Below are 57,671 nucleotides of genomic sequence, written 5' to 3'. Positions count from 1 at the left end.
AAAAAATGTCCACCCGTCTCAGCTCGTCATTGTATGTGTAGCGGGCTCCCATATAATCCGCGAGCCATGTCAGCTTGATCATTAGCCGTCCGTTGACAATGGCGGCTACGTCGTCGAACGGCGTCATCACGCCGTTGATCCATACCGACTTTTGATCCGCATTTAAAATGATGTTGTAGCCCGGCGTCACCATTTGAATATCCCGGGTTTTGTCGTTCCACTCGACCTTCATTCCGAAAGCGTCGCCCAAAAATTTGGCCGGAACGAACGTCTTGTCCTTGATGATGGTCGCCGGCGCATCGAGCGTCACCTGCTGGTTGTTCAAAAATGCATCCGCCTTGTCCAGATACAACAAAATGTATGTAGTGCCGGACGACATCGACGCCTGCGCAAACGGTGCTCCTAAAGTGAGCACAAGCAGGCAAAGGAGCATAATAACCGATAATTCCTTCTTAAGCTGTTTCATCTCTCTTCTCCCTCGTACCTATGGCGTGGTGAATCACGCTGTTTCTTTTATTGGGGTCACCGCACAGGAAAAGAGCCGAAAAAGGGACAGCAAAAACCCGTTTCCTCACGATGTCCTTTACAATAGACGCGTCGTTAAGAAAAAGGTTGCGCTATCCCAGATCAATTATGATATGGAAAAACTGGCAGTCAAAAACCCCTCAAAAGTCCACTAAATCGGCTTGTAAAATTCCCTGACGAAGAACAAATCCCCCGGTTATCCACAAAAAAGAAGCCTTGCATAATTTCCTAAGCAATTAAAAAGCTTCCGTCTCCGGAAGCTTCATTCGACCCGTTATTGGTTCTCCAATTCTTCCTTGCTGACCAGTGAGACTAAAGCGTTTACAGCCTGCTCGGCGTCCGAACCTTCCGCACTAATATAAACTTCCGTCCCCGTGCTGATTGCGAGGCTCATGATCCCCATGATGCTCTTCGCGTTTACTTTCTTCTCGTCCTTCTCAACGAAAATTTCCGAGGAAAATTTGTTGGCTTCCTGCACAAAAAGCGCCGCCGGTCTGGCATGGAGACCTGTTTTTAACTTCACGACAACTGGGCGTTTCGACATGCTATTAATACCCCCTACGTACTTGAGTTGCTACATTATATGCAAATGGTTTTGCCTCGAATAAAGCGATTTTTCACCTATTATATCATTTTTTAGAGCAATGCACTAGAAAAATTGGCACATTGTCACAAAAAATTACTGTAAACTTTGAGAAACTAGGAATTTCTAAGCTTTTCGGCCAATTCGTCGATTTTGCGGAGTCGATGATTGACCCCGGATTTGCTGACCCGTCCTTTGAGCAAATCGCCGACCTCCTTCAGGTTCATGTCCGGATGCTTCAGCCGGATTTCCGCGACTTCGCGCAGTTTCTCCGGCAAATTGTGAAGCCCCACTTCCTTGTCGAGCAGCTTGATGTTGTCGATCTGGCGAACGGCAGCCCCGATCGTCTTGTTCAGATTGGCCGTTTCGCAATTGACCAGGCGATTGACCGAGTTGCGCATATCCTTCATGATCCGCACATCCTCAAACCTAAGCAGCGCCTGATGGGCGCCGATCAGGTTCAAAAACTCGATGATCTTCTCGCCTTCCTTAATGTATAAAATAAAGCCTTTTTTGCGTTCGATGCAGCGGGCATTCAAATCGAATTTATTGGCCAGCTGGCAAAGCGCTTTGCTGTGCTCCTCGTAAATCGATGCGATCTCCAAATGGTACGAGGAGCCTTCCGGATTGTTGACCGAACCTCCGGCGAGAAAAGCGCCGCGCAAATACGAGCGCTTGCAGCAGCCGTTTTTGATGATGCGCTTGTCGATTCCCGGGGTGAATACAAACCCTTCGGACACGATATGCAGCTTCGATAAAATGTCCTGCACCTGATTCGGAACGCGCACGATGTACACGTTGTTTTTTTTCAGACGCATTTTTTTCCTTACGAGCAGTTCGGTATGCACCTGGAACGTTTTTTTGAGCAACGAGTAAATACGCCGCGCGATGGCCGCATTCTCCGTCGAGATGTCGAGCACCACGCGCTGATTCGTAAGCTGCACGGAACCGTTCATTCGGATGAGCGCCGCTAGCTCCGCTTCTTCACAGCAGGCATCCGCCTGGATTTGAGTGAGTTCTTTTTTCGTTTGGGCTGCGAAAGACACAGGCGAAATCACCCTTTCTTCAACATCCAGCTTTCCACCAGCTGATAAATATGGTGACTTAATCGGTTGGCATCATGCCGCAAATAAGTCCGGAATAACACGAGTTTGTCCGCGATGACCTTGTATCCTTTTTTCGTCACCTCGTCCAAATCGAGATGAACGACCGTAGCCCCTTTCTCCGCATACCGGTCCTGCACCTGCGGGGGAATTTCCCCGTTGTTGACGATCACGTAGTCGAACAAGTCTTCTCCAACGTGGAGTCTGACCGCATTCAGATGGTCGCTTACGCTGTAGCCGTCCGTTTCCCCGGGCTGGGTCATCACGTTGCAGATGAAAATTTTCACCGCTTGCGACTCCACAATCGTCCGGGCGATTTGCGGCACGAGCAAATTCGGAAGAATGCTGGTATAAAGGCTGCCCGGACCGACCAAAATCGCATCCGCCTCGATGAGCGCCTCCACCGCTTCCTGCAAAGGAGAAACGTCGGCGGGTTCGATAAAGACACGTTTGATCCGGCCTCCGGCGAGCGGAATTTTCGATTCTCCCTCGATGATGGAGCCGTCTTCCATCTCGGCCTTCAGCTCGATCGCGTGCGCGGCCGCAGGCAGCACCCGCCCGCGGACGGCAAGCACACGGCTGAGCTCGCGAACACCGGTGACAAAGTCTCCGGTAATCTCTCTCATTGCTGCCAACATTAGGTTACCCAAACTATGCCCCGCTAATCCGGTCCCTTCCTTGAATCGGTACTGCAGCGTCTGGGCCAGCAGCGGTTCCGCATCCGCCAGTGCGATGAGCACGTTGCGGATATCGCCCGGCGGAGGCATCTGCATCTCGGAACGCAAAATCCCCGAGCTACCGCCGTCGTCCGCTACGGTAACGATCGCCGTGATGTCGAGCGGGCGCTCCTTGAGGCCGCGAAGCATTACCGAGAGGCCGGTCCCCCCGCCGATGACGACAACCCGCGGCCGCCTGCCTAGCACATGCGGCGGCTTCATTTCCTCACCTCGACGCGATCGCGTTCGGCGTCCCGGTGGCTCACACGCACGGATTCCGTCTCGCTGTTGCCCATCACTTTGCCGAGGTATTCGGCGATCGCTACCGAGCGGTGCTTGCCTCCGGTACAGCCGATGCCGACGACGACCTGGCTTTTGCCTTCTTTTTTGTATTGAGGTACGAGGAAGTGGAGCATATCGAGCAGCTTGGCCAGGAACTCCTGCGTTTCATTCCACTTCATCACGTACTCGTACACATCCGGGTCCTGGCCGGTATTCGGGCGAAGCGCTTCGACGTAATGCGGATTGGGCAAAAAGCGGACATCGAAAATCAGGTCGGCATCGATCGGAATGCCGTACTTAAAGCCAAATGAGATGACGTTGATCGAAATGTTGTTCGACTCGAGGTTGGTGAAACGGTTCGTCAGCTTCTCCTTAAGCGCAGCCGGTTTCAGGTTGCTCGTATCGATGACCTGCGTCGCCAGCCCCTTCAGCTCTTCGAGCAGCTTCCGCTCCTGCTGAATGCCTTCCAGCGGCGCTCCTTGCGGTGCAAGCGGATGGCGGCGGCGGCTTTCCTTGTACCGCTGGACAAGCGTGTTATCCGTGGCGTCCAGGAACAGAATCTCGTAGGTAAGCGTGTAGTTGTCCTTCAAATACCGCAGCGATTCCGTGAGCGAATCGAAAAACTCTCTTCCCCTGAGGTCGATCACCAGCGCCACTTTGCCGATGCGTCCCTTGGACTGCTCGATCAGCTCGGCAAATTTCGGAATAAGCACCGGAGGCAGATTGTCGACGCAGAAGTACCCCAAATCTTCGAGACTTTGCACGGCAATCGTTTTGCCTGCTCCCGACATGCCCGTAATGATAACAAGCTTGCCTAACGTTTGGATGTCTTCCATAAAGATCCCCCCTGTTCTTCCCCTTGAGGGATTGGCTTCAAGGGGCGCCGCCCCTTGTACCCCATAATAATCTGTATCAGCTGCTTCCGCTAATTGACTAAATTCCTTCTAAACGTTCCTCCGGAGGTGCTTCCCCCTAGAGGGTAGATTTCCCTCGTTGTAACGGACACCACGGACCTTATTAGCACCAAAATCGCGGTGTTCCGAAATGTAACGGACCTGAGGGACGCTATTTCGCTGCAAATGGCTCCAATGGCGGTTAAGCGCCCTAAATAACGTCTCTCGTGTCCGTTAGATTACCAATAGAAAAAAAATGGCCGAATAACGGCCGCTGAGGTCCGTTACATGTGAGGCAAAATCGATCGCCTCAAAGTGGCGAAACGCGCGTCCGGGATTCCGCGCGCGTTGCAAACATTAGAGGCATTATTATACGTTTGGCCCAGCTGGCTCGGCCTAGGCAACCCGCTCGCTGCCGCTAACCGCGCAAATTCAAACCGGCGGCGCCCACGACGCCGGCATCGTTGCCGAGGATGGCCGGGACGATGTCCACGCCTTCCTTGGCCGCATCCTGAGTAAACTCCTCGTAATATTTGCGGATCGCATCGAACAAAATATCGCCGGCCTTGGACACGCCGCCGCCGATAATGTAACGCTGCGGATTGATGATAACGGAAAGCAGCGCCATCGACTTGCCGAGATACAGCGCAGCGCGGTCGATGATGCGAAGCGCCACCTCGTCGCCGGATTTGGCGGCATCGAAAACATCCTTGGCCATAATGTGCTGAACCAGAGCCAACGACGTATGCTCGCCCCGTTCGACCGCCTCCTTGGCCATGCGAATGATCCCGGTTGCCGATGAGACCGTTTCGAGGCACCCTTTTTTCCCGCAGCCGCATTCGATCGCTTCGATGTCGGGCACGATCATCATATGGCCGAGCTCGCCGCCCATGCCGCTGAATCCTTGCACGATCTGATGGTTGATGATGATGCCGCCGCCTACGCCGGTACCGAGCGTGTAGCAGACGACGATCGGCACGCCTTTGCCCGCGCCGCTCCACGCTTCGCCAAGCGCCGCGACGTTGGCGTCGTTGTCTATTTTGACGGTTTTACCGAGCTTTTCTTCCAAAATCTTCTTGACCGGCACGTTGCGCCAGCCGAGGTTAGGGGACAATTTGATGAAGCCTTCGGGGATGTCCATAAAACCGGCGATCCCTGCGCCGATGCCCGCCACCTGTTCCCATCGATATGGCGAATCCGCCACCAGCTTGCGCACGTACTGCGCTATGTTCTCGAGCACGACGTCGGATCCATGCTCCGTTCCGGTCGGCCCTTCGTAGGTTTGCAGCAGCTTGCCGTTTTCGTCGCAGATTCCGACCTTAATGGCGGTCCCGCCCAGATCGACTCCAACGTAAATGTTTTCACCCATAACCGCGTGTCACCTCATACAAATTACTTTTTTCTCAGGCGCTTTTCCGGAAAAAATCGTTCAAAGCTTCTTTTCCCACTATAAGCTTTACCCATGAGGCCGTCAAGAGCAGGCACATCCCTTTACGTATGGCGCAGCCGTTCATCCTTCGTAAACCACAGCCGGTAGCTCAGCATAGCCAGGAAAATGCCGGTGATCGCCGCCGAAGCGGACAGCACAAACATGATCAATATTTGGTATTTGACCGCTTCGACCGGGCTGGCCCCGGCTACAATCATCCCGGTCATCATGCCCGGAAGCTGGACGATGCCGACCGTCTTCATCGTGTCGATGGTCGGGATCATGCTGGAGCGGACCGCCCGCTTCAGCGAATCGTGAATCGCCTGCCGGGGAGCGGCGCCCAACGCGAGAAGCGCTTCGATCTCGCCCGAAACCGACTGTACCTCGCGGTTCATATGGTTGATGAAAAGTCCCGCCACCACCATCGAGCTGCCGATCGTCATGCCGCTCAGCGGGATGATGTACTGCGGCGTCCGCTCGACGATATGAAGCCCGAGCAGCAGCGCCATCGTCAGCGCCTCCGTCAGTGCGATCGTCAAAACGACCCTCAGGCGGATACCCGGCACCACCTTGGCCCGCGAACCTGCGTTCCAGGAGGCGACGGCAATCATAATCATTACGATAAATAGAATAAAGACAGGATGATCAGCATGAAACACAAACTGCAGCACGTAGCCGACGAGAAACAGCTGGATCGCCGAACGGATCGTGCCGACGGCGATATCCCGCTCCAGTCCGAGCTTTTGCCACAAGGAGATGCCCATCGTGATGATTACGAAAACAAGTGTGAACCCTAAAGCCAGTGAGGACAAAATTCCGCCTTCTTCCTTCGCTTCTATTATGCGAGAACAATCATTTTGCCGCTTGAAGATAATCTTCTGCCTGCTCCGTTGCCGGATGTTGAAAAAATTCATCCGTGGTCCGATCCTCCAGCAGCGTTCCTCCGGCCATGAACCAAACTCTGCGGCTCATCGCCTGCGCCTCCTCCAAATCGTGGGTGACCCAAATGAGCGTGCAGCCCTCGCTTCGATGCCATTCCTGCAAAAGCGCGCCGACGGCATGCTTGCTGTGGCTGTCGAGGGATGCGGTGATCTCGTCCAGCAGCAAAATCGGCGAGCGCAGCAGCATGGAACGGACGATCGCCACACGCTGCTTTTCGCCGCCGGACAGCTCGGCCGCCGGTTTATTCCAGTCGATCGCGGAGAGACCGACCCGGTCCATCAGACGCTCGGCAAGCTCCCGCTCGAAAGTTCTGCGATGAAGCCGGCTGACGGTCATCAGGTTATCTCTCACCGACCCCGGCAGCATGACCGGCTGCTGAGCTACATAACATACCTGAGCGCGCCATTGCCGCGGAGACCAGTCGCTGTACGATACGCCGTTCAAGCGCAGCTCTCCCCCGTCCACATTGTCCAGCAGTGCGAGCATACGGAGCAGCGTGCTTTTGCCCTGTCCGGAGACGCCGAGCAGCGCGATCGTTTCCGGCCGGTCGACGGATGCCGATACACCCGAGAACAATTGGCCGCGAGGCAGGTTTTTGCTTAACTGCTGAAACTCCAGCCGAACCGTCATCTGCATGTCACCGCCTCGTTTACGAGCCTAATCTTTACCCTGAAAAAAACAGGCTGTCATCGCATTTTGCGAAAACAACCTGCTTTCGAATCCTTCCATACGTTATACCGATTTGCTCCAATCGTGAACCTCTTGGCCTTCGAGGAATTTCTCGCAATCCAGCGCCGCCATGCAGCCGCTGCCTGCCGCCGTAATCGCTTGGCGGTACTTGTGGTCCTGGACGTCGCCGCAGGCGAAGACGCCGGGGATATTCGTCTCGGAAGTGCCGGGTTTCACGATCAGATAGCCGAGCTCGTCGGTTTCCAGTTGGCCGCCGAGAAATTTCGTATTCGGCGTATGGCCGATCGCGACGAAAATGCCGTCCGTTTCGATGATTTCTTCCGCACCCGTTTCGTTATTTTTCACTTTCAGGCCGGTTACGCCTTTTTCTCCGGCAATCACCTCAAGCGGAGTCTGATTCAGGCTCCAGGTGATTTTCGGGTTTTGGCGCGCGCGGTCCTGCATGATTTTCGAGGCGCGCAGCTCGGAGCGACGGTGAACGACGCGCACTTCGGTCGCAAATTTCGTCAGGAAATGCGCCTCTTCCATCGCGGAGTCGCCGCCGCCGACAACGATGATCTTCTTGCCGCGGAAAAAGAAACCGTCGCAGGTGGCGCAGGTGCTGACGCCGCGGCCGACGTTGTCCTTCTCGCCTGGGATACCGAGATATTTCGCGGATGCGCCGGTGGAAATGATCAGCGCTTCGGCTTCAAGCACTTCCCCGCCTTCGATATTCAGCTTGAACGGACGCTTCGACATATCGACGCTGTTCACCCAGCCAGTACGGAACTGAGCGCCGAATCGCTCCGCTTGCTTGCGCATGTTGTCCATCAGCTCGGGACCCATGATGCCTTGCGGGAAACCCGGGAAGTTTTCCACCTCGGTAGTGGTGGTCAACTGGCCGCCGGGTTCCGGTCCTTCTATAACGAGCGGGTTCATGTTGGCGCGGGCCAAATAAATCGCTGCGGTCAGTCCGGCTGGGCCGGTTCCGATAATAATCGCTTTGTGCATGGTTTACTCCTCCTTTGTGAAAGCGGGATATCCCGGATGCCGGTTCGGCACTCAGGCAATAAAGGCCGCTTTGCCAAAAAGACGCTGCTTCGAGCGTCTTTATTAGAATTATTCTTTTTTAATAGTATCTCTCATTTATGCGAATTTGTCTACTGGTTTGTTTCAGATTTTTCCAAACCCGGCAGCTTGGAAAAAATGGCGTCCATTTTTTCCTTCAATCCGCATGCTTCGTCGATCAATTTGACGTTTTTGCTGACCGTCGCAACGGACGTGCCGTAACGGCTCGCCACCTCTTGATAGGATACGGCACGGCGATGCATTTTAGCCGTCAAATATTCGAGTGCCGCGGACCAGCCTTCCACCTTCGTAATTTTCGGCGCACCGGGATAAACCCGTGACAAATATTCCACCCATAGCGTTTCCAAATCGTATTGTTGAACCATATCGTAGCGTTTATTCATATGGCGAATGGCCATTTCCATCACCTGCTGCCACTTCGCTTCCCAGACCGGCAAATTCGGCGAATACGGCGAAGCCGGAACGGTCAGACGGCGGCCTTCCAGGACGGCGGTCACCGGCTCGGAAAACCCGATGCTGCGCAGTACGAATATCGCCACCCGCTTCAAATAATCGTCTTCCTCCGGTTCGAGGATAAACTCGAGCAGCGCATCCTTCACTTCTCCGTCGGCGATCAAGCCGAACGCCTGAATGACCTGCAGCTTCGTATTCGTATCACCGTGCCGCAGCGCCCAGAAAAAGGAGGAGCGGACGAGAGGATCCCGCTTCAGCCCTTCCGGAATGCCGTCGGTATTTTTTTCAAGCACACGGAACTGTTCCTCGAACGGAAGATGGTAATGGTAGCTGATAACCGGTTTGGATTGTTCCGTCTCGCTTTTCTGCAGCTGACCGAGGAAAAACTTCGGAATTTCCGATTTCGGGTCCAGCTTTTCCGCTTGCTTCCAATACTTCTTCGCTTCATCATAACGCTTCAGATTAAAAGCGGCGACGGCGGTGTAATGGAACAGGCAAGGATCGTACCCGAGCTCGCCGGATTTTAAAAGCCGTCTGAACAGCCGATACGCCGCCCCGTGCTCGCCCAAAATGCCCATCGTCGTTGCCAGCTTGAACGTGTGGTCTTGATGATACGGGTATGTCTTGCGCAGCAGCTCGAGCAGCCGGGCCAGCTTGCCCTTGTCGCCGAAATGCTGGTAAAAAATCGCCAAATTGCACAGCGCATGCAGGTTGCCGCTGTCGATCTCGAGCACCTGCTTGATCATGTCGAGCGATTTTTCAAAATGCCCCATATAATAATAAGCCAGTGCCAGGTTGTTCCGCGCTGCCGTAAAATCGGGATGCTTCTTGACGAGCTTCTCCAATATCCGGACCGCTTCGGTAAACTTGCCTTCCTCCAGCAAGCCCCTCGCTTTATCGTGCTCGAACAAGCCCTCGCGGCTCTTGATGCAGGTCAGCCTCGTCGGCCGGTCCAGCTCGTAGCTGAGCAGCTCGAGCATTTCCTCGGATTCCTCCAGAAACTGGCCGTTCGGGTCGTTTTCCAAATAATGAACGATCGACTTCTCCGCCGATTCGTAATTTTCCATATTTGCATAATTGTTGGCCATGTAAAAATAACATTCGGTCATCGTCGGATCGATCACATCGAGAACATGCTGCAAAATCCGGTTGGATTCCTCGTAGTTGCCCATTTCCGAAAGCAGGCCGGCAAGGTTGCAATGATTGACCGGGTTTTCCGGCTCGTATTCCGCCGCGCGGCGAAAATACTTGAGTGCCTTATCATAGTGAAACCGGTCGAGCGACTGCACGGCCCGTTCGAAAAAAAACGTGGCATCCATGCCAAGTGAAATGACTTTCGGTTTTCCGGTCTTCGCCATTCGCTTTTTCTTTTCCATGGTAAGGCACCTCCGCTTCGTGTTGGGTTTGCAAGTGTGGCGAAAAGCGCTCCGTGTCGCGGATCATGCTTACGATCGCTCCTCTGCCCCACAAAGTGAAGAATAACCTTCGAAGCTTATTCCTGATACTTTGTGGGGACCCCTTGGCAATGAAGCTTACGCCTTCGGCAGTCGAAATTCGCTCACAAAGGCGACCGCTAACGCTTCTCCGGCACGACTGACGGCCACTTTGCCATTTTTCACCACACTTTATTTATATGAATAAATTAGACGCCGCCGTATTTGAACAAGGAACTGAGCGATCCGCCGTCCATGATGATGCGAACGGCTTCGGACAGCAGACCGGCTACGGTTAACACCTGGAACCGCTCGGAATGATCTTCCGGAATGGCGATGGAATCCGTAATGATCACTTCACGGATGTTCGGGTGGTCGAGACGCTGCAGGGCAGGTCCCGAAAACACCGGATGCGTCGCCAAAATAAACACGTCGTTCGCACCGCGCTCCTTAAGTCCTTCCACGACGTTTACGATCGTTGTGCCGGTATCGATCAGGTCTTCGATAATGACCGGTGTGCGGCCTTCCACATCGCCGATGACGTGCGTCACGACCGCTTCGTTATGTCGGTAACGCTTCTTGAACATCATGGCGATCGGCGCCTGCAAAATGTTCGCCAAATTTTCGGCGCGGGTCACGCCGCCGGCATCCGGGGATACGACGACGAGGTCGTTCAAGTTTTTCTTCTTTATATAGTCGCTCAGGAGGTCCAGGGCGGTCAGGTGATCCACCGGGATGTTGAAAAATCCCTGAATGGCCGGCGCGTGCAGGTCGATCGTCATGACGCGGTCCGCTCCTGCCGTTGTCAGCAGGTCCGCAACCAGCTTGGCGGAAATCGGTTCGCGCGGCGCAGCCTTGCGCTCCTGGCGGGAATAACCATAATACGGCAAAATAAGATTGATGGTCCGGGCCGAAGCTCGCTTCGCCGCGTCCATCATCACGAGCAGTTCCATCAGATGCTCGTTGATCGGGTGGGAAAACGTTTGTACGAGGAACACGTCGCAATTGCGGATCGTCTCTTCATAGTGGCAGTAAATTTCTCCGCTCTTGAATCGGGAAAGCTTGATCTGTCCCAGCTTGACGCCAAGCTCCTGACAGATCTTCTCAGCAAGCTTCGGGTTGGAAGAGCCCGAAAATATTTTTAATTTGCCGCTATCCATGGTTACCTCCGGAAACGATTGGGTTTTAAAAATGGGTCAGCCGGCCGGCTGCTGAAATCTCATATTGTCCATACTCATTATACATGAAAAAACGCGTTTCCAATAGGTTTGAGAGTGCGGTTCCGCTTTTCAAATGTGGCTAATTTGTTAAAACCGATCTCCTTCAGCAGATCGACCGCCTGATCGAGATATTGCGCAAGCCGCTCCGGCTGATGAGCATCGGAACCGATCGTTAACGGAATTCCTTTTGTGTAACAATATTCCAAAATCCGCCGACTCGGAAACATTTCCGCAACAGGCATGCGAAGTCCCGACGCGTTTAGCTCGATTGCCAGATCGCATTCCTTGATCACATCGAGCGCGGCGTTCTCGAGCCCGGTCACGTCCCGTTCCGGCTTAAAGCCGAACCGCTTCACGACGTCGAAATGACCGATATAATCGTAAAATCCGGTGCGGGCCGCTTTTTTCACCGCATCGTAATACTGCTCGTATACGGCATAGGCATCCTTGCCTTCCCAGCCATGCGTCTGACGGTAGTCGGTAATGTCCCACTCACCGAGAAAATGGACGGAGCCGATCACATAGTCCCACGGATAGGCTTTAATGATCCGCTCGATGTCAGCCTCATAGCCTTCGATGTAATCGCCTTCGAGACCGATGCGGATGTCGATCTGCGATTTGTATTTTTCCTTCAAATGGAACGCTTCCTCCACGTACCGCGGCAGCTCCTCCATCAGCATGGCGCTGCCTTCGTAATACGTGGCCGGGTCGACATGCAACAAGGGCATGTGATCGGACAGGCCCAATTCCTCCAGTCCGATCTCAATGCCCCTGAGGACGTATTCCTCCAGCTCTCCCGATGCATGCCCGCAGCGAACGTGGTGCGTGTGATAATCGATTCGCATGGGATGGTCTCCTTTTCCGAAGCGACAATGGCAGGTTGGGAATGGCGGGCGGCTGCGGGCTAACAGCAGGTACCTCCGGCACTTGCTTTACCCTTCGCCATCTCATTCCCAATCAAAATTTCGCTTCGCAAAATTTTTTTTATTGCAGTAATAAAAATCGGGGTCTGCGGCCGCTTTTACTTGTTGTGCCGGCGAGCCAGTTCGGCCATGACGTCGTCGAGCGGCAGCTTCTGCTCGCGCAGAAGAACGAGCAGATGGTAGATCAGGTCGCTCGCCTCGTAACGCAGCTCGTCGTGGCTGCGGTTTTTCGCCGCGATGATGACCTCTGCGGTTTCTTCGCCGACTTTTTTCAAAATCTTGTCGACGCCTTTTTCGAACAGGTACGTCGTGTACGCGCCCTCCGGGCGCTCCGCATCGCGCTTCGCGATCGTAGCTTCCAGCTCGCCTAAAATAGCGAAGCGGTCGCCCTGCACAGAGCCCTTTTCCTCCCCGGCAGCCGCCACTTCATTAAAGAAGCAGCTGTACTGGCCGGTATGGCAGGCAGGACCTTGCTGATCGACCAGCACAAGCAGCGTGTCCCCGTCACAGTCGTACTTCAGGGAGCGCACCTTCTGAATGTGTCCGGAAGTCGCTCCCTTATGCCAAAGCTCTCCGCGGGAGCGGCTCCAAAACCATGTCTCTCCGCTCGTTACGGTCAGCTTCAAAGATTCCTGGTTCATGTAAGCCAGCATAAGCACTTCCTTGCTGACCGCATCCTGCACGATCGCCGGCACGAGTCCGTTTGCATCCCATTTGACCGCAGACGCGATCTCCGTCCAGCTCAGCTTGCTCGATAATTGCTCCGTCATCGGACTTCGACTCCTTTTTGCCTAAGATCGCTTTTGACTTCTTCAATTGTAAGCTCTTTATAGTGAAAAATCGTCGCCGCCAGCCCCGCATCGGCCTTTCCTTCGGCGAACACATCGTAAAAATGCTCCTTACTCCCCGCACCTCCGGAAGCGATGACCGGGATACCGACCAGTTCGGATACGGCTTTGGTCAAAGGCAGGTCGAAGCCGTCCTTCGTGCCGTCCGCATCCATGCTCGTGAGCAAAATCTCGCCCGCGCCGAGGTCTTCCACCCGCTTCGCCCACTCCAGCGCCTTGATGCCGGTGGAATTGCGTCCGCCGTGGGTGTACACCTCCCACTCGCCCCACTCGGGGTTGAAGCGCGCGTCAATCGCTACTACGATGCACTGCGCGCCGAATTTGCGGGCGCCGTCCGAGACGAGCTGCGGGTTTTTCACCGCTGCGGTGTTGATGCCGATTTTATCCGCGCCTGCGCGAAGCAGCCGCTTCATGTCGTCGGTGCTGGCGATGCCGCCGCCTACCGTAAACGGGATCGTGATTTCGCCCGCCGTCTTTTTCACCACCTCGACCATCGTCGCCCGACCCTCGTATGAGGCGGAAATGTCGAGAAACACAAGCTCATCTGCGCCTTCGCGGTCGTAAATCGCCGCCAGCTCGACCGGATCCCCGGCATCGCGCAGGTTGACGAAGTTGACACCCTTCACAACCCGGCCGTCCTTCACGTCGAGACATGGGATGATGCGTTTTGCCAACATGGTTTGCTCCCCCTTCCCTCTTTAATAACCCTTTCCATCACCGGCCGCACAAACCTGCACTTTTGCATCGCGCAGGCAGTTTCCGCTCAAGCAAACGCTTCTTACCCCTGCGACACCGCGCGTTTTGCACCGCTCAGGCTGAGAAAATTGTCCAGCAGCCGCATGCCCACGCTGCCGCTTTTTTCCGGATGGAACTGCATGCCGTACACATTGCCCCGGCCGACGATCGCCGTCACTTCCTGATAGTAGTCGGTCGTCGCAAGCAGATCCGCCGCCACCTCCGGCAGCGCGTGGAACGAGTGCACGAAGTACACGTGGCCTTCCTCAAGGCCGCGGAACAGCGGGCTTTCCTGCTTGAACGAAAGGCGGTTCCAGCCCATGTGCGGGATTTTGTACGATCCTGTGAAGCGGACGACCCGGCCCGGCAGCAGGTTCAGCCCGCGGTTCAACCCGTGCTCCTCGCTTTCGCTGAACAAGAGCTGCATGCCGAGGCAGATGCCGAGCAAGGGCTTGCCCGACGCGGCATAAGCGAGCACCGTGTCCACGAGGTTCGCCGCTTTCAAGTTGTCCATTGCGTCGCCAAACGCGCCCACACCGGGTAAAATCGCGCCGTCCGCCGCCAGGATGCGCTCCGGATCGTTCGTCACGACCGCCTCGTAGCCGAGCCGTTCGACCGCCTTGCTTACGCTGTGCAGGTTGCCCATCCCGTAGTCGATAATGGCAATCACGGCTACAGCACTCCCTTCGTCGACGGCACGCCCTTCACGCGCGGATCGATGCTCGTCGCTTCGTCAAGGGCGCGGCCGAGAGCCTTGAACACCGCCTCGATCATGTGGTGCGTATTTTGCCCGTAATGCACGATGACGTGCAGCGTGATGCGCGCCTCCAGCGCGAATTTCCATAGAAACTCATGCACCATTTCGGTCGAAAAGCTGCCCACCTGCGCCGACGGATACTGCGCGCGGTATTCCAGGTGCGGACGGTTCGAAATGTCGATCGCCACCTGTGCCAAAGCCTCGTCCATCGGTACGAACACGTTCGCGTAGCGCTTGATGCCCTTCTTGTCGCCGAGCGCTTCGCGCAAGCATTGGCCGAGGCAGATGCCGATATCCTCCACCGTGTGGTGGTCGTCGATATGCACGTCGCCCTCCGCTTCGACCTTCAGGTCGAATTGCCCGTGCTTCGTAAACAGATCCAGCATGTGATTCAAAAAAGGAACATCTGTTTGGATCTCCGATACACCGCTGCCGTCCACCTGCAAGCTCAGCTTGATGTCGGTTTCGTTCGTCTTGCGCACTATGCTCGATGCACGGCCTTCCGCCGCTCCGGTCACGGTAGCGCCGAGCCCTCCTTGGTCCGCCTGCTCGCGAGGTCCTGCCTGCTGCTCCTTCCACCCGTTAGCCAACCGAATCCCCTTCTTTCTCCAAACGTATTTGAATCGCCCGCGCATGCGCTTCAAGCCCCTCGTGCCGCGCCAGCGTCATGATCTGCCGCCCGTTCTTCATGAGCGCCTCTTTGCTGTAAGAGATAACGCTCGACTTCTTGATAAAATCGTCCACGTTCAGCGGGGACGAAAACCGTGCCGTGCCATTCGTCGGCAGTACGTGGTTCGGCCCGGCGAAGTAATCGCCGACCGGCTCCGAGCTGTAGGGCCCGAGGAAGATGGCCCCGGCGTTTTCGATTTTGCCGAGCCAGCCGAATGGCTCGGCCACGAGCAGCTCCAGGTGCTCCGGCGCCAGCCGGTTGATCACCTGGACGCCCTCTTCCAGGTCGGCGACCGTCAGGATCGCGCCGTAATCCCGGATCGAAGCGGCGGCAATCGCCCGCTTCGGCAAGCTCTCGAGCTGGCGCGCGACCTCCTCGCGCACCCGCTCGGCCAGCTGCGGCGACGGCGTCACAAGAATCGCCGACGCCATCTCGTCGTGCTCGGCCTGCGACAGCAGGTCCGCGGCCACGTAGGCCGCGTCGGCGCTGTCGTCCGCCAGCACGGCGATTTCGCTCGGGCCGGCGATGCTGTCGATATCGACGGCCCCGAACACGTACCGCTTGGCCAGGGCGACATAAATGTTGCCCGGGCCGACGATTTTATCCACGGCGCGGATCGACGCCGTGCCGTATGCGAGCGCGGCGACGGCCTGCGCCCCGCCGACGCGGTAAATGTCGCGCACGCCGGCTTCGGCGGCCGCGACCAGAATGTGGGGGTCGATGCCGGCGACCCCCGCGGTGGCCGGCGGCGTGACCATCACGATCTCGGGTACGCCCGCCACCTGCGCCGGAATCGCGTTCATCAGCACCGACGACGGATACGCGGCTTTGCCGCCCGGCACATACAGGCCGACGCGGCGCAAAGGCCGGATCACCTGGCCGGTGATCGTGCCGTCCGGCGACAGGTCCATCCACGACTGGCGCTTCTGCTTCTCATGGAACGCGCGGATGTTCGTCGCCGCCTGCCGCAGCGCCTCGACGAACGCGCCGTCCACCTGATCGTAAGCGGTGCGGATCTCTTCGTCGCTCACGCGCAGCTCGCCGACGGAGACGCCGTCAAACTGCTGCGTCAGCCTGCGCAGTGCTTCATCGCCGCCTGCGCGCACCTCGGCCAAAATACGCTGCACCGCTTCGTTTTGCTCGGGAGTGCCATATTCCATCTCACGGTTTAAAGAAAACTCGCTTGCCGGCACAATTCTCATTGCTTCACGCCTCCTTCCGCCGGAATCACTTTCTGCAGCACGTCACACAATTCCTGAATCCGCTCGTTTTTCATCCGGTAGCTGACCCGGTTCGCGATCAAGCGGCTCGTGATGTCGAAAATTTTCTCCATCTCGGTCAAACCGTTCTCGCGGATCGTGGACCCGGTCTCCACCATGTCGACGATCCGGTCGGCTAGGCCGATCAGCGGCGCCAGCTCGATCGAGCCGTTCATCTTGATCACCTCGACCTGCTGTCCTTTCTCGCGAAAATATTGCGACGCCACGTTCGGATATTTCGTCGCGACGCGAGGGTTCAGCACCGGCTGCCAGTCCGGCAGGCCGATCACCGACATGCGGCAGCGGGCGATGCCGAGATCGAGCAGTTCGTACACATTGCGGTTTTCCTCCATCAGCACGTCCTTGCCGACGATGCCGATATCCGCCGCTCCGTATTCCACATAGGTCGGGACATCGACCGGCTTCGCCATGATGAATTCCATGCTCAGCTCCGGTACCGGAATAATCAGCTTGCGCGAATCGTCGAATTCGCCCGTCACTACAAGCCCCGCCTCGCGGAACAGCTTCGACGCCTGTTTATAAATGCGGCCTTTCGGCATGGCTACTCTTAATATATCCTGCATTTGCCCAACCCTTCTCTCACAAAAACTCGATGACATCGCGGTACAGCTTGCCTTCCACCCGGCACGTATCGTCCGCCAGCGTCTCCACGCGCCAATCGCCGCGGCCTGTGACGAGACGCGTCTCCACCGTCAAACCTTGGCGGGTGCGCATCTCCTTCGCCGTCCGGAACGCTTCCTCCCGATGGGCCGCATCATAAACAATCAGCACCCGGTACGGCGCCTCCTCCCGATCGCTCAGCGCCACTTCCATGATACGGTTCGTTTTCAGCGCAAACCCCGTTGCCGGAGCCGGACGCCCGAACTGGCCGAGCAGGTTGTCGTAACGCCCTCCGCTGCATACCGGGAAGCCGAGATCGGCCGCATATCCTTCGAATGTCATCCCCGTATAATAGGAAAAATCGCCGATCATCGTCAAATCGATGCTGACATGCTCGCTGACGCCGTACGCCTTCAGCACGTCCCATATTTGACACAGATGTTCTATCGACTGCTGTGCGAGCGGGTCGCGGGTCAGTTGCTGCGCCTGACGGCAAATTTCATCGCCCCCGCGCAGCCGCAGCAAGCTTTCCAGCTGGCTGCGCGCTTCGTCGCTTAACCCAAGCTGCTTCAACTTTTCCCGGTAGCCGACGTAATCGCGGCCGAGCAGACAATCCTTCAGCGCGGTTTGCGCATCGCCCCGGCCCGGCAGCATTTCGCTGAGCAGTCCGTTCAGGAAGCCGACATGGCCGAGCGCGATTTTGAACTTCTGTACGCCTGCAGCCTGCAGGCTGGCTACCGCCAAAGCGATCACTTCCGCATCGGATTCCGACGATGCGTCGCCGACAAGCTCCACGCCGGTTTGGAAAAACTCCGCATCCCTGCCCGCCTCTTCCTCAATCGCGCGAAATATGCTCGAATGGTAAGACAAACGGATCGGAAACGGCTCATCCTTAAGGAGCGATGAGACGACCCGGGCAATCGGTGCCGTCATATCGGAGCGAAGCACAAGCGTCGTTCCGTTGCGGTCGAGCAGCTTGAACAGCCGTTTGTCTTCCGTGGAGCTGGCCACACCGACCGTATCGTAATATTCCAGCGTCGGCGTAATGATCTGGCTGTATCCCCAACGCTCCATGCATTCCAGCACTTCATATTCAATATGACGAAGCCTGGCTACCGCCTCGGGTACATAATCCTTCACTCCGGTCGGTTTTTCAAACACTTTCGGTTTCGACACGTTCGTTCACCCCATATTTATCAAAACTTCAGTTATATACGATCCAGTTTATTTGCTTTAGTGCGATAATATGCTACCGTGCTACCAAAATAAAGAATGTACTCGTAAGTTTATCATGGACTATAGTCAACGTCAATCGATTTTCTTTAGTTTGACCCTCCTTGCGGAAGAAACACGTTTTCTCCATAATTCGGCAGGAAACAACAAAGCAGGGGCGAATATCTTAATGTATCTTTTTTCATCCAATTAGCTGAGGGGGACCTTTACGGAGATGCACGCAAAGAGGATCGGCATACGGACTCCTTTCATGGAAGGTCCTTATTACGGCGGGCTGCTTTATCATATTCGTCGAACGCTGCAGGAAAACGGCTTCGGCATCATTGCCTTACAGACGACACTGCAAAGCGGCCTTAGGCCCGATTCCTGGTCCGGCATCCCTCTGGCGTTGGAACGGGCAGACGGCTGGATCGTCGTTCAAGCGCCCGGTTTTGAGGCGACGCCGGAGGAGCTTGGCCTCTGCGGGAAACCGGTTGTTGCGATTGAACTTGACGTTGCCGGTTTCCTTGCCGCCGATGGCGAGCGTATCGAACCGGGCGAGATGGCTGCATCCCCTCCCGATATTATGGAAAAGACTTTTATCGAAAGCGCACGGGAAGCGGTGCAGACTCTGCTCCGTCTCCTCGGATCGGACCCGGAGCCTGCGCAGAGACATGTCGTTTCCGCTTACCCTGCCGCGGGAAGCTCTTATACGCACGAGCAGCTCCCTTTTGAACATATTGCCGAATCGCCTCTTACCTATGATACATACGAAAAAATCATACATAACCTGCAAGTTTCCGCCCGCAATCAGCACGAAATCAGCCGGCATTTCCTAAACGCGACGCCAACCGATCTGAAGACGATGTCGTGGCTCGAGTATACGGGGGCTGTCTGGGGCTGCTACGCAGAGCTTCGCACAGACGAATGCGGCTTCCCGATACTTTCGATCGAGCATTTGTCAGATCCCGGCCGGATGACGGATATTCCCTCTAACGCGAACTTCCGGGCCGAGCTTTTTCCTCCGCTGCCTGAGCCGCATCATGACGAATCTTTCTGGCGCCGTCATGTGGCGGAGGTTTATCCAGTAGCGTCCGGCTCCAGGTTACGTGGCTATATGGCGATCGTCAGACCGGCGGACAGCGGCCCATCCCGCATGGCCTCTTTTGAACGGATGACTCCGCTGCTCGGTTTATTCGGCACGGCTCTGGAACGGATCGAACTGCTGGAATTTCTGCGCCGGCAGGAAGAAACGTACCGTGAAATGGCGGAAAAGCTTGAAATCGTTTCCGGTACGACCACCGACAGCATCTGGTCCTGGGACATTTCAACGGACCGCCTGGAGTGGACCGGCCGCATACACAGCTTACTCGGATCCAGCATTACGGATACTACGCTCGAACGGGGGCGATATTTGGAGCTTGTTCACCCGGAAGATTTGCCTGCGATGACAGAATCGATGAGGTGCCATCTCGAGCACGGCGTGCCGTACGAAATCGAATACCGGGTGCGCCGCGACGACGGCTCGTACATGTGGGTGTTAAGCGCCGGCCAGGCGATTCGCGATGAGCAGAACAAGCCGCTGCGCATGATCGGCTCCATCCGCAACATTGACGAAAGAAAGCAAGCGGAGCGCCGCATCATGTATTTGGCCTATCACGATTCGTTAACCGGCCTGCCCAACCGGCTGCTCTTTTACACCCGCCTGCAGCAGGCATTGGAAGCAGCCCGGCGGAAGCGCAGGCATATCGCAATCCTGCTGATCGATCTCGACCGCTTCAAAGTGCTTAACGACACGTTCGGGCACCAGCTCGGGGATAAGCTGCTCAAATATATCGCCACGCAGCTTACCGGCAGCGTGCCGGAAAACGCCACTGTCGCCCGGCTTGGCGGCGATGAATTCATGGTGCTGCTGCCTGATCTCGATGCTCCGCAAACGGCAAAGGATACTGCGGACAGCCTGCTGCGCGTGCTGCAGCGCCCTTTTATCGAAGGAACGGCCGAGTTTCACGTCACCGGAAGCATCGGCGTAACTCTTTATCCGCAGGACGGCGAAACCGTGGAAGCCCTTATTCAATGCGCGGATATCGCGATGTACCGGGCTAAACATGAAGGGAAAAACCGCACGTCTCTATATGCGCCGAAAATGAACGAGCAAATCGCCCGCCGGCTCGACTTGGAAAACGGCCTGCGCAAGGCGCTGCCCCGCGGAGAATTTGTCGTCTACTACCAGCCGCAAATGGATCTGCGCAGCGGCGAAATTTACGGAGCGGAGGCGCTGCTCCGCTGGCAGTCGCGCGATCACGGAATGGTCCCGCCGCTGGATTTTATCCCGCTGGCGGAGGAAACCGGCCTGATCGTGCCGATCGGCGAATGGGTGCTGCAGGAGGCTTGCCGCCAAGCGGTGCGCTGGCAGCAGCAAGGACTGCCGCCTATGAGCGTAGCCGTTAACATCTCCGCGCGACAGTTTATGCACACGGATTTCATCGACCGGGTGAAGCTGGTGCTTGCCGAAACCGGGCTGCCTGTCCATAAGCTGTGTCTCGAAATTACCGAGAGCACCGCGATTCAAAATATCGATTACAGCGTCGGCCTGCTCAGCGAGCTGAGAAATCTCGGCATACGTCTCTCCATGGACGACTTCGGCACAGGCTATTCCTCTCTCGCGCTGCTCAAAAAGCTGCCGCTGCACGTCGTCAAAATCGACAAATCGTTCATCGGCGATATCACCGAGGACCCAAGCGACTCCGCCATTGTCCAGGCGATCATCTCCATGTCGCACAGCATCGATTTGCAGGTCGTCGCCGAAGGGGTTGAAACGAAGGAGCAGCTGCTGCTGCTTTGGCAGCAAGGCTGCGACTCCATTCAAGGCTATTACGTCGGCAAAGCCGTACCTTCCGACCAACTGCAAGCGATGCTGCTGCGAAGACAAGCCCCCCAAAAGTGATTGGAACCTTTGCAGCCTATTCCCCCGGTGATCCACAATAATTTCCTTAGTAAAAACAAAAGGTTAGGAGCGTTCCCCACAGGGCTCGTCCCTAACCTTTTTTCAAACCGGCATCGATAAGCAGCCGACAGCCTTACTCACCGCCGGCGCGAATGACCTGCAGCGGGTTGCCCGCGACGAAGGAATGCGGCGCCACATCCTTGTGCACGACCGAGCCGGCTCCGATCACGGCGTAATCGCCGATCGTAACGCCGGGCAGCACCGTCGTATTGGCGCCGATCATCACGTTCGAACCGATGCGCACCTCGCCGATCCGATACTCCTTGATCAAATACTCGTGCGTCAAAATCGTCGTATTGTAGCCGATGATCGTGTTATCGCCGACGGAGATTTTTTCCGGGAAAAACACGTCGACCATCACCATCAACGCAAAAGCCGTCTGCTCGCCGACCTTCATCCCGAGCATCCGCCGGTATATCCAGCGTTTGAGCGGAAGATACGGCGTGTAGCGGCTGATTTGAATGCATATGAAATTGCGCACCGCCTTCCAGGGGCTGATCGTCCGGTACATCTGCCACAAGGAATTGGGTCCCTCGACGGGATAGCGGTCAGTTTTTCGCAATCGAAATCCCCTCTGATCCTGACTTTAAACCTACGATGGCGGGAAGCTCCCGCATATCGTGAATAATATGGGTCGGCTTGTAGCTGTTCAAGTAATCGATTCCTTTGAGCGACCACGCCACCGCCACCGACGGAATGCCCGCATTGCGCGCCGCCTCGATATCGTAATGGCTGTCGCCGACCATCACGGCCGATGCTTTCTCCATGCCGAGCCGGCTTAACGCCAAATGAATCCCTTCCGGGTCCGGCTTCGGGCGCTGCACGTCGTCCACCGTCACCACCGTGCTGAAGAAAACGTCCAGCCCGCAAAGCCTGAGCCCCATTTCCGTCGTTTTGCGCACCTTGCTTGTTACCACGCCAAGCCGCAACCCGGCGGCATGAAGCTCGGCGAGCACCTCGCGCACGTATGGAAATTCTTTGACCAGCTCATCATGCCGGGCGATATTGAAAGCGCGGTATTTTTCCACCAAATCTTCCACCTGATCGCGTCCGCTGAAAAATTTCATCTGATCGACCAGCGAGCGCCCCATATTCGGAATGATGTGCTCCCGGGTCAGCGGCTGCGGCGTTACGCCTTCGAATGTATGCAAAAACGATTGAATGATCAGCTCATTCGTGTCGACGATCGTGCCGTCAAGGTCAAACAGTACCGTTCGAATCATCGGCTTTCTCCTTTATCATCGTTGATCTTCTTGCTGCTGTCGGGCGGCTACCCCTGCTCCAGCGGCTTGCGGTCGTCCGGCAGCGAAGCCGTCTCTTCCGGCCCGTTCCCCCGGTCCGTCTTATCCTCCGCACCGTGCCCGGATGCCGCCGAAGGAGCGGAATGCGCCGGCACGATTGGGTCCGAGTACCGGACGTCCGCCTGTCCGGTACGGCGCCGAACGATCATCCACACGATGGCAGCGATGATGATCAGCACACCGAGCAGCTGTGAAATGCGCACGTTGCCGTAGCTCATTTCGCCCGGCTCGAACAGCATCGTCATCGGCGACCAAAGCGCCTTCATCAGCCCTTCCAGCCAAGCTGGGCCTGTAAACGCCAAACTGTCCGTACGCAGTCCCTCGATAAAAAAGCGCCCGATCGAATACCAGATGAAGTAGCTGAAAAATAGCTCTCCCGCCCGCATAAACGATTGCCGCCTCAAAATGAGGAGCAAAATCAGGCCGGCAACGTTCCACAGCGATTCATACAAGAAGGTTGGATGGTAATACGTGCCCCCGATGTTCATTTGATTCACGATGAAGTTCGGCAAATGCAGCGTATTCCGCAAAAATTCCTCGGTAACGGGTCCGCCGTGGGCTTCCTGGTTCATATAGTTGCCCCAGCGGCCGATAGCTTGGCCGACAATGAGGCCGGGTGCGCAAATATCGGCGATCCGCCAAAACGGATACCCTTTGCGCCGAACATAGATCACCGCTGCGATAATCGCCCCGATCAATGCGCCGTAAATGGCTATTCCGCCATGCCATACCTTGAATATTTCGGATAAATTGTCGCGATAATCTTCCCATTTGAAGGCGACATAATATATTCTCGCTCCGACAATCGCAGACGGGACCCCGATCAGCACCAAATCCATAAAAAAGTCCGGGTTGATGTTGAACCGTTTCCCCTCCTGCACCGCAAGCAGCAGTCCGACGAGCGCAGCCGTTCCCAATATGATCCCGTACCAATGCACCTTCAGCGGCCCGAGTGCGAACGCGATCGGATCAATAGCCAAGTACAATGAGGTCACCTCCTGATCGTTTTACATAGCAAAACTTGCTTCGTCAGCATGATTACTCCAGATCGTCGATATCTTCGGACAACGATTCTGTAAGTTTGTTCGTAAATTGCAGCGCCGCGTTGTAGCCCATCCGTTTCAGACGGTAGTTCATTGCCGCTACCTCGACGATGACCGCCAGGTTGCGTCCCGGTCTGACCGGAATCGTGACGAGCGGCAAATCCGTATCGATGATCCGGGTCATCTCCTCGTCCAGGCCGAGCCGGTCATACTGCTTATCCTGCTGCCATGTTTCCAGCTTGACGACAACGGAAATTTTTTTCACATTGCGGATAGCTCCGGCACCAAACAAGGTCATCACGTTGATAATGCCGACGCCGCGAATTTCCAACAGGTGCCGTATCAGCTCCGGCGCGTTTCCGTTCAGCGTGTGATCCGCTGTTTGGCGAATTTCGACGGCATCGTCGGCAATCAGGCGATGTCCTCGTTTCACGAGCTCGAGGGCGGTTTCGCTTTTGCCGATGCCGCTGCTGCCGGTAATCAGCATGCCGACGCCGTACACATCGACCAGAACGCCGTGGATCGTCGTAGACGGAGCCAGTTTATTTTCCAAAAAGCCGGTTAAACGGCTCGCAAATATGGTGGTCGCCACCTGGCTGCGCAGCACCGGAAGCTCCATCTTTTCGGACGCTTCAATCATCTCGGGCGGCACATCCATGCCCCGCGTCACGCATATGCAAGGAGTATCCGCATGGGAGAACAACTTCATGGCCCGGTCTTTCCGGTCCTCCTCCGGCAACCGGGAAAAGAACGTCAGTTCCGTTTTGCCGAGCAGCTGCACCCGTTCCGCCGGGTGGAATTCAAAATATCCCGCTATTTCAAGGCCTGGACGATACAAGTCGGCCACAGTGATCGGACGTTTTAATCCGCTTTCGCCGGAAAGCACTTCAAGCCCAAACTCCTCCACCAAATCCGCAACCTTTAATTTTTTCGGCATGTTCTCTTTCTCCTTTTATGTCCCAATATCCCCATCCTACTGGATAATTCGGCTGAAATCAACAGCATGTGCCCATTGCAGCGGCACACGGCTCGATTAAAGCGGACGGATATGATGTAAGTCGGGTTCAGGACCGGTCTTTTTCATGAGACGATTGTCCCGATTGCCGTTCGTCATGCTCTTGATCTTCCTGATTGCCGCAGGCGATGCAGATCAATTTCCCGTCCTTGCCCATGGAACCTTCCAGGAAGCCGCCGCGGCAGTACACTTCGGTGCCGCATTGCGCGCAGTATCCGACTAGCTCTTGCACAGGTTATCCCCCCCCTAATATGGGCCACCCCGAAAATTTGTGCGCTACCCCCTAAAACTGTGCGCTACCCCCTAAATCCCCCTTAAAGGGGGACCCCAGGCGCCCCAAGCGCCCTGGACCCGCCTGTATGATGGTCATACTCGCTTCTAGGTCGCGTTTGTCCGGCATGGATTTTTTGCGTTCGCTAAAAAATCCTATGCCGGACACGCTTTACTTACGGCGCGATGCCGAATTAGATGCTTCGTGCCTCGTGCCCGCGTATGTTGGCATGGATTTTACTTACGTAAAATCTTGTGCCGCCACGCTTAACTATATTTGTTGAAGACCCGTTTTAACCTAATCGATCAGCATCTATGCAACACAAACACAGCTTTCAAGCAAACAGCACAAAAGCCAGCCGACCACGTCGACTGGCTTGCGTATATAGTAGCTACTACGACAACAGGATGGATTGAGTCGTTTCCTTGTCGAAGAAGTGCACTTTGTTCATGTCGATAGCGAGCTTCACGTTTGTGCCTTCCTTGAAGCCGGCACGGCCGTCAACGCGAGCTACTACGCTTTGGTTGCCGAGGCCGTTCAAGTACAGGAACATTTCATGGCCGAGGTTTTCCGCAACTTCGATGTGTGCGTTAACGATCGAATTCGGGGAAGCTTCGATGACGATAGCTTCTTCATGGAAGTCTTCCGGACGTACGCCGAACACGACTTCTTTACCGATATAGCCTTTTTCGCGAAGCACTTTCGCTTTGCCTTCCGGAACTTCCAGGTTGCAGCCCGGTGCTTTGAAGCGGAGGCCGCCGCCTTCTTCTGCGAACGTACCGCTGATGAAGTTCATCGACGGAGAGCCGATGAAGCCTGCAACGAACATGTTTACCGGATAGTTGTAGATCTCTTCCGGAGAAGCGGCTTGCTGAATGATGCCTTTATCCATTACGACGATACGGTCGCCCATTGTCATAGCTTCCGTCTGGTCGTGCGTTACGTAGATGATTGTAGTTTCAAGACGCTTGTGCAGCTTGCTGATTTCCGCACGCATCTGTACGCGCAGCTTGGCGTCCAAGTTGGAGAGCGGTTCGTCCATCAGGAACACTTGAGGTTCGCGGACGATAGCGCGGCCCAAGGCAACGCGTTGACGCTGACCGCCGGAGAGAGCCTTCGGCTTACGGTCAAGCAAATGTTCGATGTCGAGAATTTTCGCCGCTTCGCGAACGCGAGCGTCGATGTCGGCTTTCTTGAACTTGCGCAGCTTCAAACCGAAAGCCATGTTTTGATATACGTTCATGTGCGGATACAAAGCGTAAGATTGGAACACCATAGCGATGTCGCGGTCTTTCGGAGCCACGTCGTTAACGAGACGGTCGCCGATATAAAGCTCGCCTTCCGTGATTTCTTCGAGGCCTGCGATCATACGCAGCGTAGTCGACTTACCGCAACCGGAAGCGCCGACAAGTACGAGAAACTCTTTATCTTTAATCTCAAGATGGAAGTCTTTCACCGTTGCTTCTTCGTTACCCGGATACTTCTTCACGACGTGATTTAAGCGTACACCAGCCATGGATCAATTCCCCCTACGGATTAGTATCGTTCTTATAGTTCCATCTTACATTGCCGGGCCCGTTATGACTATGCACAATCTTCACAAAAAAATCACTTTCTTTTCGTTACTTTGTACAATAATAAAGCAATTTTCACAAGCACCGCATCGTTGAACGTCCTCACGTCCAGACCGGTTTCCTGCTTGAATTTATCCAGCCGGTAAAGCAGCGTATTGCGGTGAATGTACAGTTTTTTCGCGGTTTCGCTGACATTGCAGTCCAGGCTGAAAAACTGCTCCAGCGTCATCAACGTCTCCGCATCCATCACCACATCGATCCGCTTCAGCACCCGTTCCAAAAAATCGGCTTTGTTCTCTTCGGGTATCGGTTGAATCAGCTTCTCCAAATGCAGTTGCCATGGCAAATGAATGTTGCTGCCCACGTGATAGGTGCGCCCCAGCATCAAAGCTTCGCGCAGCTCGACCACCGTCACGTAAAGCGACTTGGCCGGAGTCATCGGATAATGCACGGCAACCTGGCATTCCCCGAGCCACTCGTTCGCCAGCATTTCCCTCAGCCCCAGCGCAATCGCCGTCAGCGTTTCTTCCAGGCTCTCCTCTTCGCCATACTCCCGATCGTCGCCCGCATCCGCTGATAATAGCTTGTCCGACCCGAGGATGAGCCATTCTTTTTCCATTAAGGGGATCAGCACGATATCCGCATCGAAAAACGATTCCAGCAGCTTTTTCAATTCCTGGTAGGAGCCTTTTTTTGTAGAAGGGTAATCCCCGTAGAGCAAAATCGGAATTTTCGCCGAATACAGCGATAAAGCGGATACCAAATTGTCCGGCATCTCTGCGCTGGATGCCCCCGAGTCCAGCTGCTGCCTCAGCCAGTCGCGGATAGCGCCGACTTTCCGCTCCTCTTCGCTCGCCATATAGGGAGGCTGCTTGCGCAGAGCCGCCGTGTGCCCCTCGCTTAACAGCTCGACAAGCGCAAGCTCCGCTTTCGTGAGGTCCGTTTTGCCTACGGAAAGAAGCTGCACCGTCTGGCCTTCCTGGCTCAGAAAAAACAACGTTTCCTGGTTCGCAACGATGCTCTGTCCCCCGCCGCTCGTATGAATAGGATCGGAAATCAACGATTTCCAGTCGCCGGCCGGCATTTTCACAAGGCGAACCACCGCCGGGCTCCAAACATCCTGCAGCTGCTGTTTAAGGTTATCCCAATCCATCCGCTCCACTCCCGTCTGTCTATATGGGATCATTGTAGCATATGAGAAGCTTCTTATCGAAATCAGTTCCCCTACATGAAAGAAGGCCGCTTGTGCGCGGCCTTTCTTCCCTGTATCAGTTGATCACCCGACGGGCCGTCACATAGTGATCTTTCCACCAGCCCGTTTCGATTGTGCTGTACTTGACGCCGCCTTCTCCGTACGTATGAATCATCATGCCATTGCCCGCGTACATTCCGACATGGCCGATTTTTCCACCTGAATCCTTCGTCGTGAAAAACACCAGGTCGCCTACGTCGAGGTTGCTCTTGCTCACAAACTTCCCTTCTTTGGCCTGGTTGCGGGATACTCTCGGCAGTGTGATGCCGTTTTCGGCAAAAATCGTTTTCATGAACGAAGAGCAATCAAACGTCTTGGTTTGCCCGTATTTGGCGCCAAAAACGTAAGGCGTTCCCAAGTATTTGCGAGCGTCAAGCACCAGTTGGACGCGCTTCTGATCATTCGCGGACAGAACGCGGCGCGCGCCTATAAAACTTTTTTCAAATGTGGAATTGATCGGTTGGATGATCACTTCGTCCTTGCTTTTGGAAGCCAGGATCATCTTGTCATTGCCTATGTAGATCCCTGATGTATTCGGAGTGGAGCCGCTGCCGAAGAAAAGCACATCCCCTTCCTTTACGGAGCTTAAGCTCTTGATTAAAGGCTTGTTCATTTTATATTGTGCGCTCAAACCTCGCGGCATATTGTAATCAAGCAGGTCGTACACGTAAAAGATCAGCCCGGAAGCGTCGAATCCTTGGGAAGGAGACTCGGAGCCCGCATCGTAATCTTTGCCCACCATTTTTTTGACAATCGAGACGGCGTCCATATCGTCGTATGCGGCAAAAGCTTGTCCGGCAAATGCCCCGGTCAGCATCACGGTCATTGCAGCGGTAACTCCTGCGGTACGAAGCAGGTTGCGTTTGAACATAATCTTAATTCCTCCAGTGCGTGTAGTTTTCCCCATGTTTGGGTGAATGCTCTTGCTGTAGCATCAGATTACCATGGAAAGGATAGTAATATCATTACTTAAATATTGCCAATGAATATGTATTAATGGTAATTCAGTTAATATATACGACTTGTATATCAATCCGCATCAGCACCATGCATTTTAAATTTGTCCTGCTCGATTTTGGATATTTTCAAAAGTAAAGGAAAAAACTAACGTTGCTGCAAATGATTCACTATGAAGGAGGAGGGGGCCCATATTTCCGTTATTGTATGGCAAGGGGAACGTTCCATTGGCATGGGCTCCCGACCGGGTGCCGGACATCATCTCCTACCAGGCTGAACCCCATCCCGATGCGTCGTCATGCATAGAACGGGCGCTTGCCCAGCCGATCGGAACGCCGCCGCTGCGCCAGCTCGCCCGCGGGCGTTCGAACGCGGTCATTTTGATCAGCGATATAAGCCGGCTGTGCCCGACCTATTTGTTTTTGATACGGCTGCTTGATGAGCTGAATGAAGCCGGCATCGGCGATGACCGCATTCATGTCATCGTGGCGCTTGGACTTCACCGGAAACAGACGGAAGACGAGCTGCGTCAGCTCGCCGGCGACGCCGCATACCGGCGCGTCCGGGTGATGAACCATTCCGCTATGAGCGAGGACTGCGTTTTTCTCGGCACCACCTCTTTGGGCACTCCGGTGGAAATTAACCGCATCGTGGCCGAAGCCGATCTGCGAATCGCAACCGGCAATATCGAACCGCACGCGCTGGTAGGTATTTCGGGAGGGGTTAAAGCGCTCGTTCCGGGAGCAGCCTCCCACCGCTGCATCGAATGCAACCATTCGCTATCGCAGCGATATACCGCACGGCCCGGCGATCCGGGCAATCCGGTGCACCGCGACTTGGAGGAAGCGCAGCAGCTCGCACCGATTCACTTCTTGTTCAACGTGATTGTCGATCATGAACGCCGGATCATCGATGCCTTTGCCGGAGATGTCGCGGAGGCTCATCGTATCGGGGCGGAGCGGGCCGCAGCCTTATTCGTGGTCCCCGTCCACCGGAAGTACGATGTGACGGTCGTCTCCGCCGGCGGCCATCCGAAGGATACTCAGCTGTACCAAGCGATCAAGTCTTTGAAAAATGCCGCTTCCATCACAAGGCACGGCGGCGATATCCTGCTTGTCGCCGAATGCGAGGAGATGTTCGGAAACGGAATATTCCAGTTTTGGATGGAAACGATGCAGGATCGGGCAGAGATGGTCGACAAGCTGAAAAGACAGTTCGTTCTTGGCGCTCATAAAATTTTGCACATTGACGAGGTTCTGCAAAAACACCGGGTGCACATCCACTCCCGGATTCCCGAACCAATCGTCCGGCTGATCGGGTTCGAGCCGGCCCGCAACCTGCAGGCGGCTTATGACCGGCTGACCGCCGACCGTTCCAGATCGGTTGCCTTGATGCCCTGCGGAGCGCTTACTTTTCCGCAAATGCAATCAACAATAACTTCACATAAAGCGGGTGTTTAAGCATGTGGAATGGCTGGACTTTAGACAGAGTCGTCATTTTGTTCGTCGGCTTAGCCTATCTGGCAATCGGAGCCCAGGTCACGTTATCGCATTACCGGCAAAACTTTCACCATAAAGCGATGTGGGGCCCCGTCCTCTCCGCTCCTTTTCTGTGCCTTTTCAGCGTGTGGCTCGCCATGGCCCCTTCGCCATGGCTCTATACGACGTTTTTGGTTCTTATGTACATAGGAGCATTGGTTGGGGTTGTCGGCTTTTACTACCACTTCCACGGCGTCGGGGTTCGCGTTGGCGGATATACGTCACGCAATTTCCTGGTAGGTCCGCCTGTCGTGCTGCCGCTCCTGTTTACCGCGATAGGAGTCCTTGGCCTGCTCGCTTATTACTGGAGGTGAAGGCATGAGCAAAACGACACATTATCCGTCCTACGACGTGATGAGTCATGCGGAGCATTGGGACGACCATACGCAGCATATTGTGACGTCCCGGCTCATTAGGGAAAAATCGTACTCTTTCCTCACAACGGTGGAGGCGGAAATTTTGCGGGCCTGGTGCTCGAAGCTGGTAGGCGATATGCGTGGGGAAATCATTCAATATGTGCTTTGCCATATCGATCAGACTTTATCGGACGGCCGCGGGGAGGGCCAGCGAAAGCCGGATGTCGCGCCGGCCCCCGAGCTGATCCGCAAAGGCCTGAAAGCTATCGATGCGACTTGTCAGTCGCTTCATGCCAAACATTTTTTCGAGCTGGAAGATTACATGCAGCAGGGGCTTATGAAAGATATCAGCGAAGGTTCTGCGGAGCCTGCTTCCATTTGGGCCTCCGTTCCCCAGCAGGATCTGTTTAAAAAACTTCTGAACTATACGCTGGAAGCGTACTATTCCCATCCGACCGTATGGTCGGAAATCGGCTATGCCGGGCCCGCTTATCCGCGCGGTTATATTCGGGCTCGTGCAGGGCAATGGGATGCATGGGAGGCGAGACTCGAAAATGAATCGTAAATATGCAAACGAAGAGGTCGATGTCGTTATCGTCGGCGCCGGGGCTGCCGGCGGGGTGCTCGCCAAAGAGCTCAGCGAGTCGGGCATGAGCGTTGTCGTACTTGATGCCGGGCCGATGTGGGACCCTCAGCATGACTTCGCCAGCGACGAACTCTCAATGCAGCGGCTCGGCTGGGAGGAAACCCGCCTCGTGGATGGCCGGGATCCCCTCACCATGGGACACAACAATTCCGGCCGCGGGATCGGCGGCGGAACGACGCATTTTACCGGAGTGTTTCTGCGGTTTCACGATGCCGACTTTCGTGCTCGCACCTTGGACGGCGTTGCGGACGACTGGCCGATCGGTTACGACGATCTGGCCCCCTATTACGATAAAATCGAAAAGGAAATCGCGGTTTCCGGACCGAAGCATTTTCCTTGGGGCAACTTCCATGGTCCATACCTTTATCCCGAACGCGATCCGCTTAGTCCAAACGCATACGTTTTTCAAAAAGGCTGTGAGGCGCTCGGCATTCGCCACGTCGTTGCGCCTCTGGCGATATTGTCCGCCCCGTTTGAGGATAGACCGCCGTGCATCAACCGCGGGTTTTGCAACCAAGGATGTATGCCCAACGCCAAATTCAGCACGCTGATCGTCCATATACCAAAGGCGATGCGGGCGGGCGCGGAAGTGCTGCCTAACTGCATGGTTACGCAAGTGATGACGGACAAGCACGGACGGGCCAGCGGCGTCACCTTCGTCCATGAAGGCAAGGAATACGTGCAAAAAGCGCGCCTCGTTATTTTGTCCGCCTATGTGGTAGAAACTCCTCGGCTGCTGCTGAATTCGGCTAACGGGCGTTACCCAAGCGGACTCGCCAACAGCAGCGGATGGGTCGGCCGCGGGTTTATGACGCACAGCAGCCACGATGTGTACGCAAAGTTTGCCGAAGAAGTACGCTTGTATAAAGGAACGCCGGTGCTCGCTACGACGCAGGATTTTTACGAAACGATGCCGGACGCCGGCTTTGTTCGCGGATATACGCTGCACGCACACGGAGCCAGGCCGCTCGCGTTCGTCAAAGGAATTGCAAACTCGCAAACCGGGTTGTTATGGGGAGAGAAGCTGAGGCAGACCGCCTTGGATTATAACTTCTACGGGCGTGTTACGATGGTTGGCGAAGTGCTGCCTCATCCGGATAACCGGATCACCCTTGCCGACGAGAAGGACGATCTTGGCTTGCCCCGCGCGAAGGTCACCTTCAGCTTTGGCGAAAATGACCGTCGGCTCATCGATCATGCCGTGGTCAAAATGGGCCAAATTCTCGAAGCAGCCGGAGGAAAAGTGGAATTTGTCGTTCCGGACACGGCTCATTTGATGGGCGGATGTCGAATGGGGGCGAACCCGGACGAATCGGTTGTCAACTCTTACGGCCAAACGCACGATATCCCGAACCTGTTTATTTGCGACGCCAGCATTTTCGTCACATCGGGGGCGGGCAATCCGACCAATACCGTGATGGCGCTGGCAGCCCGAACCGCGGATTACATCCGCAAACAAGCTGCGCAGCTCTTCTCTCTAAGCGAAAAGCCCATCCATGTGTGATCACGGATGGGCTTTATTTTGCATAGCTCAAGTTGTAAGATAAAGGGGTACTCAGCTAATTTTGATGATATTGGAGGCTTCACGCTTATGGCTATTGCCGAAGTAACCGTCATTCCTATAGGTACGGAAACAACCAGTCTCAGCGCTTATGTCGCCCGTTTGCATAAGGTGCTTGAACAAGAGCAGGCTGCAGGTGGAATCCGGTTTCAACTGACTCCGATGAGCACGATCATTGAAGGGGAATTGGACGAGCTGTTCCGTGTCATCCGCTTGGTGCACGAGGTTCCTTTCGAACAAGGAGCAAGCCGCGTGTCCACCTCCATAAAAATCGATGATCGCCGCGACAAACCGGCCAGCATGGAGCAAAAACTGCGTTCGGTTGCCGAGAAAATATAAAGATCAAAAAGGCAAGAACATAAATCCTCAAAAGCGAAGTGTCTTCTGAAGCTTATTCCCGGTGCTTGTGGGGGAGTCCTCGTTTCCGCGAAAATTATTTCCCGGAGTAACAAAAAAAGACCGTTTCCGGTCTGTTTTGTTAGGGTAATGGTGAGCCATGTAGGACTCGAACCTACGACACCCTGATTAAAAGTCAGGTGCTCTACCGACTGAGCTAATGGCTCTCATATGTAGAAGTGATGGAGGATGATGGATTCGAACCACCGAACTCGTCAGAGAACAGATTTACAGTCTGCTGCGTTTGGCCACTTCGCTAATCCTCCATGGTCCATCAAAAAAATGGCTCGGGACGGAATCGAACCGCCGACACGAGGATTTTCAGTCCTCTGCTCTACCGACTGAGCTACCGAGCCATATGTATATAGTGTTCCATTTTGGTGAGAAACATCCCTCTCAGGATGTAAAATGGCGGAGCCGACGGGATCCTCTTCGTTTCACTCCGAGACTGCGAAGTCATCCTAACGAAGCTGATGCTCCGACGAACCCTGAAACCATTGGGTTCTCATCCCTTACAGGATGTTAAATGGCGGAGCCGACGGGATTCGAACCCGCGGTCTCCTGCGTGACAGGCAGGCATGTTAGGCCTCTACACCACGGCTCCACACTATATAAAAAAATTCCACTGGTGCCGCCGAGAGGACTTGAACCCCCAACCTACTGATTACAAGTCAGTTGCTCTACCAATTGAGCTACAGCGGCATATCATGATGCTTATGGTGGACGCTGACGGGATCGAACCGCCGACCCTCTGCTTGTAAGGCAGATGCTCTCCCGGCTGAGCTAAGCGTCCACAAAGAAGAGCACAAATCGTATCTTACCACAAAATCCGACAAACTATCAACCAAAATTTCAACAAATGATGGTAGCGGCGGAGGGGATCGAACCCCCGACCTCACGGGTATGAACCGTACGCTCTAGCCAGCTGAGCTACGCCGCCATGATAAAAGATTTCGTAAAATAAAACTACGGAGAGAGAGGGATTCGAACCCTCGCACCACTTACGCAGTCTAACCCCTTAGCAGAGGGTCCCCTTGAGCCACTTGGGTATCTCTCCAAGATTCATGTTTCAGGACATGTTGCTCCCTGAAAACTAGATGCGAATCACTTCAAGTGTGCTGCGTTAGATTCCTTTGGGTACTTCTTTTGGTTAAGCCCTCGACCGATTAGTATTCGTCAGCTCCACACGTTACCGCGCTTCCACCCCGAACCTATCTACCTCGTCGTCTACAAGGGGTCTTACATACTGGGAAATCTCATCTTGAGGGGGGCTTCACGCTTAGATGCTTTCAGCGCTTATCCCTTCCGTACTTGGCTATCCAGCCGTGCCTCTGGCGAGACAACTGGTACACCAGCGGTACGTCCATCCCGGTCCTCTCGTACTAAGGACAGCTCCTCTCAAATTTCCTACGCCCGCGACAGATAGGGACCGAACTGTCTCACGACGTTCTGAACCCAGCTCGCGTACCGCTTTAATGGGCGAACAGCCCAACCCTTGGGACCTACTTCAGCCCCAGGATGCGATGAGCCGACATCGAGGTGCCAAACCTCCCCGTCGATGTGGACTCTTGGGGGAGATAAGCCTGTTATCCCCAGGGTAGCTTTTATCCGTTGAGCGATGGCCCTTCCATTCGGTACCACCGGATCACTAAGCCCGACTTTCGTCCCTGCTCGACCTGTTTGTCTCGCAGTCAAGCTCCCTTCTGCCTTTGCACTCTTCGAATGATTTCCAACCATTCTGAGGGAACCTTGGGGCGCCTCCGTTACTCTTTAGGAGGCGACCGCCCCAGTCAAACTGCCCACCTGACACTGTCCCCATACCCGATCAGGGTACCAGGTTAGAACTCCGATACGATCAGGGTGGTATCCCAACGTCGCCTCCACACAAGCTGGCGCTCATGCTTCAAAGGCTCCCACCTATCCTGTACAGATCGTACCAAAGTCCAATATCAAGCTGCAGTAAAGCTCCATGGGGTCTTTCCGTCTTGTCGCGGGTAACCTGCATCTTCACAGGTATTAAAATTTCACCGGATCTCTCGTCGAGACAGCGCCCAAGTCGTTACGCCATTCGTGCGGGTCAGAATTTACCTGACAAGGAATTTCGCTACCTTAGGACCGTTATAGTTACGGCCGCCGTTTACTGGGGCTTCGGTTCACAGCTTCGGTTTGCACCTTACCGCTCCCCTTAACCTTCCAGCACCGGGCAGGCGTCAGCCCGTATACTTCGCCTTGCGGCTTCGCACAGACCTGTGTTTTTGCTAAACAGTCGCTTGGGCCTTTTCACTGCGGCCCCCTCCGGCTATTCACCTTACCGGGGCACCCCTTCTCCCGAAGTTACGGGGTCATTTTGCCGAGTTCCTTAACGAGAGTTCTTCCGCGCGCCTTAGAATTCTCTTCTCGCCTACCTGTGTCGGTTTGCGGTACGGGCACCTTCTCCCTGGCTAGAGGCTTTTCTTGGCAGCTTGAGATCATGACCTTCGGTACTCCCGAAGTTTCCCTCCCCATCACAGCTCAGCCTTACGATGCGCGGATTTGCCTACGCACCAGCCTTACTGCTTGGACGGACATCCATCAGTCCGCGTCACTACCCTTCTGCGTCACCCCATTGCTCATAACGGTTCACGGTGGTACAGGAATTTCGACCTGTTGTCCTTCGACTACGCCTTTCGGCCTCGCCTTAGGTCCCGACTAACCCTGAGCGGACGAACCTTCCTCAGGAACCCTTAGGCTTTCGGCGGATGGGATTCTCACCCATCTTTTCGTTACTCATACCGGCATTCTCACTTGTATACAGTCCACCTGTCCTTACAGTCAAGCTTCTACCCGTATACAACGCTCCCCTACTGCCCATTACTGGACCCATAGCTTCGGTGGTGTGTTTAGCCCCGTTACATTTTCGGCGCAGAGTCACTCGACCAGTGAGCTATTACGCACTCTTTCAATGGTGGCTGCTTCTAAGCCAACATCCTGGTTGTCTGTGCAACTCCACATCCTTTCCCACTTAACACACACTTGGGGACCTTAGCTGATGATCTGGGCTGTTTCCCTCTTGACGATGGATCTTAGCACTCACCGTCTGACTCCCGGGTATAAGTATGCGGCATTCAGAGTTTGACTGGACTTGGTAACCCTTGGCGGGCCCCGCACCCAATCAGTGCTTTACCTCCGCTACTCTTATCCCGAGGCTAGCCCTAAAGCTATTTCGGGGAGAACCAGCTATCTCCGAGTTCGATTGGAATTTCTCCCCTACCCCCACCTCATCCCCGAATTTTTCAACGTTCGTGGGTTCGGGCCTCCAGTGCGTGTTACCGCACCTTCACCCTGGACAGGGGTAGATCACACGGTTTCGGGTCTACGCCCACGTACTCAAGTCGCCCTATTCAGACTCGCTTTCGCTGCGGCTTCGGCTCTTCACCTTAACCTTGCACGTGAACGTAACTCGCCGGTTCATTCTACAAAAGGCACGCCATCACCCTTTAACGGGCTCTGACTTCTTGTAAGCACACGGTTTCAGGTTCTGTTTCACTCCGCTCCCGCGGTTCTTTTCACCTTTCCCTCACGGTACTGCTTCACTATCGGTCGCTAGGGAGTATTTAGCCTTGGCAGATGGTCCTGCCTGCTTCCCACGGGGTTCCTCGTGTCCCGCGGTACTCGGGATCCGTCTAGCGATACGTTGGCTTTTGGTTACGGGACTGTTACCCTCTTTGGTGAGCCTTTCCAGACTACTTCGCCTAACCAACTTTTCGCACATTGACGTCCCACAACCCCAGGGGGCAAGCCCCCTGGTTTGGGCTACTCCGCGTTCGCTCGCCGCTACTGACGGAATCACTCTTGTTTTCTTCTCCTGAGGGTACTTAGATGTTTCAGTTCCCCTCGTATGCCTCCAACTACCCTATGTATTCAGGTAGAGGTAACCGAGTATTACCTCGGCTGGGTTCCCCCATTCGGACATCCCCGGATCAACGCCTGCTTACGGCTCCCCGAGGCATTTCGTCGTTCGCCACGTCCTTCTTCGGCTCCTAGCGCCTAGGCATCCTCCGTGTGCTCTTATTAGCTTAACCTAAGCTAAATCATTGCTAAAGGAATTCTAAGCTTTCGCTTGAAGTTGTTTCGCTATCTAGTTTTCAAGGAACAAACCATCGCTTTGACAGCGACAAGTGCTATCTTACCACAACGCCCGCTCGCATTTCAAGCAGAAACACTAGCCAACATTGGCGGTTGATGGTGGAGCCAAGCGGGATCGAACCGCTGACCTCCTGCTTGCAAGGCAGGCGCTCTCCCAGCTGAGCTATGGCCCCAAAATTCCATCAAAACTGAACAAATGAATGTTTGATTAGCCGATTATTGTCCGGCACCCTGCAGATGCCATGGACTCCATAGAAAGGAGGTGATCCAGCCGCACCTTCCGATACGGCTACCTTGTTACGACTTCACCCCAATCATCTACCCCACCTTCGGCGGCTGGCTCCTTGCGGTTACCCCACCGACTTCGGGTGTTGTAAACTCTCGTGGTGTGACGGGCGGTGTGTACAAGACCCGGGAACGTATTCACCGCGGCATGCTGATCCGCGATTACTAGCAATTCCGACTTCATGCAGGCGAGTTGCAGCCTGCAATCCGAACTGAGACCGGCTTCTAAAGATTCGCTCCAGATCGCTCCTTCGCTTCCCGTTGTACCGGCCATTGTAGTACGTGTGTAGCCCAGGTCATAAGGGGCATGATGATTTGACGTCATCCCCACCTTCCTCCGGTTTGTCACCGGCAGTCATCTTAGAGTGCCCGACCTTACTCGCTGGCAACTAAGATCAAGGGTTGCGCTCGTTGCGGGACTTAACCCAACATCTCACGACACGAGCTGACGACAACCATGCACCACCTGTCTCCTCTGTCCCGAAGGCCTGCCCTATCTCTAGGACATTCAGAGGGATGTCAAGACCTGGTAAGGTTCTTCGCGTTGCTTCGAATTAAACCACATACTCCACTGCTTGTGCGGGTCCCCGTCAATTCCTTTGAGTTTCACTCTTGCGAGCGTACTCCCCAGGCGGAGTGCTTACTGTGTTGACTTCGGCACCGAGGGTATCGAAACCCCCGACACCTAGCACTCATCGTTTACGGCGTGGACTACCAGGGTATCTAATCCTGTTTGCTCCCCACGCTTTCGCGCCTCAGCGTCAGTTACAGGCCAGAAAGCCGCCTTCGCCACTGGTGTTCCTCCACATCTCTACGCATTTCACCGCTACACGTGGAATTCCGCTTTCCTCTCCTGCACTCCAGTCCTCCAGTTTCCGGTGCGAACCAGGGTTGAGCCCTGGGCTTAAACACCAGACTTAAAGAACCGCCTGCGCGCGCTTTACGCCCAATAATTCCGGACAACGCTTGCCCCCTACGTATTACCGCGGCTGCTGGCACGTAGTTAGCCGGGGCTTTCTTCTCCTGTACCGTCACCTTGAGAGCAGTTACTCTCCCAAGCGTTCGTCCAGGGCAACAGAGCTTTACGATCCGAAAACCTTCATCACTCACGCGGCGTTGCTCCGTCAGACTTGCGTCCATTGCGGAAGATTCCCTACTGCTGCCTCCCGTAGGAGTCTGGGCCGTGTCTCAGTCCCAGTGTGGCCGATCACCCTCTCAGGTCGGCTACGCATCGTCGCCTTGGTGAGCCGTTACCTCACCAACTAGCTAATGCGCCGCAGGCCCATCTGTAAGCCGCAGCTTGCACCGCGTTTCTTGGCCCCTTCATGCGAAAGAACCATCTATCCGGTCTTAGCTACCGTTTCCGGTAGTTATCCCGATCTTACAGGCAGGTTGCCTACGTGTTACTCACCCGTCCGCCGCTAACCTTTCCCGAAGGAAAGATCCGCTCGACTTGCATGTATTAGGCACGCCGCCAGCGTTCGTCCTGAGCCAGGATCAAACTCTCCAATAAAGTTGAGTTGATTATATAGCTCATTGCTTTAAAACTACTGGCTAATTCAAACATCATTTGTTCAGTTTTCAAGGAACTTTGTTCACGTCGTTTTTGTCGTGACAAGTACATATCTTATCACTTTCGATCGACGATTGCAACACTTTATTTTTTTCCATTTGCCGATCAGGCCCGGCCGGATGGCCCGCCTTCCGAGGCGCGTCCACCGCGCTTTCGCGGCGACAAAAACTAATTTACCACAGATGGCGCCCGTAATGCAACTTTTAAAGTTTGCCGCCGACACCTTTTTTATACATGGCAAAAAAACGGCCCTAATAGCAAGGGAGCAGCCCGTCAAAGCTGCTCCCGCCACATCCATATAATTTATGCTTCACCTAAGAGCTTCAGCAGTTCCTGCTCATCGTCGATGATGCGAATGCCCAGCTCCTGCGCCTTTGTCAGCTTGCTGCCGGCGCTTTCCCCGGCTATGACGATATCCGTTTTCTTCGACACGCTGCCGGTAATTTTGGCGCCGAGCGCTTCGAGTTTTTTCGCAGCTTCGTCACGGCCCATCGTCGATAATGTGCCGGTAAGCACGACCGTTTTTCCGAAAAACGGGTTATCCGTATTGACCGGTTCGGCTCTCTCCTCCACTTGAGGCGAGACGCCGGCCTGAAGCATTCGGTCAATGCTTTTTTGCACGTTTGGATCCTGGAAGAAGGAAACGATGCTCTCCGCCACAATGTCCCCGATATCGTGGAGCGTCAAAAGCTCCTCCTTGGTCGCATTCATAAGCGGCTCCAGACCGAGAAAATGATCCGCCAGCACCTTGGTCGTCGTGATGCCGGTATTCGGAATGCCAAGCGCGTACAGGAAAGACGCGAGCGGCCGCGTCTTGCTTTTATCTATCGCCTCAAGCAAGTTGTTCGCTTTTTTCTCGCCAAAACGCTCCAGCTTAATCAGGTCGGCAAATTGCAAATCATATAAGTCGGCGGGGTCCCGGACCCCGAGTTCTTCGTACAGCTGTTCGGCGGTTTTCTCGCTGAACGTTTCGATGTCCATCGCATCGCGGGATGCAAAATGGGCGAGCCATGCAATCGCCTGCGGCTTACAGCCGAGTTTGTTCGGGCAGAACAGATGCGCCCCGCGCTGCTCGAGCGGCGTGCCGCAGGCTGGACAATGAGTCGGGGACACAATCTCGCCGCCATCCTGTTCTTCCGTCACTTTTCCCAAAATTTCAGGGATTACGTCATTCGATCTTCTTATATATATGAGCGTGCCAAGCGCGTGTTTCAGGTTTTTGCGTTCGATGTCGTCGACGTTATTGAGCGTACAATTGCGCACCGTCACCCCGGCCAACTCCACCGGTTCCACGACCGCGGCAGGCGTGATTTTGCCGGTACGGCCGACGTTCCAGTTCACCGCCTCGAGGATCGTCGTCGCTTCCTCGGATTCGAATTTATAGGCGACCGCCCAGCGCGGGAATTTCTCCGTGTAACCGAGCACCTCGCGCGTTCGCATGTCGGTGATTTTAACCACTGCACCGTCAATCAAATAATCAAGGGAATGGCGCATGTCGGCGACCGTTTGCAGCTCTTTTTCCACCTCTTCGATGGAATCGAAAAACTTGACGTAGGGGCTGACTTTAAACTGGTTGTTCCGCAAAAATTCAATCATTTCGCGGTGGTCGGCAAATTGGATATTGTCCGAAAAACCGACATTGTAAAAATACGCGTTCAGCCGTCTTTCCGCAGTGACCTTCGGGTTCAAGTTGCGGAGAGCGCCGGCCGCGGCGTTGCGGGCGTTTTTGAGCGGCTCCGCGGCGGTCCGGTTATATTCCTCAAGCACGGACAAGTTCATGATGCCCTCGCCCTGAACTTCAATGATGCCGTCGCGGTAAGGGATTTGCAGCGGAATCGACTTGATCGTTTTCACCTGCGGCAAGATGCCTTCGCCAACCGTTCCGTTGCCGCGGGTAGACGCTTGAACGAGCTCTCCGCCTTCGTAGGTCAGATTCAGCGTCAGCCCGTCGAACTTCAGCTCCACGACAAAAGACAGCGGCGGCAGCGGGTTGTCCGGATGCTGCGTATTGTAATCGTTAACCAGCTTGAGCGCGCGGGTATGCCACGCCGCCAAGTCCTCATGGCTTTGCGCCTTGTCCAAACTCCACAGCCGGGCCCGGTGCCGGTGCGGCTCGAACCCTTTCAGGATGGCATCTCCGATCCGCTGAGTCGGAGAATAAGACAAAACAACGCCGGTTTCCTTCTCTAGAGCGACGAGCCGGTCGTACAGCTTGTCGTAGTCGGCATCGCTTATCGATGGCTGGTCGAGCGTATAATATAAATAGTTGTGCTTGTTGATCTCTTCAATGAGGGATTTCATTTCGGACAAGGCTTCAGCCATGCAAAACCATCCTCTCTTTTACTCCACCTTGGTAATCGGTGCGAATTTGGCGAGCAGGCGCTTGACCCCCGTCGGGGCCGGGAAAGCGATCTGCAGTTCGGTGTCGTCGCCCGCGCCTTTGAGCGCGACGACCGTGCCCGTGCCCCACTTGCCGTGGGCCACCTTGTCGCCGACCTTGTAGTCGGCGACAGGCGTGCCCGGCTGCGGGGGCACGCTGCGGCTGGCCGCGGGGGCGCCGGCAGCGCCTGCCGCGGCCGGCCGGCCAAAGCCGGCGGCGCTGCCGAAGGCACCGCTGCGCGCCGCGCCGCCGCCCAGCTGCGCCGAGCGGGCGAAGCCTCCGCCGGCGCCGAAACCGCCGCGGCCGAAGCTCGGGCCGCCGCCCGAAACGACCTCGACGAGTTCCTCGGGGATTTCCCCGAGGAATCGCGAGGGCGCGTTCATCTGCGTGCGGCCGAACAAGGTCCGCATGCGGGCGCACGAGAGGAACAGCTCCTGCTCGGCACGCGTGATGCCGACGTACGCGAGACGGCGTTCCTCTTCGAGCTCCTGGTCGTCCATAAACGCCCGGCTGTGCGGGAAGACGCCTTCCTCCATGCCGATGATAAACACGACCGGAAATTCGAGGCCTTTGGCGCTGTGCATCGTCATCAGCACCACGCCGTTGTTTTTATCGACAACGTCCTCGTCCATCGTATCGATGTCGGCAATCAGCGCGAGGTCCGTCAGGAACGCAACGAGCGAGCGGTCTTCGTTTCTTTTTTCAAAATCCATCGTCACGGATAAAAATTCTTGGATGTTCTCGAGCCTTGCCTGCGATTCGATTGTATTCTCACGCTGCAGCTCGGCCTGGTAGCCCGACAATTGCAGCACCTGCTCAGTCAGCTCGGTCACGGATAAATATTCGACCATCCGGTTTAAGTTCGAAATCATATCGCGGAAATCAGCGAGCGCATTCCGGGCTTTGCCCGTAATCTCCAGCGCCTCGACCTCCTCCAGCATCGCGAACATCGAGATGCCGCGGCGCCCTGCGAGGTCTGCCAGCCGATCGACGGACGTATCGCCGATACCCCGCTTCGGCACGTTCACGACGCGCGCGAAGCTGATATCGTCATCCGGGTTGGAAATGAGCCGCAAATAAGCGAGGATATCCTTGATCTCTTTACGGTCATAGAACTTGATGCCGCCGACGATCTGATAAGGGATATCCGATTTGATCAAAATTTCCTCGATCACGCGGGACTGGGCATTCGTACGGTATAAAATAGCGTGGTCGCTGTACGAGCGGCCCTTGGCGACGTTGCGGCTGATTTCGCCGGTGACAAAATAACCTTCGTCATGCTCGCTATCGGCCTGATAAACGCGAACCTTCGCTCCGCCTTCCTTGTCGGTCCACAAGTTTTTCGGCTTGCGCCCGGCGTTGTTGCCGATGACTTTGTTGGCCGCGTTCAAGATGTTGGCGGTGGAGCGGTAATTTTGCTCGAGCAAAATTGTCGTCGCTTTCGGATAATCCTGCTCGAAGTTCAAAATGTTTGTGATGTCCGCGCCTCGCCAGCGGTAAATCGACTGATCGCTGTCGCCGACGACGCAAATGTTTTTGTGCTTGTCCGCCAGCATTTGCGTCAGCATATACTGGGCCCGGTTCGTATCCTGGTACTCGTCCACGTGGATATAACGGAATTTGCTCTGATAAAAATCGAGCACCTCCGGCACATCCTTAAACAGTTCGATCGTTTTCATGATCAGGTCGTCGAAATCGAGCGAGTTGTTGTGCTTCAGCTTTTTTTGGTACAAGCTGTACACCTTTGCGACGATGCCTTGAAAATAATCGCCGATTCGGTTTTCATACCGTTCGGGGGAAACCAGTTCGTTTTTGGCGTTTCCGATTTCGGCCTGCACCGCTTTGGGCTCGAACTTTTTCGTATCGATATTCAGTTCCTTCATACAATTGCGGATGACGGACAGCTGATCCCCCGAATCAAGGATCGTAAAATTCGACGTAAAGCCGATGCGGCTGATATCCTTGCGCAAAATCCGCACGCACATCGAGTGGAACGTCGATACCCAAATATCGTTTGCGGACGGGCCGACGAGCTTCGCCACCCGCTCCTGCATTTCGCGCGCCGCTTTGTTCGTAAATGTAATCGCCAGAATGCTCCACGGAGCTACCTTGCGGGCTCCGATCAGGTAAGCGATGCGGTGCGTGAGCACCCGCGTCTTGCCGCTCCCCGCTCCGGCCATGATGAGAAGAGGCCCTTCGGTCGCTTCGACGGCTGCGCGCTGCTGCGGGTTGAGCAGCTTGACCGCTTTTAAAATATCTATAGGTTCATTCATTGCATTCATTATCAATTATTCCCTTCCTAGCTTTTGATGGCTTTTACGGTTGCGAGCGCATTCGGCAAATCGTCATAAATGGCGTTGCCAACGACTATCGTGTCTGCTGCTTCGGCTGCCGATCGAGCCTGATCGGGACTGGCGATGCCGCCTCCGTAAAACAGCCGTGCCTCGTGGAGCACTTTGCGTACTTTGCCCACCGTCTCCATGTCTCCGAACGTTCCGCTGTACTCCATATAAAATACCGGGCACCGGAACAGCCTGTCCGCCATGCGGGCGTAGGCTTCGATGTCCTTCAGCGTCAGATCGGTGACCGCTTCGGTTACTCGTGCCGCCGTCGATGCTCCGTTGAGCACTACATAACCTTCCGTGAGAATCCGATCCCACTCCAGAATGGCGCCGTATTCTTTCAGCGCCTCATGGTGATGTCCGGTAATCCAGTCCATATGCCGCGAATTCAGGACGAGCGGGATCATGAACAGATCGAAGCCGGGCACTATCGCCTCCCGATCGGATATTTCCAGCACGCAGGGCACTTCGAACCGCCTGATCCGCGCAAGCAAATCGACGGTATTGTCGAAGGTGACGCCGCTTGAGCCGCCGACCATCACCGCATCGGTACCGGACGTGCATACCGCCTCCAGCGCTTCGTCCGAAAGCTGCTTGTCCGGATCCAGCTTAAAAACATGCTTCCACAGCCGTATATCGAGACTCACCTTTAGCCCCTCCGCTTCTTGTGTACAAACCTAGTCTATGATACCCTTCGGGGCCTGTCAAACATAAGCCGATATTGTTTTCATTATACAAAAGGGGAACGTGCATTCGCAATGTTAAAATCCCCCTAAGTTGCGGGACCACCCCCTAAATCCCCTAAAGGGGGGCCCCAGGCGCTCGGGCGCCCTGGACCCGCCCGCCGGAAGTTTATGCTCGCTTCTAATTCGCGTTTGTCCAGCATGGGTTTATTGCTGTTAGGCAATAAACCCTATGCTGGACACGCTTCACTTTTGGAGCGGAGTTGCCGGGAGGAAGAACGTGCCTCTGGCCCGCGTTTGGCAGCATGGATTTTGCCGATGCAAAATCCTATGCCGCCACGCTTAACTTATTGCATGTTGCACGTTGCAACACTCTATTACCGCAACACCTCATTTCACAAAAAAAAGCTCCCACCGGCGTGATGCCGTGGAAGCTTTTTTTGGGTACAGAGCCTAGAGCAAATATTTCGCACCGTGCGAGGAGCTGCCGCTCGTCTTCGACGCGGCGCTTTGCTCCGACTGGCCCGATTGGGCCGCGGAAGAACTGAGCGAGTAGCCGGTGCTGCCGGACTGGCGGCCGGCGGAAGAGCTGTAGTCGCTGGCCTGGGACGATGTTCGGCTGCTGTAGTCCTGCCCGGATTTGTGCGAGGTGTAGTCGTGGCTCGTTTTTACCGCGCCGTACTCTTTGGAGTAATCCGAGCCCGATTTGGACGTGCTGTAATCCTGGCTGCCGCTGGCGGACGACGCCTGGTAGCCGCCGGTGGACTGGCTTCCGCTTGTGCCATACGGCTGGCCTTGGGAAGAGCCGGCGTAATAACCGGAGCCGGTCGTTCCGCTTTGGCCGTACTGCGATCCGCCGCCATACCCGGATGTCGTTTGACCGATACCGGATGTGCTTTGGTTATAACCCGAAGTCCCTTGATAAGAGCTTTGCCCGAAGCCGGAGGCACCTTGACCGTAACCGGCGGTGCTTTGATTGTAATTGTCCATGTTGAAACTTTGGCCCGTTTGGCCGTAATCCTGCCTATAGGAAGAGCCGGCCCCCTGGTTAAACATTTGCCCTTGCGATTGCTGATGCGGAACGTATGTTGCCATGCCGGCAAATTGCTGTCCGCCCGCTTGCTCCGCCCATTGCTGGTTCCATTGCTGCTGATGAGCCGCCTGGGACTGCAGCCCTGCTTGCAAGCCTTGCTGCACGAATGACTGCAGCTGCTCGATTTTATGAATCTGCTTTTGCAGCTCCTGCTGCACTTCCTGTTGGGACGCTTCCTTTATATCGCCGTAAGAATCCATTTGGCTGATCACGCTGTAAATTTGCGCTTGATCCTGGAGCGTTTTTTGCAGCAGCGTTTGGAACGTTTGCCGGACGAACGGATTGTTCGCTTCCAATGCGGCTGTCGCATACTCTCTTGCTATCCGTTTACACTCCGATAATACAAAATTGGCCAAGTCCTGTTCCTGCAGCATCGTGTTTTGACCAAACATTTGCCGGTTCATGGGCGTTTGCTGTTGTTGGTACATCGTCGGACACCTCCTGATTTAGTGCGAGAAGCCGGATTGCATTTGCAGGGCGCGGATCAGTTGGTCGGCGTTGTGCAGACGCTCCTGCGCCAGTTGGCTGAACGTTTGCTTCAGCTGAGGCGTTTGCGCTTCCATAGCGCCCTGTACGCAAAGCTTCGCGAGCAGCTCCTCGTTTTTCAAAGAATCGGTTATGTACGCTAATTCCTTTGTGGTGATACCGTTATTTTGCTGCTGTTGCTGGGTGAACATGGGAAGATGTCCCTCCTTTCAAAGTTGACGCCTATTAAGATGCCCCGCCGGCTGGAAAATTATTTATCCCGATGGAAATTTTTCTATGACCGTCGAACATGCCAAAAAACCTCTCGACCGTCGCCGGTACGAGAGGTTTTCATCATTACCATATTATTTGCTGCCTTCCGGCAGCTGCTTGCCTTTGTCGAAGAGCTCCTGGATCGTTTGGGAAGGGATCGCATAACTCCAAAAATCCCCTTGCTTCGTAACCCACACGTTGTCGCCTTCGATCCAGCCGGTAAATGTCGTAACGGTATCTTTGCCCGAGTCGGTCTCCTTCACCTCGATGCGCAGCTCCGGCGTCCCCGCCTTCGGCACCGCCGTTTTCACGAGCTGCTCGGTCGCCATAAAGACCGCCTTATCCAGCACCTGGGACGCATCGGAGCCTTTGACGGTTTTGTCCCCAAGCTTCCAATCGGCTTCGTACGCCTTCTTGCTCGCATCGGTCTTGGACAAGCTCCACTTGTCGCCCTTCCAATCGACGGACAGAGACGTCACTTGGTCGTAATTCACCTTGATCGGGCTTTTCTCCATAAAATCGAGCTGTTGCTTGTTCAGCGCATTCACCTGCTGCTCGCCAATCCGGAACACCTCGCCCGAGCCGCTGGCCGACGCATAGAAGTAACCCTGGATCGGGAGCGGATCGCCGACGTTAATCGTCTTTGAGCTGCCGTCCTTCAGAACGAGCGTGAATTTTTGCTTCGGTTTGTCGAGCCCGTACTTGGCAAGGTCCGCCGCGTTATCCTCGACGGTTTTATCCTTCGTAGTCGTGCTGAACGTGTCGATCCAGCTATCGGCACCGAACGAGTTGAGCGGAAGCGACGAAGGCTTCGTCATCGTCCAGGCCCCGTCCTTTTTCTGCAGCTCGACTACGCTGTCGCCGTTTTGAATCGAGTAGCTCGCGACGTCGTCCTTTTTGATAGAAAACACCATCTTCGGCTCGTTCGATTTATCTTTGAAAAAATCTTTACTCGAAGCGTACCAAAACCCGGCGATGCAGATGATCACAAGCACGAGGGTAGGCCACAGCCGCTTCATCCTTTTCTCCTCCTCCACCAAATCCAGCCGCCAACGATGAGGAAGAGCAGCGGGAACAGCAGCACCGTGCCGTAGAATATCGAGTTCGCCTGGCCCGTGGTGACCATCGCCTGCTGGATCGCATCGCCCTCGCGCGGACGGATCGTTACCTGATCCTTCTGCTCCTGCAGCCAACCTACGCTGTTAAGCGCAAAGTCGCGGTTGCCCTGCTGCTGAATGCGGTCGTCCATCAGGAAGGTCGAACCGCCGAGCACGACTGCTTTTGGCTTGTTGTCCTTGTTCTGCACGGCGTAGCCGAGGTTCAGCGGACCTTTGATGTCGCCGGTGTCGTTTTTGGTCTGGCTTTTCATCAGCAGATCGATGTTCGTTTCGCCGTAGGCTTTGTCCGTCGTCTTCATAATGGCCGTAGCCGGATAATCGGCCACCGGGGTATCGACGTTCAGCGTCACCGCCAGGGAAATCATCGTGAGCAGGTTGTAGTCGGACAGCTTTTTCGTAATGTCGTGGTAGCCGTATTCCGGAATGATCGTCAGCGGGTCGAACAGCACGCTCTGCTTCGGTTCGATCGCCACCGCATGCTGGTCCTTAATGCCGTACGCCGCCAGCAAGGCATCGATATTTTTCCATTTCGTCGCCATGTCTTTGTTGAAGCCGAGCGCGAAATACAGCTTACCTTTGCCGTCCAAATATTGCTTGATCACTTCCGCTTCCTTGTCGGAAATGTCGTTTTGCGGGCCGATGATGAACAGCGCCTCCGCGTCGTCCGGGATTTTGCCCTCGCGCAGCAGGTTCAGGTCGCTGACCTCGTAGTTTTCGCTTTCGAGACCGCTTTTCCACACGCTCATCTGGTTCAGCGGAATTTCCTGATGCCCGGACAAGAAATACACTTTATGCTTCTCTTTCGAGTTCAAATTCATCAGCGCTTGAGTCAGCTTCTCTTCGCCGCTGAATTGATATTGTCCCTGCTGCTGGCCCGGCAGAAACATGTCGTAAAAGTAAATGCTTTTCTTCTGCGAGCCGCTCTCCACAATGACGACCCCGGACGGGTCGACGTCGTATTGTTTCGCAATGGACGGCTGCTTTACCATATCGTATTCGTCGAAGGTGATTTTGCCGGTGCGCTTCTTGTATTCCTGCACGAGCTCCACCACCTGCCGCTTAGCGAACGGGTCGGTCTGATCGCTTGTAAACGACATGATGTGCACGTCTTTATCGAGCGTCTTGAGCACATTTTCGGTGCTTTCGGACAGCGTAAACTTTTTGTTTTGCGTCAGATCCACCTGAAGGCTTTTTACGGAGTTCAGGAAGATCGTCAAGACGATGAAAATGCCGATCACCGCCAGCGACAGCACAGCGGCGTTCGTACCGCGAATCCATTTATTCATCGCAAGTTCTCCCCCCTTATCTCCATCTTTTTCTCTCAAGCACCTGGATGCTGAGCACAAGGAATACGATCGCCAGCGTCACGTAGAAAATGACGTCGGAAAAATCAAGCACGCCTTTCTGCAAATCGCCGACCCGGGAAACGATCGAAAACTGTCCCAAGTAGTCTTTGATTTTGCCCCCCACGCTGTCCCCGAGCCAGTCGATGGTCCAGAACACAAGCAAAATGGCGAATCCGGCGATGCCGGCGACCATCTGATGGGCGGTCAGCGACGAAGCGAACAAGCCGATGGCCATCATCGCCGCGCCGAGCAGAAACATGCTGAGGTACGACAGCCACAGCGTCGGCTGGTCGATCGGGCCGAAACGGCTCATGATCAGCGGATACAGCAGGCTGCCCACGACGAGCAGCAGCTGAACGGCCAGCGCCGCCAAATATTTGCCGATGACGATTTCTCCGATGCTGACCGGCGACGTCAGCAGCAGCTCGTCCGTGCCCTGCCGCAGCTCGTCCGACACCAGACGCATGGTGAGCAGCGGGATGATGAACAAATAAATAAACGTAATCGTGCCGATCGTCGGCCGGATGTCGATAATGTTCGGCGGATACAGGAAGTTCGCGCTGAAGAAGTACCCGGCGATCAGAAAGAAGAAAGCAAACGCCGCATACGCTACCGGCGAGTAAAAGTACATCTGCAGTTCCTTGCGGCAAACCGCCATCATTCTACGCATCGGCGTCCACCTCCTCTCTCGCGGCTGTTGCGGCATCGTCGATCGCTTCGCTTGTCGTCAGCTTGAGGAAAATGTCCTCGAGGCTGAGCGACTCTTTCTTCATTTCGAGTATCGGGAGCTTCAGCTCCGCCATCCGGTAAAAAATCACCTCGCGAATATCCGCACGGTCCTTCGCCACAACGTGCAGCTTGACCGTGTCCGCTGCCGTCAAATCCGCGGCGCCGCCCGAAACGGCATCGCCCGCTGCATCGGCCGCAGGCGCTGCGCCGTGTTCCGCGCCGTCCGCAAAGCCACCACCGGCCTCGGCCGCCGCCTGAGCCTCCTCCCGCTCCAGCACCTTCACGCTGCCGACCTGCGGCAGAGCGCCGATTTCGCGGACGATCCGCTCGCGGGGCCCTTTCACTTCGAGGCGCACCTCGAACGTGTCGCCCATCGAATGCGCAAGCTGATCAGGCCGTCCGTCCATCACGATTTTGCCTTGATTGATGATGAGCACGCGGTTGCAGAGCGTATTGATCTCCGGCAAAATATGCGTGGACAAAAGCACCGTATGGTTTTCGCCGAGCTCGCGGATCAGCTGGCGAATCTCGATAATCTGCTTCGGATCGAGGCCTGATGTAGGCTCGTCCAGCACGAGCAGATCGGGTCGGTGCAAAATCGCCTGGGCCAGGCCGATCCGCTGCTTGTAGCCTTTCGACAAGCTGCGGATGATTTGCTTTTCCCGGCCCTGCAGTCCCAGTCTCTCGATAACCTCGCCGATGCGTCCCTTCTGCTCGCGGGCCGGAATGCCGCGCAAATCGGCGATAAACTGCAAATACGCCCGCACCGACATTTCCGGATACAGGGGCGGCGTCTCCGGCAAATAACCGATCTTTTGCCGCGCTTTCTTCGGGTGATCGGCCATCGACAAACCATCGATCAAAATCGAGCCTTTGGTCGGGTTCAAATAGCCGGTAATCATCCGCATCGTCGTCGTTTTTCCGGCGCCGTTCGGACCGAGGAAGCCGACAATTTCCCCCCGGCTCATGGAAAAGTCGATGTGCTCGACCCCTCTATGGTTCTCGTACATCTTGCTAACCTGCCTCACTTCCAGCACGTAAACATCCTCCCTGCCCAGACAGTCTATAAAATCATGGTACTTCCATCCATTTCCGACTTTATCTCTTTTTAACCAAGACCCAATATACCCGCGCAACAATAACGCAACCTTAAGCGAACCTGAAAATTAGCTTAAAAAGATGTGTCCAAACTGTGAACAACAACGGTTTGGGCAAAACCTTGTTTGAGGTCCCCCGTCCGGTTATACTTGCCATATAGTGATGACGTAAAAATGAGGAGGAGCGCCGATGAATCATGAGCAGCTCATGAACGAAGCTATCCGGCTCGCTGCCGAAAACGTAAAAACCGGACATGGAGGGCCGTTCGGAGCCATCGTCGTCAAAGACGGCGTCGTGATCGGCAAAGGCCGAAACGAAGTGACGGCCAATTGCGACCCTACGGCTCATGCCGAAGTGCAGGCGATTCGCGAAGCATGCCGGCATTTGAACGATTTTCAGCTGACAGGCTGCGTCGTCTATACGAGCTGTGAGCCTTGTCCGATGTGCATCGGGGCGATTTACTGGGCCCGCCCGGACGCGGTCTATTATGCCTGCACCAAAGAGGAGGCGGCTGAGATCGGGTTTGACGACCAGTTCATTTACGAGCAAATCGCTTTGTCCATGGAGGAACGTTCCTTGCCGATGAAGCAGCTGCAGCTGCCGGACCGGCTGCTGCCCTTTGAAACGTGGAGCCGTTCGGAGAAGAAAGTGGAATATTAATGAAGTGAAAAAAAAGACCTTTCGGATAGGCAGGAAACCTGCCCGCTCCGAAAGGTCTTTATGTTGGCGGCTGAACGACTTGAACCTGCGGCTGTCCCCCGGCCGCTCCCGCGCCCCGCTCCAGCTGCCGTATATGTTTGACCCGGGTTTCCAAATCCATCAAGCGGTTCGCTCCGATTTGAAACACCGAGGAAGTGGTGACGGAGGTGATTTTGATATTGCTGACGCAAATATTCGGGTTCACGTTCGCGGTTCTTACCCGTACTCCCTCGTCTACATCCGGTTTCGGGATCGGCACTTCGAAAATCTGAAAATCCTCAAAGCGCCCCTCGTCTGTCGTAAACTCCGGCTTCGCCTCCTGAATCGCCAAAACCTTCGTTCTTGACTTAATTTCCACGTTATCCCCAGCCTGCAAAATAGAACTGAGCAGGACGGTGTTAATATAAATGTTGCCTACAACGGAATTGCGCACGGCGACCGCTTACTCTTCCGAAGTTGACGGCAGACGTGCGCCGATAATGAGCGATTCCGGCGGCGTATCGAAGATCGAGGAGCTGGTGATATTCTCGGTATCCCCAATCAGGAATACAGAGGAGGTCGCCACCCCGGTAATTCGAATGTTGCCTACCGTCAACTGTTTGTTCTCGATATAAACATTCATGCCCCGTTTCCTCCCTTGCTTTTATAAGTTTGCAAATAACGGTCTACCGCTGTGCGGATGTCCGACTTGATTTGCTCGAATATCGCATCTTCCGCCTGCTGAGGGTCCACCGCGTTTTGCGGGCGCTCATGCTGCGTCACATAATGCCAAATGCGCTGCTCGATCTGCCCGCGAATATCCTCGACGATAAATTCGCGGTTGTCCTTCCCCAAAACGAGCTGATGCCGCGCTTCCATCGCTTGAATATCGGCCGGGCACTCTTCGTCCAAATATTGCTGGGTGCGGCGCTCCAGCCGGGCGAACATCTCCGGATCGTCCTGATTGCCGCCGACCGGTTCGCCGTTCACCGCCATATCTTCAATCGTTTTGCCTCCGTTCGGGGAAATCCCGATGTTCAGCGTACCTTCCAGCGTCTCCACCTTCAACTGATCGAATTTATATTCGATGCGATCGATCCGAATCGCCTTTTGCTGTTTGAGCTGCTCGACTTCACGCTGCAGTGCGCTGTATTTTTGCTCTAAACGTATAATTTGGTCGGTTTGCCATTTCAAATAGGCGTTCAATTGCTCGTAATAGTTGCGGAAAGGATCCCCGTTCATGGCAACATCCTCTTCTCTGGGCAAAATTAAGGAGCTGCCGGGGAAGACAGCGGCACAAGCGCAGCTGCGCCCGATGCCGGAGCGGCCTGCAATGCGGCCGATGGCGCCGGCCTGGTAAACCCTCCCGTATTATACAAATTGGATAACGCCTTGATCATGCCGGAGCTTCCGATTTGCAGCACCGAGGAGTTCGTGACGCTGCCTACCCGCAGCTGATGGATGACGATCGTTTGATGGACGGTTAAATTCATCGCGCTACAAGCCTCCCGCTTTATTGAATGTAATGGGTGCATTGTCGATAAGATCCGAATCCATAGTATTCGTGGAGTTAGCCAACGTATAGGTTCTTAAAAAATCGCCCGTATTGAAAGATCCGGACCCGGCGAATGTTTTGGTGTTGCTTTGAGGCGCCAGCTGCAGCGCATCGCCGATATGAACGACGGAGCTCGGGCCCACGTTTAATATTTTAATATTTCCGACGATCGCCGGCACGGACCCACCCCCCTATGATTCGGATGGATTTACTCATTTATATGTAGCTCAGCCATGCAGTATGTTTTTTAATCATGAGGGAAGTGCCCGGTTCATATAATGCTTACAAAAGTCCATCGCTTACGATGCGGAGGTGAAAACCGTCATGCCCGATTCCAAAAAGGAAGATAACAATGCGAGCAACCCGTTCGATGCGACATGGAAACATTTCGAACAGTTTTTCGGCGGCAAATTGCCCTTTATGCCTTCAGGCAGCAGCGAACATTTATCCTGGATAGAAAATTACGTCAAAGATGTGCTCAGGCAGGCTATGCCCTCTTCCGCTCAGACGCAAACGTCGGGGGGACAGCTGCATACGGAAATGTTCGAAACCCACAATAGCGTTGTCGTTAAAATATATATACCGGATCGAAGCGATGCCAAAAAAATGAATGTGCTGCTCAGCGAACACCGGATTCGCCTCGAAAACCTGCCGAATAACGGAAAGCAGACAATACGTCTGAACTGCATGGTCAATCCGTCCAGCTGTAAAGCCGTTTATAAAAACGGCATCCTGCAGCTTCACATCCGCAAGCAGACCTATGACGATTATTTCCATCCTGTAGATGTACGTTTCCCGTAAATAAGATCGGAAACAAAGTCCCTGGCTGCCATAAAAGTCCGCTGTGCCTATATTCCCGGCAGCAAAAAAACCACGTCCCGGACGGGAGTGGTTTTTTGGACATTTTCTAGTTATTGGCCATATTACTCGAGTCGTTCAGGTCAGAATCAAACGTATTCGTCACGCTGAAAACCGATACGGATACCGAAAAATCACCCGTATTGCCTCCTCCTCCGCCGGCATATGTTTTGTTCGTGCTCTTCGGCGTAATTTGCAGCACATCGCCGATATTAACGGTGCTGTCGGCGGAAATGCTGACGAATTTAATGGGAGCAAGTACTATAGAGGGCATGGATCTGCCTCCTTGTTCAGGGCTGTTATCCTTAATCATATGCGACTGCCTAGGAAAAGTGACCGGTTTCCCTGTATAATAAACGAATCGGGACATTTCGGCGCGCCGTAAAACGATAAAGGAGTTTTGCATGCTCTATATCATGAAATTTTTGCTTAATTTCGTTCTTCCTCCCGGCCTTTTTATCGTCCTGCTGGCCGTTTCGGCATGGTACGTCGGACGCGCCAGCCGAACGACGGCAAAGCTGCTTGCCGCTCTGGCTCTGCTGCTGTACGCCGCTTCCGCACCCTGGACGGTCGAGCCGCTCATGCGCGCATGGGAGCAGCGTTACACGCCGCCTCCCTCCGTCTCCGGCGACGTGCTCGTCGTGCTGACCGGAGGCGCTGTTGCCGGGACCAATGATACGGATGGTATCGACAGCCTGAACGGGTCGACGCTGAGCCGAACCGTGACGACCGCCGAGCTGTATAAAAAGTATAAGCTGCCGATCATCGTCTCCGGTGGCCAGGTATTTGCAGACACCGGCAATGAAGGGCGCATCGTGAAGCGCAAGCTGCTCTCCCTCGGCGTTCCCGAATCCGCCATTTTGCTGGACGACACGAGCCGCAGTACCGAAGAAAACGCCCGCAATACCAGCGCGATTCTGAAGGAGCACCGGTTTAACGAGCCTATACTGATCACATCGGCGTTTCATATGGAACGGTCGCTTCACCATTTTCGGGAGGAAGGCATCTCCCCGATTCCTTACCCGACAGAGTACCGGGTCAGTCCGCAGCCGAGCTTCTACGGGAACAAGCTCGCTCCGAGCGCGTCAAGCATGTCGCTCCTCAGCACTTTGCTGAAGGAGGTTTTGGGGGTGCTGCAGTAGCCCCCCCCCTTGCCCGGTCCCGGTAAGAGCCCCCCATTTCTTCTTATAATCCACCCCTAAACAAGATGACCGAGCGTCACAATGGGGAATGAAAATGGGCGCCATCTTCTATTTTCCCATCAAATCGGGAAGAGCCCCCACCGGGGGGATCCCGTGCTTCCGATGCCGGCAAGCCCTTAAGGCGCCCCAAGCGCAATGTTGTCAGGAAGGTTATCGCTGCGCTGCGTCTGTCCCTGGGCCATAAAGGAACTACAGTGCGCTATAATGGCCATTTCAACTGATTTGCCAAAATAAAGGAACTCAGATGCGTTATTTACCTGTTTTTCCGGTATTTGAACGATTTTTTATCGATTTAGCGCATCTCAGTTCCTCTATTTTTCAGATGCGCTCTTTTTCCAGAGAATAGCGAATGTGAGTTCCTCTATGTTTGTGAACCTATATGAGCGGCATACGGTTCCCGGTTAGTTCGGTATGTTTGTCGGTTCCCCGTCGGGTGAATCATCGATTCCACGAAAACGAGTTAACCTGGACCCGCCGGCCGGGAGTTCATGCTTGCTGCTAGTTCGCGTTTGTCGAGGCATGCCTTTTTATCTTTGGGCAAAAAGGCTGTCCCGCGACACGTTGCGCTTTGGGTGCGGTGCCGTAGGAGGAGTTATGTGCCTCGGGCCCGCGTTTGTCGGCATGGCTTTTTCCTGACGCAAAATCTTATGCCTTTCACGCTTAACTGTGCTGCGCTAGAGTTGTGCCTCAACAAGATAAAGGCAAGGGTCGAGCTTCGCCTGACTCTGCGTTTAGACCGTTTTTTGTTGACCCCGCGGCGTTTGCAAGCTTTTACAGGTCAAAAAAAGACAACGCACATCGCATTTTACACAGCATGCTGAGGGAAAAAAGTTTACTCCCCGCAGGAGAAGGCGTATTAAAAATTCGCTGCTATAAGGTAAATCGGGAGCGGAAAAGATGGGCGGAGCCCGAGAGCGCCTTTTCTCGCTCTCGGGCCTTCTCCCCGCGGGCACGCCCGGCCGAGAGGCGTTTTTCCGCCTCTCAGCCTCTCCGCTCGCCCCGCGCCCATCAAAACCAAACCCGAGAGCGCCTTTTCTCGCTCTCGGGCCTTCTCCCTGCGGGCGCGCCCGGCCGAGAGGCGGTTTTTCCGCCTCTCAGCTTCTCCGCTCGCCCCGCGCCCATCAAAACCAAACCCGAGAGCGCCTTTTCTCGCTCTCGGGCATTCTCCCCGCGGGCACGCCCGGCTGAGAGGCGGTTTTTCCGCCTCTCAGCCTCTCCGCTCGCCCCCTATTTAATCTAATTGGACTACTTAACCAACTGGCCGCGGGTGACGCCGAGCTGGTTGGTCGCCTTCAGCGACTTCCAAACCTGGGTGCCGTTGATTTCGCCGCGCAGTGCGCGCTGATACAGCGAGATGACTTCGCGCACCTTGTCCGCGGTCTCTTCCAGAAACTCCACGCGGAATAACGGCACGCCGAGCTCCATGAAGTTGCGCACATATTCCGCGCCGGATTGGTCGATCGCGTTATAAACCGTGTTGCGGCAGCCTTCGTCGACGCGCACCGGGTGCGACATGCCGATGCGGTCCTGCAGCGACGCCCGGTGCTCCTCGCAGGGGCGCCCGCAGTTCGTGTAATCCGTGCCTTCGCTGAGGAACGTGCAGTACACGCAGTGCTCCGTGTGGAACATCGGCAGGTGCTGGTGGATGACGATCTCCAGCTTCGACGTGTCGGTGCGCCGCAGCATATCGACCATCTGCTGGATGTTCAGATCGTACGACGGCGTCACCCGATGCAGACCCGCCTCCAGAAACAGCGCAGCCGTCTTATGGTTCGCTACATTCAGCGAAAAATCCCCGATCAGCTCCGGCTCGAATTCGCCCGGCTTCTCCATGCGCCGCTTCATGAACCAGTACACGGCGCCGGTGTTGCGAACGAGCACCGCGTCCGGCCGCAAATTGACGATGTTTTGAAAATAACCCGTCTCCCCCGGCATATGAATGCGCGGCGTGGCGAGCGCGATGCGCTTGCCCGCGGCTCGCGCGGCTTCCACTGCGGCGGGGAACTGCTTGATGAACTCGAAGTCGGCATAAATCAGCTCGACATCGAGTTCAGCGGCTGCGCGAACCTGCTCGAGGCTGCGGCACAGCGCGGTGAGCCACGCCTGGGCCCGCCCGCCCGAGGGCAGCGTCGCCGGGCCCGGCTTCGCCGCATCCGCATATGCGTCGATGCGGCGAGACGTATATACTCGAGGCTGGCGTCGCTCGGCCTCGAGCAGCTCCACCGCGCGCCGGCGGATCGCGTTCAGCTCGCGCATCGGCACGATCAGGTCGCCGCTTAAATGCACGTCGACCCGATCGAGCTCATATATCGTGCCGCCAAGCCGGCCGAACTGCTCTTCGAACAGCGCGGCGTCCATCGGCCGCTTCTCCGCCGGCACGAGGTGCAGCTCCGATTCGACCTGCACCGTATGACCGGCCCGCACATCGTGCCACGTCGTCTTGAGCGGCTGGCCAGCCGCGCCGGTGATCTTCACGCGCACCGGAAACGTCCGGTACGGCTTGTCCGTCTCGAACGTCTGGCGAAGCCGTTTGTCGAGATGCGGGTCGTTCGTCTTCCAGATGCGGTCGCCGACATGAACGCGGCTGAG

52 protein-coding genes, 9 tRNA genes and 2 rRNA genes (2 of these 63 cut by a window edge) are annotated in these 57,671 nt (G+C 55.2%); 9 read left to right on the top strand and 54 right to left on the bottom strand.

Annotated elements, in window-relative coordinates; genetic code table 11:
• The 19 genes from MYS68_RS31220 to MYS68_RS31130 form a co-directional block, all read right to left on the bottom strand.
• A protein-coding gene (locus MYS68_RS31220) for a stalk domain-containing protein (protein WP_248929529.1) crosses the window boundary here: on the bottom strand, positions 1–466 show its 5' end (the start). The gene continues 1,295 nt to the left of window position 1, outside the view; 466 of the gene's 1,761 nt are visible here — the first part of the coding sequence; its start codon is at positions 464–466; the stop codon falls past the left edge of the window.
• A gap of 333 nt (positions 467–799) precedes the next feature.
• Positions 800–1,069 (bottom strand): HPr family phosphocarrier protein, encoded by a 270-nt coding sequence (locus MYS68_RS31215; RefSeq protein ID WP_248929528.1) that lies wholly within the window; start codon positions 1,067–1,069, stop codon positions 800–802.
• Between the two features lie 155 nt (positions 1,070–1,224).
• Entirely contained in the window at positions 1,225–2,154 is a 930-nt protein-coding gene (gene whiA, locus MYS68_RS31210; RefSeq protein ID WP_248929527.1) for a DNA-binding protein WhiA, read from the bottom strand.
• 8 nt (positions 2,155–2,162) lie between these two features.
• The gene (locus tag MYS68_RS31205; protein ID WP_248929526.1) at positions 2,163–3,149 is read right to left on the bottom strand and encodes a gluconeogenesis factor YvcK family protein; all 987 of its coding nucleotides are present in this window, start codon (positions 3,147–3,149) and stop codon (positions 2,163–2,165) included.
• Positions 3,146–4,045, bottom strand: coding sequence for an RNase adapter RapZ (rapZ, locus tag MYS68_RS31200; RefSeq protein WP_248929525.1), 900 nt, complete (start codon positions 4,043–4,045; stop codon positions 3,146–3,148). The genes MYS68_RS31205 and rapZ overlap by 4 nt, the downstream gene beginning before the upstream one ends.
• A 475-nt stretch (positions 4,046–4,520) precedes the next feature.
• The gene (locus MYS68_RS31195; RefSeq protein WP_248929524.1) at positions 4,521–5,471 is read right to left on the bottom strand and encodes an ROK family glucokinase; all 951 of its coding nucleotides are present in this window, start codon (positions 5,469–5,471) and stop codon (positions 4,521–4,523) included.
• A gap of 122 nt (positions 5,472–5,593) precedes the next feature.
• Positions 5,594–6,343, bottom strand: coding sequence for an ABC transporter permease (locus MYS68_RS31190; protein ID WP_248929523.1), 750 nt, complete (start codon positions 6,341–6,343; stop codon positions 5,594–5,596).
• A gap of 40 nt (positions 6,344–6,383) precedes the next feature.
• Positions 6,384–7,103 (bottom strand): ABC transporter ATP-binding protein, encoded by a 720-nt coding sequence (locus MYS68_RS31185; protein WP_420852243.1) that lies wholly within the window; start codon positions 7,101–7,103, stop codon positions 6,384–6,386.
• 102 nt (positions 7,104–7,205) lie between these two features.
• Positions 7,206–8,153 (bottom strand): thioredoxin-disulfide reductase, encoded by a 948-nt coding sequence (gene trxB, locus MYS68_RS31180; RefSeq protein ID WP_248929521.1) that lies wholly within the window; start codon positions 8,151–8,153, stop codon positions 7,206–7,208.
• A 149-nt stretch (positions 8,154–8,302) separates the two neighbouring features.
• Positions 8,303–10,060 (bottom strand): tetratricopeptide repeat protein, encoded by a 1,758-nt coding sequence (locus MYS68_RS31175; protein WP_248929520.1) that lies wholly within the window; start codon positions 10,058–10,060, stop codon positions 8,303–8,305.
• Positions 10,061–10,326: 266 nt separating this feature from the next.
• A complete protein-coding gene (locus tag MYS68_RS31170) occupies positions 10,327–11,277 on the bottom strand; it encodes a ribose-phosphate diphosphokinase (RefSeq protein WP_248929519.1) in 951 nt (316 codons plus the stop codon).
• Between the two features lie 77 nt (positions 11,278–11,354).
• Complete coding sequence (gene hisJ, locus MYS68_RS31165) at positions 11,355–12,182, bottom strand: histidinol-phosphatase HisJ (protein ID WP_248929518.1); 828 nt, start codon at positions 12,180–12,182, stop codon at positions 11,355–11,357.
• Between the two features lie 176 nt (positions 12,183–12,358).
• Positions 12,359–13,030 carry a bifunctional phosphoribosyl-AMP cyclohydrolase/phosphoribosyl-ATP diphosphatase HisIE gene (hisIE, locus tag MYS68_RS31160; RefSeq protein ID WP_248929517.1) on the bottom strand — a complete coding sequence of 224 codons (672 nt, stop codon included), beginning with the start codon at positions 13,028–13,030 and terminating at the stop codon, positions 12,359–12,361.
• Entirely contained in the window at positions 13,027–13,785 is a 759-nt protein-coding gene (gene hisF, locus MYS68_RS31155; protein ID WP_248929516.1) for an imidazole glycerol phosphate synthase subunit HisF, read from the bottom strand. The genes hisIE and hisF overlap by 4 nt, the downstream gene beginning before the upstream one ends.
• Before the next feature lie 101 nt (positions 13,786–13,886).
• Complete coding sequence (gene hisH / locus MYS68_RS31150; protein WP_248929515.1) at positions 13,887–14,513, bottom strand: imidazole glycerol phosphate synthase subunit HisH; 627 nt, start codon at positions 14,511–14,513, stop codon at positions 13,887–13,889.
• Positions 14,514–14,515: 2 nt separating this feature from the next.
• The gene (gene hisB, locus MYS68_RS31145; RefSeq protein ID WP_248931067.1) at positions 14,516–15,118 is read right to left on the bottom strand and encodes an imidazoleglycerol-phosphate dehydratase HisB; all 603 of its coding nucleotides are present in this window, start codon (positions 15,116–15,118) and stop codon (positions 14,516–14,518) included.
• 64 nt (positions 15,119–15,182) lie between these two features.
• Positions 15,183–16,472 (bottom strand): histidinol dehydrogenase, encoded by a 1,290-nt coding sequence (gene hisD, locus MYS68_RS31140; protein ID WP_248929514.1) that lies wholly within the window; start codon positions 16,470–16,472, stop codon positions 15,183–15,185.
• The gene (hisG, locus tag MYS68_RS31135) at positions 16,469–17,113 is read right to left on the bottom strand and encodes an ATP phosphoribosyltransferase (RefSeq protein ID WP_248929513.1); all 645 of its coding nucleotides are present in this window, start codon (positions 17,111–17,113) and stop codon (positions 16,469–16,471) included. Before hisG ends, hisD begins: the two co-directional genes overlap by 4 nt.
• Positions 17,114–17,129: 16 nt before the next feature.
• Positions 17,130–18,326: an ATP phosphoribosyltransferase regulatory subunit gene (locus MYS68_RS31130; RefSeq protein ID WP_248929512.1), complete on the bottom strand. Its 1,197-nt coding sequence runs from the start codon at positions 18,324–18,326 to the stop codon at positions 17,130–17,132.
• 271 nt (positions 18,327–18,597) lie between these two features.
• Between MYS68_RS31130 and MYS68_RS31125 the strand changes: the two genes are divergently transcribed.
• Positions 18,598–21,309, top strand: a complete 2,712-nt coding sequence (locus MYS68_RS31125) for a putative bifunctional diguanylate cyclase/phosphodiesterase (protein WP_248929511.1) — start codon at positions 18,598–18,600, stop codon at positions 21,307–21,309.
• Positions 21,310–21,442: 133 nt separating this feature from the next.
• Here MYS68_RS31125 and MYS68_RS31120 read toward each other — a convergent pair whose 3' ends face one another.
• The 8 genes from MYS68_RS31120 to MYS68_RS31085 form a co-directional block, all read right to left on the bottom strand.
• Positions 21,443–21,931 carry an acyltransferase gene (locus MYS68_RS31120; protein WP_248929510.1) on the bottom strand — a complete coding sequence of 163 codons (489 nt, stop codon included), beginning with the start codon at positions 21,929–21,931 and terminating at the stop codon, positions 21,443–21,445.
• The gene (gene ppaX, locus MYS68_RS31115; protein WP_248929509.1) at positions 21,918–22,592 is read right to left on the bottom strand and encodes a pyrophosphatase PpaX; all 675 of its coding nucleotides are present in this window, start codon (positions 22,590–22,592) and stop codon (positions 21,918–21,920) included. Before ppaX ends, MYS68_RS31120 begins: the two co-directional genes overlap by 14 nt.
• A 47-nt stretch (positions 22,593–22,639) precedes the next feature.
• The gene (lgt, locus tag MYS68_RS31110; RefSeq protein ID WP_275983569.1) at positions 22,640–23,656 is read right to left on the bottom strand and encodes a prolipoprotein diacylglyceryl transferase; all 1,017 of its coding nucleotides are present in this window, start codon (positions 23,654–23,656) and stop codon (positions 22,640–22,642) included.
• A gap of 52 nt (positions 23,657–23,708) precedes the next feature.
• Entirely contained in the window at positions 23,709–24,650 is a 942-nt protein-coding gene (gene hprK, locus MYS68_RS31105) for an HPr(Ser) kinase/phosphatase (RefSeq protein WP_248929507.1), read from the bottom strand.
• Between the two features lie 127 nt (positions 24,651–24,777).
• Complete coding sequence (locus MYS68_RS31100) at positions 24,778–24,960, bottom strand: hypothetical protein (protein ID WP_248929506.1); 183 nt, start codon at positions 24,958–24,960, stop codon at positions 24,778–24,780.
• A 433-nt stretch (positions 24,961–25,393) separates the two neighbouring features.
• Complete coding sequence (locus MYS68_RS31095) at positions 25,394–26,515, bottom strand: ABC transporter ATP-binding protein (protein ID WP_248929505.1); 1,122 nt, start codon at positions 26,513–26,515, stop codon at positions 25,394–25,396.
• Between the two features lie 92 nt (positions 26,516–26,607).
• Positions 26,608–27,726 (bottom strand): PucR family transcriptional regulator, encoded by a 1,119-nt coding sequence (locus tag MYS68_RS31090; protein ID WP_248929504.1) that lies wholly within the window; start codon positions 27,724–27,726, stop codon positions 26,608–26,610.
• A 115-nt stretch (positions 27,727–27,841) separates the two neighbouring features.
• Positions 27,842–28,696: a C40 family peptidase gene (locus MYS68_RS31085; RefSeq protein ID WP_248929503.1), complete on the bottom strand. Its 855-nt coding sequence runs from the start codon at positions 28,694–28,696 to the stop codon at positions 27,842–27,844.
• A 289-nt stretch (positions 28,697–28,985) separates the two neighbouring features.
• Here MYS68_RS31085 and MYS68_RS31080 point away from each other — a divergent pair, with 289 nt between their 5' ends.
• From MYS68_RS31080 to MYS68_RS31060, 5 genes are all read left to right on the top strand, one after another.
• Positions 28,986–30,242, top strand: a complete 1,257-nt coding sequence (locus MYS68_RS31080) for a nickel-dependent lactate racemase family protein (protein ID WP_275983568.1) — start codon at positions 28,986–28,988, stop codon at positions 30,240–30,242.
• A gap of 2 nt (positions 30,243–30,244) precedes the next feature.
• A complete protein-coding gene (locus tag MYS68_RS31075; protein WP_248929501.1) occupies positions 30,245–30,634 on the top strand; it encodes a hypothetical protein in 390 nt (129 codons plus the stop codon).
• A 4-nt stretch (positions 30,635–30,638) separates the two neighbouring features.
• Complete coding sequence (locus MYS68_RS31070) at positions 30,639–31,241, top strand: gluconate 2-dehydrogenase subunit 3 family protein (RefSeq protein WP_248929500.1); 603 nt, start codon at positions 30,639–30,641, stop codon at positions 31,239–31,241.
• Positions 31,231–32,826, top strand: a complete 1,596-nt coding sequence (locus tag MYS68_RS31065; protein ID WP_248929499.1) for a GMC family oxidoreductase — start codon at positions 31,231–31,233, stop codon at positions 32,824–32,826. The genes MYS68_RS31070 and MYS68_RS31065 overlap by 11 nt, the downstream gene beginning before the upstream one ends.
• Before the next feature lie 87 nt (positions 32,827–32,913).
• On the top strand, positions 32,914–33,222 hold the full coding sequence (locus MYS68_RS31060; RefSeq protein WP_248929498.1) for an MTH1187 family thiamine-binding protein: 309 nt from the start codon (positions 32,914–32,916) through the stop codon (positions 33,220–33,222).
• Positions 33,223–33,370: 148 nt separating this feature from the next.
• On the opposite strand, the gene MYS68_RS31055 is transcribed toward MYS68_RS31060, so the two are convergent.
• From MYS68_RS31055 to MYS68_RS30960, 20 genes are all read right to left on the bottom strand, one after another.
• A tRNA-Lys gene (locus tag MYS68_RS31055) sits at positions 33,371–33,446 on the bottom strand.
• A gap of 16 nt (positions 33,447–33,462) precedes the next feature.
• A tRNA-Tyr gene (locus MYS68_RS31050) sits at positions 33,463–33,545 on the bottom strand.
• 17 nt (positions 33,546–33,562) lie between these two features.
• Positions 33,563–33,635: transfer RNA gene (locus MYS68_RS31045), tRNA-Phe, on the bottom strand.
• A gap of 171 nt (positions 33,636–33,806) precedes the next feature.
• Positions 33,807–33,883, bottom strand: a tRNA-Asp gene (locus MYS68_RS31040).
• A 22-nt stretch (positions 33,884–33,905) separates the two neighbouring features.
• Positions 33,906–33,981 (bottom strand) — tRNA-Thr (locus MYS68_RS31035).
• 15 nt (positions 33,982–33,996) lie between these two features.
• Positions 33,997–34,072: transfer RNA gene (locus tag MYS68_RS31030), tRNA-Val, on the bottom strand.
• Between the two features lie 70 nt (positions 34,073–34,142).
• Positions 34,143–34,219 (bottom strand) — tRNA-Met (locus tag MYS68_RS31025).
• 29 nt (positions 34,220–34,248) lie between these two features.
• Positions 34,249–34,336 (bottom strand) — tRNA-Ser (locus MYS68_RS31020).
• A gap of 89 nt (positions 34,337–34,425) precedes the next feature.
• A 23S ribosomal RNA gene (locus MYS68_RS31015) occupies positions 34,426–37,340 on the bottom strand.
• Between the two features lie 161 nt (positions 37,341–37,501).
• Positions 37,502–37,577: transfer RNA gene (locus MYS68_RS31010), tRNA-Ala, on the bottom strand.
• Between the two features lie 82 nt (positions 37,578–37,659).
• Positions 37,660–39,202 (bottom strand): 16S ribosomal RNA (locus MYS68_RS31005).
• Together the 16S and 23S rRNA genes with 9 tRNA genes alongside form the textbook arrangement of a ribosomal RNA operon.
• Before the next feature lie 363 nt (positions 39,203–39,565).
• Positions 39,566–41,584, bottom strand: coding sequence for an NAD-dependent DNA ligase LigA (ligA, locus tag MYS68_RS31000; RefSeq protein WP_248929497.1), 2,019 nt, complete (start codon positions 41,582–41,584; stop codon positions 39,566–39,568).
• An 18-nt stretch (positions 41,585–41,602) separates the two neighbouring features.
• The gene (gene pcrA / locus MYS68_RS30995; protein WP_248929496.1) at positions 41,603–43,924 is read right to left on the bottom strand and encodes a DNA helicase PcrA; all 2,322 of its coding nucleotides are present in this window, start codon (positions 43,922–43,924) and stop codon (positions 41,603–41,605) included.
• Between the two features lie 17 nt (positions 43,925–43,941).
• Positions 43,942–44,631 carry a heptaprenylglyceryl phosphate synthase gene (gene pcrB, locus MYS68_RS30990; RefSeq protein WP_248929495.1) on the bottom strand — a complete coding sequence of 230 codons (690 nt, stop codon included), beginning with the start codon at positions 44,629–44,631 and terminating at the stop codon, positions 43,942–43,944.
• A gap of 489 nt (positions 44,632–45,120) precedes the next feature.
• Positions 45,121–46,188: a spore coat protein gene (locus MYS68_RS30985; RefSeq protein WP_248929494.1), complete on the bottom strand. Its 1,068-nt coding sequence runs from the start codon at positions 46,186–46,188 to the stop codon at positions 45,121–45,123.
• A gap of 18 nt (positions 46,189–46,206) precedes the next feature.
• Positions 46,207–46,437, bottom strand: a complete 231-nt coding sequence (locus MYS68_RS30980) for a spore coat protein (RefSeq protein WP_248929493.1) — start codon at positions 46,435–46,437, stop codon at positions 46,207–46,209.
• A gap of 153 nt (positions 46,438–46,590) precedes the next feature.
• Positions 46,591–47,517, bottom strand: a complete 927-nt coding sequence (locus MYS68_RS30975; protein ID WP_248929492.1) for a DUF4340 domain-containing protein — start codon at positions 47,515–47,517, stop codon at positions 46,591–46,593.
• Entirely contained in the window at positions 47,514–48,902 is a 1,389-nt protein-coding gene (locus tag MYS68_RS30970; protein WP_248929491.1) for a GldG family protein, read from the bottom strand. The genes MYS68_RS30975 and MYS68_RS30970 overlap by 4 nt, the downstream gene beginning before the upstream one ends.
• A gap of 16 nt (positions 48,903–48,918) precedes the next feature.
• A complete protein-coding gene (locus tag MYS68_RS30965; protein WP_248929490.1) occupies positions 48,919–49,632 on the bottom strand; it encodes an ABC transporter permease subunit in 714 nt (237 codons plus the stop codon).
• Positions 49,625–50,728, bottom strand: a complete 1,104-nt coding sequence (locus MYS68_RS30960) for an ABC transporter ATP-binding protein (protein WP_248929489.1) — start codon at positions 50,726–50,728, stop codon at positions 49,625–49,627. Before MYS68_RS30960 ends, MYS68_RS30965 begins: the two co-directional genes overlap by 8 nt.
• 250 nt (positions 50,729–50,978) lie before the next feature.
• Here MYS68_RS30960 and MYS68_RS30955 point away from each other — a divergent pair, with 250 nt between their 5' ends.
• The gene (locus MYS68_RS30955; protein WP_248929488.1) at positions 50,979–51,449 is read left to right on the top strand and encodes a nucleoside deaminase; all 471 of its coding nucleotides are present in this window, start codon (positions 50,979–50,981) and stop codon (positions 51,447–51,449) included.
• A 58-nt stretch (positions 51,450–51,507) separates the two neighbouring features.
• Here MYS68_RS30955 and MYS68_RS30950 read toward each other — a convergent pair whose 3' ends face one another.
• From MYS68_RS30950 to MYS68_RS30930, 5 genes are read right to left on the bottom strand one after another with little or no spacing between them, the layout of a single operon-like run.
• Positions 51,508–51,921 carry a spore germination protein GerPE gene (locus tag MYS68_RS30950; RefSeq protein WP_248929487.1) on the bottom strand — a complete coding sequence of 138 codons (414 nt, stop codon included), beginning with the start codon at positions 51,919–51,921 and terminating at the stop codon, positions 51,508–51,510.
• A 9-nt stretch (positions 51,922–51,930) separates the two neighbouring features.
• Positions 51,931–52,110, bottom strand: a complete 180-nt coding sequence (locus tag MYS68_RS30945; RefSeq protein ID WP_248929486.1) for a spore gernimation protein GerPD — start codon at positions 52,108–52,110, stop codon at positions 51,931–51,933.
• The gene (gene gerPC / locus MYS68_RS30940) at positions 52,107–52,709 is read right to left on the bottom strand and encodes a spore germination protein GerPC (RefSeq protein ID WP_248929485.1); all 603 of its coding nucleotides are present in this window, start codon (positions 52,707–52,709) and stop codon (positions 52,107–52,109) included. Before gerPC ends, MYS68_RS30945 begins: the two co-directional genes overlap by 4 nt.
• A gap of 26 nt (positions 52,710–52,735) precedes the next feature.
• Entirely contained in the window at positions 52,736–52,960 is a 225-nt protein-coding gene (locus MYS68_RS30935) for a spore germination protein GerPB (protein WP_248929484.1), read from the bottom strand.
• Positions 52,961–52,964: 4 nt separating this feature from the next.
• Positions 52,965–53,201, bottom strand: coding sequence for a spore germination protein (locus tag MYS68_RS30930; protein WP_248929483.1), 237 nt, complete (start codon positions 53,199–53,201; stop codon positions 52,965–52,967).
• Between the two features lie 145 nt (positions 53,202–53,346).
• Here MYS68_RS30930 and MYS68_RS30925 point away from each other — a divergent pair, with 145 nt between their 5' ends.
• Positions 53,347–53,823, top strand: a complete 477-nt coding sequence (locus tag MYS68_RS30925; protein WP_248929482.1) for an Hsp20/alpha crystallin family protein — start codon at positions 53,347–53,349, stop codon at positions 53,821–53,823.
• Positions 53,824–53,929: 106 nt separating this feature from the next.
• On the opposite strand, the gene MYS68_RS30920 is transcribed toward MYS68_RS30925, so the two are convergent.
• Positions 53,930–54,154 (bottom strand): spore germination protein, encoded by a 225-nt coding sequence (locus MYS68_RS30920; RefSeq protein WP_248929481.1) that lies wholly within the window; start codon positions 54,152–54,154, stop codon positions 53,930–53,932.
• A 130-nt stretch (positions 54,155–54,284) separates the two neighbouring features.
• Between MYS68_RS30920 and MYS68_RS30915 the strand changes: the two genes are divergently transcribed.
• The gene (locus tag MYS68_RS30915; protein ID WP_248929480.1) at positions 54,285–55,022 is read left to right on the top strand and encodes a YdcF family protein; all 738 of its coding nucleotides are present in this window, start codon (positions 54,285–54,287) and stop codon (positions 55,020–55,022) included.
• A gap of 1,305 nt (positions 55,023–56,327) precedes the next feature.
• Here MYS68_RS30915 and MYS68_RS30910 read toward each other — a convergent pair.
• On the bottom strand, positions 56,328–57,671 hold the 3' portion of the coding sequence (locus MYS68_RS30910) for a U32 family peptidase (protein WP_248929479.1). The gene runs 1,176 nt beyond the window's last position; the window shows 1,344 of its 2,520 coding nt (coding positions 1,177–2,520); the start codon falls outside the window, past its right edge; the stop codon is at positions 56,328–56,330.

The sequence above is a fragment of the Paenibacillus hamazuiensis genome, assembly GCF_023276405.1.
GTDB classification, from domain to species: Bacteria; Bacillota; Bacilli; order Paenibacillales; family NBRC-103111; genus Paenibacillus_AF; species Paenibacillus_AF hamazuiensis.
The sequence above is the reverse complement of the archived record's forward strand: the minus strand, read 5'-3'. Positions and strand labels throughout refer to the sequence as shown.

Bases quoted from the DNA above. Each gene is read 5' to 3' on its own strand.
- rapZ (WP_248929525.1), bottom strand. From the start codon at position 4,045: ATGGAAGACATCCAAACGTTAGGCAAGCTTGTTATCATTACGGGCATG.
- ligA (WP_248929497.1), bottom strand. From the start codon at position 41,584: ATGGCTGAAGCCTTGTCCGAAATGAAATCCCTCATTGAAGAGATCAAC.
- MYS68_RS30920 (WP_248929481.1), bottom strand. From the start codon at position 54,154: ATGCCCTCTATAGTACTTGCTCCCATTAAATTCGTCAGCATTTCCGCC.
- MYS68_RS31205 (WP_248929526.1), bottom strand. From the start codon at position 3,149: ATGAAGCCGCCGCATGTGCTAGGCAGGCGGCCGCGGGTTGTCGTCATC.
- MYS68_RS30975 (WP_248929492.1), bottom strand. From the start codon at position 47,517: ATGAAGCGGCTGTGGCCTACCCTCGTGCTTGTGATCATCTGCATCGCC.
- MYS68_RS31065 (WP_248929499.1), top strand. From the start codon at position 31,231: ATGAATCGTAAATATGCAAACGAAGAGGTCGATGTCGTTATCGTCGGC.
- MYS68_RS31085 (WP_248929503.1), bottom strand. From the start codon at position 28,696: ATGTTCAAACGCAACCTGCTTCGTACCGCAGGAGTTACCGCTGCAATG.
- MYS68_RS31195 (WP_248929524.1), bottom strand. From the start codon at position 5,471: ATGGGTGAAAACATTTACGTTGGAGTCGATCTGGGCGGGACCGCCATT.
- MYS68_RS30955 (WP_248929488.1), top strand. From the start codon at position 50,979: ATGAATCATGAGCAGCTCATGAACGAAGCTATCCGGCTCGCTGCCGAA.
- hprK (WP_248929507.1), bottom strand. From the start codon at position 24,650: ATGCCGAAAAAATTAAAGGTTGCGGATTTGGTGGAGGAGTTTGGGCTT.
- MYS68_RS30925 (WP_248929482.1), top strand. From the start codon at position 53,347: ATGCCCGATTCCAAAAAGGAAGATAACAATGCGAGCAACCCGTTCGAT.
- MYS68_RS30970 (WP_248929491.1), bottom strand. From the start codon at position 48,902: ATGAATAAATGGATTCGCGGTACGAACGCCGCTGTGCTGTCGCTGGCG.
- hisG (WP_248929513.1), bottom strand. From the start codon at position 17,113: ATGCAGGATATATTAAGAGTAGCCATGCCGAAAGGCCGCATTTATAAA.
- pcrA (WP_248929496.1), bottom strand. From the start codon at position 43,924: ATGAATGCAATGAATGAACCTATAGATATTTTAAAAGCGGTCAAGCTG.
- trxB (WP_248929521.1), bottom strand. From the start codon at position 8,153: ATGCACAAAGCGATTATTATCGGAACCGGCCCAGCCGGACTGACCGCA.
- MYS68_RS30985 (WP_248929494.1), bottom strand. From the start codon at position 46,188: ATGTACCAACAACAGCAAACGCCCATGAACCGGCAAATGTTTGGTCAA.
- MYS68_RS30965 (WP_248929490.1), bottom strand. From the start codon at position 49,632: ATGCGTAGAATGATGGCGGTTTGCCGCAAGGAACTGCAGATGTACTTT.
- MYS68_RS31170 (WP_248929519.1), bottom strand. From the start codon at position 11,277: ATGGATAGCGGCAAATTAAAAATATTTTCGGGCTCTTCCAACCCGAAG.
- hisIE (WP_248929517.1), bottom strand. From the start codon at position 13,030: ATGACGGAGCAATTATCGAGCAAGCTGAGCTGGACGGAGATCGCGTCT.
- hisJ (WP_248929518.1), bottom strand. From the start codon at position 12,182: ATGCGAATCGATTATCACACGCACCACGTTCGCTGCGGGCATGCATCG.
- ppaX (WP_248929509.1), bottom strand. From the start codon at position 22,592: ATGATTCGAACGGTACTGTTTGACCTTGACGGCACGATCGTCGACACG.
- MYS68_RS31175 (WP_248929520.1), bottom strand. From the start codon at position 10,060: ATGGAAAAGAAAAAGCGAATGGCGAAGACCGGAAAACCGAAAGTCATT.
- gerPC (WP_248929485.1), bottom strand. From the start codon at position 52,709: ATGAACGGGGATCCTTTCCGCAACTATTACGAGCAATTGAACGCCTAT.
- MYS68_RS31060 (WP_248929498.1), top strand. From the start codon at position 32,914: ATGGCTATTGCCGAAGTAACCGTCATTCCTATAGGTACGGAAACAACC.
- hisF (WP_248929516.1), bottom strand. From the start codon at position 13,785: ATGTTGGCAAAACGCATCATCCCATGTCTCGACGTGAAGGACGGCCGG.
- MYS68_RS30980 (WP_248929493.1), bottom strand. From the start codon at position 46,437: ATGTTCACCCAGCAACAGCAGCAAAATAACGGTATCACCACAAAGGAA.
- MYS68_RS31095 (WP_248929505.1), bottom strand. From the start codon at position 26,515: ATGGCTGGTGTACGCTTAAATCACGTCGTGAAGAAGTATCCGGGTAAC.
- hisD (WP_248929514.1), bottom strand. From the start codon at position 16,472: ATGAGAATTGTGCCGGCAAGCGAGTTTTCTTTAAACCGTGAGATGGAA.
- MYS68_RS31185 (WP_420852243.1), bottom strand. From the start codon at position 7,103: ATGACGGTTCGGCTGGAGTTTCAGCAGTTAAGCAAAAACCTGCCTCGC.
- MYS68_RS30915 (WP_248929480.1), top strand. From the start codon at position 54,285: ATGCTCTATATCATGAAATTTTTGCTTAATTTCGTTCTTCCTCCCGGC.
- MYS68_RS30935 (WP_248929484.1), bottom strand. From the start codon at position 52,960: ATGAATTTAACCGTCCATCAAACGATCGTCATCCATCAGCTGCGGGTA.
- MYS68_RS31090 (WP_248929504.1), bottom strand. From the start codon at position 27,726: ATGGATTGGGATAACCTTAAACAGCAGCTGCAGGATGTTTGGAGCCCG.
- MYS68_RS31070 (WP_248929500.1), top strand. From the start codon at position 30,639: ATGAGCAAAACGACACATTATCCGTCCTACGACGTGATGAGTCATGCG.
- MYS68_RS30945 (WP_248929486.1), bottom strand. From the start codon at position 52,110: ATGAATGTTTATATCGAGAACAAACAGTTGACGGTAGGCAACATTCGA.
- MYS68_RS31125 (WP_248929511.1), top strand. From the start codon at position 18,598: ATGCACGCAAAGAGGATCGGCATACGGACTCCTTTCATGGAAGGTCCT.
- MYS68_RS31215 (WP_248929528.1), bottom strand. From the start codon at position 1,069: ATGTCGAAACGCCCAGTTGTCGTGAAGTTAAAAACAGGTCTCCATGCC.
- MYS68_RS31075 (WP_248929501.1), top strand. From the start codon at position 30,245: ATGTGGAATGGCTGGACTTTAGACAGAGTCGTCATTTTGTTCGTCGGC.